Consider the following 52,061-nt stretch of genomic DNA (forward strand, 5'->3'; position numbering starts at 1 on the left):
ATTGACATTTAAACAAAATCTAATTAGAATTTTAAAATTATATTAAAGGTTTTATTATGAAGCTTAGTCGATCAGCAATATTTATTACTTTTTTTTGCATAGTGTTTACTTCTACCTTTGCAAAACAACCTGAGCCGTATACATTAGACAAAGAAATGCGTAATGCTATCGACTCCATCGGACACACGTTCCAAGTTAACTATGGACCTACACCCTGGAAAAATGAACAATATAACTGGTATCTCGACCAAAAATTAGAAGAGACAAAGCAGGCAATTACTCCCCAAACCTCCATAAAAGAATTTCAACACCATCTAAACGATTTCTTCAAATCGATGAACGACCTGCATTCGTGCATCATCTTTCATTCCACAGCCTTCGCATCTTTGCCTTTTGAGCTACGCACTACAGAAGGTCGGTTTTTCGTGCATCGCTTTATGGATAAACTAGCCGATAACGCATTTCAGATTTTAACTCCCGGTGATGAAATCCTCAGCATGGATGGCGAGCCTATTAAAACTGTTTTTGACCGCTTCTTAGCGCAAACATCTGTTAAAAACCCCTCTCCCAGTGATATCGGTTATGCCCTAAGCCGTTTTACCCGACGCGCTGGTGCAACCCTAAGTCCCATGCCGGAAAATCTTAAGAAGACAATTTTTGAAGTACGCAAAAAAGGTTCTAAGACAATACGTAAGATGTCTTATAAATGGAAGTACTCCCACGAGTCTATGCCCTTTAGAAAAGGACTTCATCCTGTCTTAACTATTAAACCCCTCGAATCTACTCCCTTTTATAGAGCCCTCGCGCGCGCCGATATTAATGTGGAAATTAAGCAAGATAACATGCTTATAGAACAATTGTTTGAACGGCTAGGAACCCCTACAGGCAAAGAAGTCATCCAGGCAATCCTAAATAAATACGCCCATTCAGAAGACTCCCTGGAAAATGAGTTAGATGAAGCAAAAATTGAAGAAATAATACGCTTCACTAAGCAGAAAGAGGGTACCGTCCTTCCTCCCTTAGGCAAGATCCTTTGGAAAAGCAACCCTCAAGACTATTTTGAAGCCTTTATCTATGAATTGGACACCAAGCAAAAAGTTGGTTTCATCCGTCTGCAAACTTTCATGCCTGACAATACCATTAATATCATATGGAAAATCCTGAAACAAAAAAAACTCGCCAAAGAGCCTTGGGATGAATTTGCAGATAAGATCAATTACTTCAAGGACCGCACTGATATCCTGGTGATCGATCAGACAGATAACCATGGGGGAGCTGATCTATACACTTTTGCCATAGCCAGCATGCTGTCAGACACACCCCTAGCAACATCGCCTGATCACCACACCCTTAATTCAGACCTTATAAGTTCAGCAGTAGAGATAAGTCAGCTTTCCGAGGATGAATTGATGAAAGAGCTTGAAGAATCAAACAGTTTCGTCAATCAAACGATCCTCGGATATCCTGCAGATATTCTCCATATGAACAGAATGATTTCCTACTATAAATATCTGCTTAGCTGCTGGAAAAAGGGTGAGGTTTATACAAACCCGGTCCATTCTCATGGCGTAGATAAAGTGATCCCTTCAAAAAAAGCCAGATACGTCAAACCGATCATCGTATTAATAGACGAGTTTGCCATGTCTTGCGGCGACGTATTTCCTGCCATGATGCAGGATAATAACCGTGCCTTATTATTCGGACATACGACAGCAGGTGCCGGCGGGGCCGTCAAAAAAACGGATTTTCCAAATCGCTTGGGGATAGATTTCTATGCTTATACTGATACTTTGCTTATCCGATCTAATGGGATGCCGATAGAGAATATTGGCGTCTCTCCTGATGTGCAGTATCATCTTACAGCAGAAGACCTTACGAACGGATATCCAGGATATATTCAAGCTTTAAAGGAACAAATCCGGAAGCTAGTTCCGAGTCCTATAAGAGAAAAAGAACCGATAACAGCTAAGTGATTTAAAGTAAGAGCTTTAAATCTTTCTGCTCCTTATCTCGATTCTGAGCAAAAACGGTACTTTAGGGGCAATTTTTTGCCCCTTTTTTGTTAGGTTTAGCAGCATTTTTTGTGCGACAACTACTTACAATCAACCAGTTGCTTATTGTTTTGGAAAAGTGCTTGCACCCATTCCCATCAACTGTTAAAGTCGGCCACCATAACGCCCCCAGAATATATTGTGGAAAGGTTGTTCATAACTTTTTACGTTACATAAATGGGGACATTATGGCATGATGACACACCGAAATCGGCAACACCTAGTACTAAGGAACAAAACACTATGTTATCTTGTGACCATCGAGAAGCTTGGAACCAATTTCTTGAATTCGCAAAAAAACACTGCTCCATCACCGCATTCGGCAACTGGCTTGCACCTATTAAAGTTCTTGAAGCGACTGAAGATGCCGTCACCCTAGAAATCCCAAACATCTTTGTAAAAGAGTATCTGTTATCAAACTATGCTAAAGATCTATGCGCTTTCTTACCCGTAAATGCTAAAGGTGAACCCAATATACTCTTTGTTATTGCGTCACAGCCTACTGCTGCCCTCCAGCCTTCCCTCCCCTCTCTGCCCTCAGTAAATACTGTAGCGCAAGGCCAAGGTCAGGGCGGAGTAAAACTTAACCCCTTTTATCGCTTCGATACATTCATCGAGGGACCTACCAACCAGTTCGTTAAATCTGCTGCCTATGGAGTAGCCGCCCGACCCGGCCAAAACTACAACATTCTTTTCATCCATGGTGGCGTAGGCTTGGGAAAAACCCATATCCTCCATAGCATTGGACACTACATCCAAGAACATCATAAAGGACTGCGTGTACAATGCATCACGACCGAAGCTTTTATTAACGATCTGGTCGACAGCCTACGTAATAAATCTATCGAGAAAATGAAGCGTTTTTATCGTTCTGATGTAGATGTACTCCTCGTGGACGATATCCAATTTCTGCAAAATCGTCTCAACTTCGAAGAAGAATTCTGCCATACATTTGAAACACTGATCAATCAACGCAAACAAATCGTTATCACGAGCGACAAACCACCTTCGCAGCTCAAACTCTCCGAAAGAATGATCGCACGTATGGAATGGGGTCTTGTCGCACATGTCGGCGTTCCAGAATTGGAAACACGCGTCGCTATTTTGCAGAGCAAAGCCCGTACGCGCGGTATCGATATTCCACAAAATGTAGCCTTCTACATTGCAGAACATATATTCAGCAACGTTCGTCAGCTTGAAGGCGCTGTCAATAAACTATGCGCTCATAGCAAATTGATGAACCTTTCCATTACTGAAGAACTTGTGATGTCCGCTTTGCGTGAAATGCTGCAGCAAGCTCCCGGCGCAGACCTTACCATTGACAACATCCTCAAAGGAGTAGCCTCCTTTTTCCAAGTGCGTGTCAGTGATATCAAAGGAACTTGCCGAGCCAAAGAAGTCGCTTTCCCTCGCCAAGTGGCCATGTATCTCGCCTGCAAGCTGATCAATGGCTCTTTGCAATCTTTAGGATCTGTTTTCGGAAAAACACACTCCACTTTGCTGCACGCGTGCAAGGCTATTGAGAAGAAACTAGAAGGCAATGAAACACTGCGCCGCCAGCTCAACATGGTAGAACGCCAGCTAACAGGCTAAGCCTCGCCTGCATTAGGCTGTCCTCACATCGCCACGGTCCCCGCGGGACCGCGGCGCCGACGTTGACAGGCTCGCTGCGCGATTACGTCAAGAAATTGCGGTTTTCACTGCAGAAACAAGTCATATAACTTAAGGGTAGATAGCATGACAAAATTTGCTATTGCTATTTGGGTTTATCCTGCAAAGGACTCGAATGGATTCGGTGTAGTGAAAATGTTTGACATGATCGCGTAGCGAGCCTGTCAACGTCGGCGACGCAGTCCCGCGGGGGACTGCGTCGATGTGAGATCGGTATGAAAACAACCATACTACAGACAACATAACGCAGGGAGAAGCTTCTCTGCGTTCTTTGCGTTCAAAAAACACCACACAGACCATAATACAGACAACATTGTGCTAGATCGGCGGTTTTTCTCTGTCAGGGTGATTCACTGGATGCGCTTCCAAATGCTTGGTAGGCTCCAAATGAGTCATCACGTTAACCTGATCCGCAGGGAAACTCTCAATCAACCTAACTTCAAGTACTGTGGCTCGCCGATGCACCTCATTCAATGTGAGCTTGCCGTCGAATAAAAGATGGACCTCAATCCATATGACGTCATTGACACGGCGGTGCCTAAGCTGATGGAAATCTTCGATTAGCTTTTCATCCACAGCGTTTTCCAGCAAAGCAAGAACTGTAGCATGCACATCTTCATCGATACGTTCCATCAGTCCTTGATAGGCTTGCAGACAGACCTGACCGCCCGTATAGAGAATCCACAATGCTAAAAATGCACCTACGATTGAGTCAACCCATGAGTAACCTGTCATCCATGTAGCAAAGAGGCTAATGACGACGCCCATACTTGTCCACATATCTGTTTGAATATGATATCCATGTGATTGAAGAGCTATATTATTTAAGTCTTTGCCTCGACGTATCAAGTAATAGCTCATGACGGCATTGATAACGATAACTACGACGACCAGCAGCGCGCCCATTTCTAGGTTGTGCGGTGTGAATCCCCTAAATAAAGAATTAAAGGCATTATATAGGGTTGCACCGCCTGTGAACAGTACCAACAATCCTTCAAAAGCAGCGGAAAAGTAAGCTGCCTTTCCGTGGCCATATCTATGTTCCCTATCGGGTGGTTTAGCTGCATACCATAGACTTAAAGAGGTAATACCCACGATTCCTATATGGAGTAAGGATTCCATAAAATCGGCGAATATTGCTTGGCTATTTGTGACAGCATAGGCATAAGCTTTAATGGCCAAGACGACAATTGCGCTTAGGGCGCTGAATGCCATTGGAACAAAATACTTGGAATCTTGGAGTTCAGAAATTTTTGCCATAATTATTTTGCCTTGCAAAAGGTCAGACCATAGATTGCTTGCGGACTTGCCTTCTGCAATAATTCTGCACAAATGCGAAGTGTCTGTCCTGTAGTGATAACGTCATCGACCAGATAGATTATTTTATTTTTTAATTTATGTGCATCCAATAATACGAAATTCTTGTTGTTAAGCTGCACTCTTTGTTCACGCAACATTCCTGCCTGGCTATAGTCGCCGGCATACCTACCTAAAGCCAAAGCCATACTGCTGCCAAGAATATTGCTCATCTCAAGGGCAAGCTGCTCGCTTTGGTTGAAGCCGCGCGTAAGGTAACGCATGGATGAAAGCGGCGCAGGGACAATATAATCCGGAAGCGGCCAATCCAATCGAATCGTCTGCGCAGCGAGGTAAGCTGCCATAGGTTGAGCAAGGAAGGCATGTCTTCCGTATTTGAATTGTTTGACGAGTGCTCCGGCGGGACCTTCATAGTCAAAGACAGATCCCAGGGCAATGAAGGGCGATTTTACGGCAATGCATCCATAACAAGGGAGGGAGGGGTCTTTCATGCTGAAACAGCGCTCGCATCGGTTATCTGGATTTAGGATTTCCATTTGTGAAATACAGAGGGAACATAATAGGTGGCTGCGATCCAAGTCACCTTCCCTGCAGTTCAAACAGGAAGGCGGAAAACAAAGATCGCAGAAGGAATGCCAAAGAGATTGTAAATGATGGACTTTCAACTTACCCTCTAGAACAATCTATCAATCATTTTTGGAGGGAGGTCCGATTTAAAAGCGATATTTTTCCAGGGGCCTATCATATGAAAGGCTCCTGAAGATGAACCTTTATTCTTAAAGCCCGGTAAATTCCATTGGCCAAAGATGTCTACCATTTTGTTATCGAAATCTATGTAGGAAGGATGTGGTGCTTTCTGATCCAAGCTATACTGTGCAATTGTCCCTAAGGGGAGAAAATCCACAGTAACATCCATTTGGGTTAAGCTTAGCTTCCCATCTTTTTGGAGATTGCCTTGAAGAGTCCCTTTGCCGCTAAGTGGTTCTGATTTCCATTTTCCTTGCAGTTCCACCTTATTATTGCCGGCATATACTGCTTCAATCCAAACCCTTCCCGGCACTGCAGGTGCTTCTTTCCACTCGATACCTAGCTCCCGCAGGTCATTTTGAATATTGGCAGCTTTTGCTTTTCCCTCAAAACGCATTCCCTGCAGTTTAAAAGAAGGATCAAAAGTCGCTTCCAAGTGGTCTACCTTCCATGAACCGATTTTTGTTTTACCCCCTTCGGCAATGAGGACGGTGTTGCCCTGGTTTTGGGTACTGCCTAATAAGGAAGCCTCCACCACTAGGTTTCCACAGCACGCTTTTATATTGTGCAGCCTCACTGCATCTTTGAACAATTCGATATTCCCATCCAAAGTCGTTTCAGCCTTTTTACCCCAGCTGAGGTGTGAATGGTCCAGATCTACCCACAATCGCTCAATTCCTTTGGAAAAGTTTATCCAGATTTTCCCTAATACAGGTTTTTCAGAATGATTTTTCAGGGAAATACGCGAAGATCCTAATTTCCAGATAAGCTCATTGGGGGTGAAGCTGGCAAAAAGGCCCTCGTTATCAAATTCTCCATCAATATCCACCACCCCATCCAAAGGAATATCTTGGTAACGCTCCCCGCCAAGCAATAATAATTCATTGAGAGGAATACTTTTTCCATCCAGGGTTCCAGAGACTTTTGTTAAAAAGCCCTGCTTAATTTTTGCTTTGAAATTCAAGGGGGCTGAGCCCAACTGTCCTTTGAATTCCCAATCCTTTAATAATTTATCCGCTGAGATTCCTATCGACACATTAGCTAACGCCATGGAAGAAGTAGAGAGTTGATGTATCCATGCATTTCCTGCGAGTCCACTGGAATTATAAGTTGCTTGGGTTGAAATTGTGCCTTCAAGATTAGCAATAGAGGGTAGAATTCCGGGGCCAGTCCAGCAGCTTACAAACTGATATAGTTCAGGAACTGAAACTTTATCCATATCTATGGAGAACGCGCCATTGGTATTGCTGGTGAAGTTGATCGTACCTTTAGCAGGAAAAATGCATTCTGCTCTAACTGCAACATCGCCTTTATCGCCGGATAGCTTGACTGCGGGTAAATAGACTTCTCCCGAAGGTGTTTTTAAGGCAATATCGTCAAACGACCAGCTTCTAAGCCGTATGCCTTTACGTCCGCTAGCATGTTTCACAGCTCGCCAAACAGCATAGAGGGGAAGCATGCTTGCATCGCCTCTTAACTTATTGATTCTAACGTCGAATAGAACAAAAGGCGGCTGCCAGCCATATTGCCATTCTACAACAATATCTTGTGCTTCTGCGGATCCCACACCCTGCTTTTTAACAGACACATTGTGTAAGATTAAAGTATTTCCTTCGCGCTCTTTGTGGGAAAATGTACATTCTCCCCCTAGCAATTTGCCGCAAGTCTGCGCAGTATGGCGTTCGAGCAATATGCCTACAAACACATCACGTAGTAGAAGGCCCATAACTAACAATAGGGTTAAGGAAATACTAATCCAAGCTATCTTACGCACGGCTTTTTCCTTTTTTAAGGACAACGCTAGGTTCAAATAAGTTCATAGTTTCATAAATTCATCAAATGATTGCAACTATTCATAAATCTTGCAATGGTATGCAATAAACCCTGAATTTATATGCTCATATTACTTGTTTTTTCTTTTTTAGCGGGAATAGTCACAGTTTTTTCACCGTGTGTACTTCCAGTTTTGCCCCCTCTTTTAGCCGCAGGCTACACAAAAAATCCTTCTCGTTCCTGGGGAATTATCTTAGGGTTCATCTCGTGCTTCACTTTTGCGATATTAACTTTAAGCCAAGCCCTGCATTCTATAGGAGCCACCGGAAACTGGTTACACCTGATAGCTGCAATAATTTTGGGGGTTTTTGGACTGATACTGCTGATCCCTAAATTGGGTGAGATATTCGAACGTTTGGCCGCTCCCATAGCGCGTTTAGGTAATACTATTTCTACACGTACTGCAGAGGGTTTTGGTGGAGGGGTCTTGCTGGGTTTTGCCTTGGGATTGCTTTGGACTCCCTGTGCAGGTCCAATCTTGGCAACGATTATCATCCTTTCTACATTAAATGCTGTTTCATTAACGACCGTCGGCATAACTCTTGCCTATGCTTTAGGTGCGGCGATACCCATGATGTTTATCATGCGAGGCAGTTCCTACCTAAAAAAGAGTCTTTCTTCCCACCCAAGTGCAAGCGCAACCTTACGTTCTATTTTCGGAGTACTAACCATCGCTGCGGCAGTAGGCATAGCTACAAATTGGACCGAAGTCTTTCAAAAGTTAGCATTGGAATACATCCCGATCATTGAAGTGGAAAATAACGCCCTAGTCAAAAAAAGGTTGGCCGGTTTAGTGAAAGCCGATGCAGGTAATTCGTTTGTTCTACGTGTCGAAGACATGAATGCGACTAAAGATGGCGTGCTTCCCCTTCTAGGTAAAGCTCCTGCGTTTCCTGCCAATGATAAATGGCTTAACTCCAAACCGCTTACTATGAATGAACTAGAAGGAAAAGTTGTTCTGATAGATTTTTGGACCTACAGCTGCATAAACTGCCTGCGTACCCTACCCTATCTAAGCCGCTGGTATGATAATTATAAGGATAAGGGTTTGGTTATTGTCGGAGTACATACTCCGGAGTTTTCCTTTGAAAAAGTCCCAGAAAATGTCCAAGATGCCATCAAAAGGCTGCATGTCAACTATCCTGTTGTTTTAGATAATGACTATGCCATCTGGAAGTCCTATGGCAATCTTTATTGGCCCGCCCATTATCTTATCGATAAGCAAGGTAATTTGCGTTATTTCCATTTCGGAGAAGGGAAATATATTGAAACCGAGAATGCTATCCGCTCCTTATTGGGGTTGACGCCGATGAATGGGATCGATGAGATGGACCGGCGCAGGGCCACTACTCCTGAAACCTATTTAGGTTATAAGAGGGCCCAAGGATACCCTTTTGAGTTGGATATCTTCCGCGATAAAGAACATCGCTATGTCCCCCAAGAAGTCCCTAATCCTGATCAGGTTACTCTTGAAGGCGATTGGATCGTCCATGAAGACCATGCCGAATCCACAAGCCCGCGCAGTTATATCCGTATTAACTTCATCGGGACCAAGGTTTACCTGGTTTTAGGCGGAATGAGCAAAGAACCCGTGCAAGTAATGCTTGATAGTAAACCGCTTCCGGCTAAATACTATTCGAAAGACATGAACTCGAAAGGCCAAATATTTATCAAAGAGCCGCGAAAATACGACATGATAGATCTTGGCCGTGACTACGGAAGGCACGAATTGCAAATTCACATACCCGAAGGTATCTCAGCCTATGCTTTCACTTTCGGCGATGAGTAAATAGCAGCCGGCCTATGATCTAATTAGAATGTAATAAAGGAACATATATACACATGCGCGACATCGTCATATTAGGAAGCACCGGATCTATCGGCAAAAGCACACTCGCTATTGCAAAACATCTGGGCAAAGATAAGATACGAGTTCGCGCACTTGCAGCGCAAAACAACATCGATGAGCTGGCACGCCAAATAGAAGAATTTCATCCTGAAGTCGTCGCCGTTTATAAAGTCGATAAGGCAGAGCAACTGCAAAAACGTTTTCCGTCTCTAGAAATATTAAGTGGTCAGGAAGGGATCAATGCTGTGGCAGGACTTTCCGGAAAGCCGCTTGTCATTTCTGCCATCAGCGGAACTCTTGGTCTGCAGCCGACTCTCGCCGCCATCGAGGCTGGTAATGAGGTCGCCCTAGCCAATAAAGAAGCGCTTGTTTCCGGGGGCGAACTCCTAACGAAGTTAGCAAAAAAACACAAAGTCAACATTCTCCCTTTAGATAGCGAACACAATGCGATATTCCAATGCATCCAAGGGATAAAGCATACGGAAATCAAGAAGCTCATCGTTACTGCCTCCGGCGGACCATTCCTGAAGTACGACGAAGAACAGCTACGTACAGTGACTCCAGAATCTGCTTTAAAACATCCCAACTGGAGCATGGGACCTAAAGTGACTATCGATTGTTCCACGCTGATGAATAAAGGACTCGAAGTCATTGAAGCACACTGGATTTTTGATATTCCGCTAGATCGCATCGAAGTCGTCATACACCCACAAAGCATTGTACATAGCATGGTAGAAACTGTGGATAATTCTATCCTGGCACAGCTATCACCACCCGACATGCGTTTACCCATTCAATATGCCCTGACCTATCCGCATCGCATTCGGGGAATTACACCCTCATTAGATTTTTCAAAAATGCAAAAGCTAGAGTTCTATCCGCCCGACACACAAAAATTCCGCTGCCTAAGCCTGGCTTATGACGCACTCCGCTCAGGAAAAAGCTATCCTTGCTATATGAATGCCGCCAACGAGATTTTAGTCGGACGTTTTCTTAAAGGGGAAATCCCCTGGAATGGGATTGCCCTCGGCATTACGGATCTAATGGCAAAACACTCCCCTATCGCCATAAATTCCGTACAGGATGTCTTGTTTATTGATGAAGAAGCACGCCGACATGCGGAATGTATAAAATTCACATAGCAAGATTCCTAAATTCTGTGCATAATATGCTTTTATTGCATTACTAGGTTTTCTTAAATGTTGATCACTGCTTTTTATACACTCCTAAAGTTATTCGCGTTAGGCCTGCTCATATTCATCCATGAGCTCGGCCACTATTTTGCTGCCCGCTGGGTGGGTATGCGTGTGGAAACCTTTTCCATAGGTTTCATGCGCCCTATCTACACTTGGGAACGTAATGGAACAAAATGGAAAATCTGCTGGCTTCTGTTTGGCGGATATGTCAAGATCGCCGGCACGGAAGCTGAAGAAGGAGTGGATCCCTATTCTATTAAAGATGGATATTTTGGGAAAAAACCCCTAGAACGCATTATCGTTGCTGCTGCAGGCCCTGTCGCAAACCTGATTTTTGCTTTGCTAGCATTTACAGCTCTTTGGGGTGTAGGCGGACTGACGCAAAACTTCTCCGAACATACGAATATTATCGGATGGGTAGATCCTCATTCAGAAATCTATGCTAAAGGCGTACGTCCCGGCGATGAGATCAGCGCTTATAACGGACATCCCTTTCATGCTGCGCAAGACCACATCGAAGCTCCTATGACCAGCGGCGATGCTATTGTCATCACCGGAAACAAGGTCAACTATTTTACAAAAGACAAAACACCTTTCGAATATGTTGTAAATACGTACCCTCATCCAGTTGCAGGTGCTAAAGGAATTAAAACAGCCGGTATCCTGGGGTCCGCGAGCTACGTATTATATGATAAAACGCTGAACGGCAAGGACAATCCAATCTCTCCCCAGTCCCCTATGCTAGCCAGCGGTATCGAGAGCGGCGACCGCATTGCTTGGGTCGACGGCGAACCGATTTTCTCCAATACACAGCTTAATCGTGTCCTGAATGACGGAAGAGTCCTGCTCACCGTCCAACGTCAAGATAAAACATTATTGCGCAGAGTCAAAAGACTTCCTGTACAAGAACTTAAGCTTGATCAGAGCTATAAAGACGAACTTACCGACTGGCAATACGAAGCGAAGTTGACAGGCAATAAGCTTCAACAGCTTTATATGATACCTTACAACTTGACGAATGACGCTGTGGTGGAAGGCCCCTTTAAACTTGTGGATGAAGATATTGAGAAATTGGCTTTTACCGATATCCCTTCTTCTTCATTTAACGAAAATTTACAAGAAGGCGACCGTATCATCGCAATCGATGGACAGCCCATCCAGCATTCATACCAGCTACTCTCATTGCTGCAACATCGCCTAGTCCATGTCATCGTGGAAAAATCTACAACTCTTTCTACCCCGCTTCCTTGGAACAAGGCTGACGATGAATTCCGTAAATTAATCGATATGGATGCCATCAACGCTATTGCAGCAAGTATCGGCACTAAACAGGCGGTCACTCAGTCAGGCAGCTACCTTATGCTGAAGCCATTTAAGCCTATTTCTCAGTGGGACTATATCCGCGGAAGCCAGGATTTACAGCCGCTTCAAAATAGAATGGACCTGCTGCAGAAAGAAATTGCTAATCTGCCTGATCCAGAAAAACGTGCTATTGCACAAAAAAGTTTAGAAAATGAACAGAAAGAATTGATGCTCGGATTGCCTAATGTCCAAGACCGGAAAGTCCTTTACAATCCGGGACCTATCGATATGTTTTTTGGAACTATCGAGGACATCTGGCGTTTCCTCAAAGCATTATTCAGTATGTCACTAAGCTTGAAGTGGATTGCAGGCCCTATCGGTATCCTTCAAACCTCCGTATCCAATACCTGGGCTAGTGTAGGCGGCGCACTGCAGTGGTTAGGGTTTATCAGCATCAACTTAGGGATATTGAATCTCTTGCCCATACCGGTGCTAGATGGTGGATCGATTGTGCTCTCCACCTATGAGATGATTACAGGCCACCGCCTGAAGCCTAAGACAATGGAAAAACTTATCCTTCCTTTTGCCTTGGCGTTAATAGCAATCTTTGTCTATGTCACTTTTAACGATATTAATAGACTTTTCAACTTCTTTTAAGGATATAAAATGACTGTAGACACACAAAATAAGTCAAAATCACGCAGCATCGACCTCGTTTGGATCGTGGTCGATGATTTCGACCAAGCGATTGAATTCTTTACGCAGAAAATCGGCTTTGTCCTCGACAACCGTTCTGACGAGATGGGTTGGGCAGAATTACTTGGTACCGGCGGTTCACGTCTAGGTATCGCTAGAAAAAGCGAATTCACTCCGATCAATTCAGGATCCAATGCTGTCGTTACCATTACTGTGGATGACATTTCTATTTCACGCGAAGAGCTGAAAAGGAAAGGGGTAAACCTGAAGGGAGAGATCATGGAAATTCCGGGCGAAGTCAAAATGCAGATGTTTTCTGACAACAACGGAAACTTGTTTCAACTCGTTCAACTTTTAAGCTAAACGTTTAGATTTGGGAATACGGCAATTTCTCGCCGTATTCCCAAATACTATTCATCATATTTTATACCCTTCATCATATTTTAGATTTTCTTTATAATCTTTTTGAAGCTCTTCCAACCTAGCAATCTCTTGCAAATTGTTCTGGTAGACAGTATTTTCTTTAAGTATTTCTGCTATCGGGCGTTTATCCGTTTTGCCTATGACCCTAAGTTTTTGCTCTTCCTTCTCGTTCTCTGCCTTCATTTTCTCAATCTGATCATACCTTACTTTAGCGGTAGTCAAACCTCTTTTAAAGGGTCGAGCAGTGTCCTTTGTAAAGTCACCTGCGACCATTAGAGAATCAAATTCCGACTTTGTAATGCGTGTTAACAGCTTTCGGGCAGTCTGTGAACTTTTGTAGATATAGGCACTCTTATACGCATCTAGTATCAAGCATTCATACTTAGTCTCATTTAAGCAGCTATCTACCACCTCATCAGGAATCCTCCACTTAGGACTCCACTTATAAAGCTTCGATAAGGATTTGACATCTTCAAATGATTTTGTAGGTAAAGACTTGAATTGTTCCAACATAAAATTCAGGTCAATAGTTACATCACCTAATTTTATCCCTGAATAATATTGAGTTCCAAATAAATCAATGAAGGAAGGAAATCCTTTTGCGTCTAAACGCTCCTTAAGAGCTTTTAATATGAAGTCCTTTGACAAATTATGTCGAACACATGCCCCACAAAATTCAGAATAACTATTCTTTTCTAAGAGACGTGGGGAAAGCTCTGTAAGTTTTTGATTAAACTTTTCTTGATTAGCGGGGGATAAAAATTCAGTTAGTCTCCAAGTCCTGTGGAATAAATTATTGTAATCCTTATGAATCTCAATAACGTAATCCACTATGGCATCTTGTTTGTTTTCTGCAAAAGCTACCATATCTTTCCTGTCCCAGTCCGTATAACTTTGAATATAATTCTCACACAATCTCTTATTAAAATAATCCTGGTCCCTCAATACTTGGGACTGTGGTGAGCGGACTTCTTGTAAGGCACGGTTAAATCCTGCGCTGACAAGAAATAGAAGAACACCTGCTGTCATAGGTATAGGAGATAGATAAAAGGCGCCTACGGAAAATGCTGTTAAACCGATCCCCATGCACAAACGGGTCTTAAAGATATTAGACAGATATTCCTGGTAGGGTGGAGCGTATACATCATAACGTTCCTTCCAAAAATCAGGTGTATTATTTCCTGGAATCTCGGTAAAGAGTTTAACCGGTACAATTGCAGAAGACATATTAAAATCCGTTATAATAATATAAAAAAAATTATTATAACATCAAAACAACTTAAATTCAATTATAAATACTTAATAAAAAAACTTAATGGATACTTGTAAAGACATGACTTGTGGTCCCTTACCTCAAAGTTGCCCACTTTTTTCATTTCGACTTAAAATATTATTTTAGAGTTACTTCAGTATTCGACTCAAAAGTTTAGAAAAAAAGTGTCAAGTGAATAGCAAGCTTTGGGCTGTCTTCTTAATTCGCTTTTATGACAACGTTGACGAGCGGAAAAAAGCTCAGGAGGTTCTTGTTGATCAATACCTTGCACAAGACAATCCAAGGCCAGACTATCGGTTGTTCATATAAGACGCCAGTAATAAACAAGAAGAAAGATTTCTTTAACCACCTTTGGCAGGATATCCAGGTGGACAATGCCATAATTAATCATTGTTCTCCATTTTGCTACCTCAACATGATTTAAGAGTTCGCATAGATGAGGTTTCTGTCCCGGTAGTCCTCTTTTCAGGGCGTTTGGATTTTGATTCTATTCCCTTACAACTCTGGAAAACTTTTAAGAAACCGGCAAACTTTATGGCTATTGACTGCGGAGAAACAGGTCATTGGCCACAGCTAGAAGAACCAGCATTTTTTACACACTCGTTTGAAAATTGGCTGCGAGAACAAAAAATGATAAGCGAGAAGGACATTGTGGATATTCGACAATGTCCATCACTTTTTGGTACAAAATCAATCAACAAAATGTCGTTTGTCGATTTGTTGAAGGTTTAATAAGCCAACCTTCGATAACTCCTTCCGTATCTGATTTTTCGCAGAGAATACTATACAATTTAATTCATAGCCGATAATACTAAAAATTATTTTAGTAAGGTTAGGTACAATATGATAGATCAATCAAAAGTTACCTCAGGATTTGATGTTGAATTTTTAATGAGCGGGGAATTCATCCGCTATTTTTTGCTCTGCTCGTTTGAAACCGGATCGATCCCTTGGTGGTCGGAAACCAGCGGGATAGATGAAAATGGCAACCCTTTCGATCGCGCAACAATTACCCACCCACCTTCCGAATTGCTGCAGCGCCGGCTGTACCCTGTACATCCGGATTTTGAAGGCAATGAACATCCTTTTCAGGATATTGTTGCAACTGTTTATTCGAATCAGGACAGTGAATTTAACGTTACTATCCTTCCTGACAATGACGCAGGGACTGATATTCTTTTAAGAGTTTTTCCTAGCGTGATTGACTTGCTACAGCAACCTCCGGTTGTTCTCTCTGAAAATTTGCTCCCTGCCGATCTGCATATCAGCTTTGATGTAGTGTTTGATACAGGTCAGGATGGACTTTTAAGCAATATCGGCGTTCAATTGCAATTGCTAGATGTGTCTGGCCCATTGATTGATACTGCTGTTGCGTTGGGAGCCTCAAAAGCAGAGATCTTGGAAGGAATGAAAGAGCAGATTGACCGACGCGTGCCTTTTGCAGTATCTGGAGGCGGCAGCCTGCAGCGCATCGAAACCCGTAAATTCCTGGACGATGAAGACAGACCTAATGTGATCGGTGTTTACATCAATCTTGCCCTACAAAGTGGTCCAGAACCCACTTCGTTATTATCAGACCGCGGAGACTCTAGTCTTGCACAGAATTTTTTGAATCCGGACGCAAAAATGGCTTTTGCCTTTCCACCTGAAACCTATGCCAGGCTGGGAAATGATTTTAAATTCAAGATGGCGGTACCCAAGCCCAACGAACCAGGAGAATTTCATTTTCCCTTAATGGATGGTGATAATCAAGTAGGAATCATAAAAGGCATTTCTGTTCAACCAGAAATCGTTATTAATGAAAATCACACACCAACGTTTACCAATGTATTAGTGATCGATATCCATGGTGAGTATGCTATCGACAATTTCTTTGATCCAGATTTCCACATGAAAATCCGGCTGGTTCCTATCGTTAAACAAAATGGGGTGTTCGATTTCGATATTGATTTTGATTTAAATTTAAGCCTTGCCGCACACTTGGTAGCTATTTTCCTGACCACAGCTCTGACCTTTGTGATGCCAAAATTAGGGCTCTCACTTCTGTTTTTGTCGCTTCTCACACTTAAGATCATCGAGCGCGTAGGCGAAAGCATGGCGCAGTCCTCCATTCAAGATCAACTTGATCGGACCTCATTTCTCGACACACTCCCTCATAAATTGACAGTGGAACTTCGACGTTGGGATCCGCTGTACTCCACTTTACACAAGGTGGAGACCGCAGATGTTGAAATTCAAGTCAATCAACTTGGCTTTGCCTTCGATGCGAAAAATGTATTTATCGGTCGAAAATTCCAACCTTTGCAAAACATGGTGATCCGATCTAAGACACGAGATGCAGACAATGCAGTGAATGGTTTAGTGTACCGAGCCAACGATATAGGTGGCTTTCTTAGCAATGACCTGGTAAATGTCTTCCCCGGTACAGATAGAATGCCCTATGAGCAGCTTCTGCCGCCACAAGGAGATATTGAATCGCACCGTGTGTTGCTGACTCTGGACCAAGTGGAAGCGCGCATGATGGCAGAAGATCGCCATATCAAGGAATTGGATTATGAACCCAAAAAAGTCGATGTGATTGACAACCAGATCTTCCAAATACTAGCAATTTCTAAAACCGAAATTCCAGAAATTGAAAACCTCTCCAGGAATAGACTACGAAACGAAATCAGAAATGCCAATGGTACCGCATTTCGTCAACAAGCTATTGATGAATTGCAAGCTGAACTGGGCAGGGCTCCCACCGAAGATGAAATCAACGCTCGTTTTAACCAAATTCTCGAAAACGCCGTAGACATCTCGTTTCAAGGACGGTTTCTCAGTGAGCTCAATAACCGTATGAAATTCGATCTTGAGCCGCACGAATTTGCTGATCTACAGCACAGAAAGATACTGGTACTGGGAAGAAACCATTTGGTGATTCGAAGAATGACTAAAAACGGTACCGTCACTGTGTATTATCGAGATTATGAACGTCCATTTGAGCCGGGTACAGACCGAAGTGACAACTTGTTATCCTTACCGAGGTATGAACATGCAGATAATTCCCCGATATTAATTTGATAATATTTAGCACTTATCCACAAATTTCTTATGAAGAAAACATGTCATCTGTAATGGAGACTGCTTAATCAGAGACTCAAAGACCTAAAACGCGAATCATTCGCATGCGAAACATTGAGCTTGGGGCAAACAGAAATTCAATTAGAACAGCTCATCTTAAATTTTTTGATAAAGAAAGAACTGTGATCGATTCTTTTCGGTATTTAAGCAATGAAATAGCCATTAAGGCCTTACAGGCTTACCTTCGTCAAACTGGTTCTGTTAAACCTGATCTTAATAAACTTCTGAAATATGCTAAGACGCTTCGGGTTGATATTCACCCCTTCCATCTCTTAGCAAAATGCTGTATTCATTTCAGCAGACGAAAATTCAATTAACCAAGCGCTTATTGTTCCAGATGAAAGCTCCTAAACACTGACCGAATAGTTGACCCAGCCAAGCTAAACCCAACTTTAATAGAAGAATGGGTTTGATAATTTAAGGATATTTATTCCCTGTTTCCTTGAAGACATCTGGAATAAGTTGATCGGAGCAGATCCCTTCCTTTTCTAATTTTTTATACATTTGATCCCAATATTCTTCTTGGGATTTATCTTCTTTGAGTCTGTAAAGGCTTCTCATTTTAAGAGCAACCTCATAGGTCAATTTTTTCTCTAAAGCTTTCCTTAAATAAAATTCAGCTTCCTCATCTGTAATAGGTGGAGTACCAGGAGTACTATTACAATTAGATAAAAGTAATAGTAATTCTGGTGGAGGATCTTTTAACTGATCATACGCTTTCTTATAAAGATATCGTTCATCATAACGCCAAAGCATTTCGCAAAGACTTCCTAAGAAAACATCATTTTTCCAATCGTTTTCCCAATCTTTTTAAAGTGGTCTTTTATTTCAAAAGCCAACCTTAAAAGCATATTGCTGCTTTTCATCATCTTGGATGTCATCATAAAAAAGATGTTTTACAACATGCATTACTTCGCTGAAATTTAAAGCTGTAGAGACATCTTTGACAGAATAATTTGATATAAGTGAACTCCAATTCTTTTGGGAGATAAGTTCTTTTATTTTATTCATCTTGTAATTACCCATGTATCATTGAAAAATAGTTCGCTAGGTTCAAGATTTTTATTGAAAATAGCTTTAACCTCATGTCCATTTATTTTCATTTCATGTACATAACGGACAGCCTTTTCGAAAGTTTTAAGATCTACTCTATACTTTTCTGAAAAAATTTTGGTTCTAATTTAGAAGATGCAGTAGGCAGTTATGAAAGATATATTTTTAAAGGAATAGGTATTGGTATAGAGATAGACTTTCAGGCTGGCTTAAAAGGCATGGCAGGTGATGAAGAATTTTTAAAAAAAATTCATTCTAAAGTCGATATTAAGAAAGGCAGTAATGTTGAATTAGGCAAGATTGTAGATAAAATCTGTGAACTATTTGGTCTTACACTAGAGGAAATGTGCTCTTCAAGTAAGCAACAAAAGATATCAAAGGCTCGTGCTGCATTAGCATATATTGTTAGAATGGAGAATCATTCGCTTGAAAGTCTGGGCATCATTCTTAAGAGAAATCCGAGTGGTCTTTCAAAGCTGGCAAGTCGACTAGAACAATCTTGATCAAGATTTTACTGTTAAGGGGATAATGCAGGAACTAATTCACTGGTTAAAAAATCAGACAATGTCAGAATGTCAGGCCTGACCCCAAGAGTACCGTTTCTGGATATTATCGCTGATTTTTACCAATTTGCGATGTTGCTTCTAGCTAATTTCATATAGCTTTAATAAGATCTGTATATTTCTTTGAAAGCTTAATAAATTTTGGATCTTGTTTACCAAATTCATTGAGTTGTTTAATTTTGAATTTGCAGAATCCAAAAAATAGATCATCCATTTGTTCATTGCTAAGAGATTCACAAAAAATTGAAACTAATTTATACCGCTTGCTTTTATCAAAATATAAATAAGGGTGAGTAACTAAAGAAAACAAATCATACCAAAATGGGCCATTTCCACATAAATCCCAGTCGATAACGTAAGGAGATTCATTTATTATCATAATATTATCAGGATGCAAATCTCCATGAATAATACATTTCTTACTAAGCTGATTTGTATTCTCTAACATCTTTCTTTGAGACGGAGAAAAAATATAATATTCGGGTGTGATTAATGCATTTTGTAACCCGGTTTGAAGAAGAGAAGCCGCATCCAAGAGCTTCTGACATATTATAAATTGCTTATTTGGATCTAAAATATCGCTCAAATGTATTTCGCCCAAAAAAGATGATTTTAATCCTTTTTCCCCATGGGAATCAACAAAATATGAAAGTTCATTTGCTGGATATGGTTGTAATTTAACTATATTTGATATTTGTATTAGCCTTTCTTTTTCTACATTTTTCGGATAGATTTGAAAAAATGAAACCTTAGATAGATTTTTTTCAATAATTCCATTTTTTTGTGTTAAAATATTTTTACCAAGCTTGATTTTCCAATATGTATTTGATTTAGAAATAATGAATATAATTAAAAAAACAATTAAACTAAAATAAATAAAATAAACATTTCCAATTTCAACATTTGTATAAACGAATGAGAATAAATATTGCGTAATTGAGCTCGTGATAATAGTTATGGTTGCTATGATTGAAAAATTTGTGTTTATTGAAGAAGAAAAGGGAAAAGAGTTGACTAAATCGGCACCTAAAATTGGCCTATAAATACCTTTGAATAAATTGATAGATAAAAACCCTGCAATACTAGTAATTAAATTACTAAAACTCATTAAAACAAATGAAAAAATAAATATTAATGTTAATAAGATTAGTTCTTTTTGAGAAGATAATCCGAAAAGAAATTTTCGGTGTACATAACTTGCTATAATTGATGAGAAAAGGTTACCTGCTGCTATAGTCAAGCCAATATAGATAATTTTATGACTTTCAAAAAGAGAAAATAGTTGTGACTGAATCGATTTTTGATTGATGGTTACACCTATGCCGAATAGTATAGAAATCATTATAAGAGATAAATAAAATTTATCTTTAAAAATAAATATTAGAGATTTTAAAATATCATTTTTTGCAAATTGAAATAGTTTACTGCTCGATTTTTCCATTGATAGATATTTCTCAGGTATTTGAGATAGATAATAAAACGAGAATAGAAAGTAAATAGACTGTAAAACAAATGGAACATATATATTTAAATTGTAAATGAGAACTGAAGTAATTATTATTATTGATGTGAATTTATAAAATGTATTTTGAATTTCAAAAGAATACTTCTTAAATTCATTATCTTGCGAGCCAAAATATTGTCTTATTAATGTAGTACCTCCATTCCCTAAAAATCCTTGTCCTATCGTAGTAGTTAACAAAAAAGCATGATATGCAATGTGCCCATCAATGAAGATAAGACAAAAACAGGAAATTATTTGAAAAATCAAATATATAAATAAATTTTTCTTTGCTCCCCAACAATCAGCTATTAATCCACATGGAATTTGAATAAAAAGGGATAAACCTAAATATATCGAAGATATTTGCAAGATTTGTTCTAAGGATAAACTCAAATTGTATTGTAAAAAAATATATAAAATTGGTGTTATAAATGCAGTTGATTGAGATAAATAAAAAAGTCGATATTTTTTTTAAAATCTTATTATCTTTATGATCAATAAGTTTTTCATTACACACTTGATTCATATTTAAAAAGTAGAGTATTAGTTAAATTATTTAAATGATATTGTTCAAATACTTCTTCCCGCTTGAAAAATTTTTCGATTCTTAATACATCATCTTGATGAATAAATCCAAGCTTTAAAAGTACTTTTCGTGATGCTATGTTTCTCTTTAAGCATTCAGCCAAGATCATATCGATTTGCATTTTTTCAAAAGCAAATGAGATAACTTTTTGACCGGCCTCATACATATATCCTTTTCCCCAATGATTTTCCCCTAACCAATAACTTAAGTAAGCAGAAGTTGGTACAGTGTTTAACCGTAGTTGAATAGATCCCATTAGTTGGTTATCTTCTTTTTTCGCTATTGCCCAAGATATACATTGTGAATTAATTGAATCAAGTTGATGTTTATTTATCCAATTCACAGCTATTACTTTAGTGTAGGGCACAAGGATAGATCCATTCATCATTTCTGCAATTTTTATATTATTGACACATTTCATTAACTGATTTAAATCATTAATATCTATATTTCTTAATATTAATCTCTCAGTATGAATTTCAATTTTGTGTTTATTCATATTAAAATACCATCTTTACACATCAACGTGAGGATTTCTAAAGCCTTCCTTAATCAATATTCCTGAATACTTATTTTCTAAAATTGAACAATTTTCCTGCCATTCTTGTGGTGAAAGTTTTTCATTTTCCATTTCGGACAATAAAAAGAAATCAGGTTTGCTTCTCAAACTATTGGTGCTAGGTCTATCTCAAGAAAAATTAGCTGAAAAAGCTGATTTACATACAAATTATGTCGGTTCAGTAGAACGTGGAGAACGCAACATCGCATTAGAAAACATTTATGCACTTGCACAGGCTTTAGAATGTTCACCTAAAGACCTTCTTCTAGACGAAGCTTCGCTCAAATATATAAAGAAATCTCATCTAAATATTTAACTTCATCAGAAAGCTTAAAGTATTCGCAGGGGCTAGAGGATTGAAAAAGCATCGTTCCTTTTTCTCTTCCATTAACTATGACTTTTTCCCCAAGATCAATTCCTGGATTTGCTTCAACAATTTGAATGCCCAATTGAGATTCTTCGTTAATAAGATCTATCTTTATTTTAGTTGTTTTATTTTCAACAAACCAAACAAATCCAAGTTTAGGCACTAAGAGAATTTCACCATATTCTAGCACCGTTAAAAAAAGCACATCAATTTGTCCTATTTTTCTACAAAGATAGGCATTCACTGAACTATCCCTTTGTTGAAACACTTTTAGACCATACAACTCTCCTAACGCTTGTGAAGAACAAAGCAGCAGATAATCTTCTTGATATGAGTTACAAATTCGGTTTATAATTTCTTCTAATTGATTTGATTCATATTCTTTGCATACCCCAATTTTTCTAACTAAATCTACAAGAAGTCTTTCTCTCTGAGAATTCAGCATTTCCGCACAAATCTTACCAATATCACTATATACATAGGTAACAGAGCCAATTTGATCTATAAAATAATTTTTATTTTCAATAAAATATGGGCCAACTGCATGAGATGGTTTTAGGTTTTCTTGTTTGCTAATATCTTCAATGAAATAAAGTATTCCCTCTTTACTTTTTAATGACATGTTTTTTTGAAAATCATGGTCAACCACGTCTAACTTTTCTTTAGAAAGACTTTGTGACCTAATTAGTTGCTTTAGATTGGCTTTTTGTTGGTGATGGGCTTCATCTAAAATAGTAACAATTAGTGAAAAATTATCTCTTATACAGGAATTTAATTGTTTGTGTAATTGCTCTAACTCTAGAATAAATTGTTTATACCAACCCGAATCATCCAATTCTTTTAGCTGTGAAAAATTATTAGGTTTAATTGGTAAGGTAAGAATAGCCAACTGAAGAATTTCTCTAATGTCATGATCTATCGCCCAAGACCAGCTTACTTGCTTTCCAGAGGGAATAAACCATTCATTAATCCATCCATTTTTACTAAATTTATTGCGATTATAGAATAAAACAACATCTTCTATATTTAAATTTTTTAGAAAGTTTAAAGATAACTTTGGATCAAAAGTACAGTTAAGACGCTGCTGAAACCATTCAAATGTCGCCCAAGCAAATAAACATTCTTTTCGTATGAGAATTATTTCGCTTTTTAAATTCTTTTGTTTTAAATAGATATCACTTACTAAATTCTTTCTAGAAAGCAAACTGTTAAAAGACAAAGAAGTTATAAGAGAAAGGCATTTATTCAAGTAGTCAAAAGATAACTGTGGTATTTTTCCTGATAAAAGCATCCAACCTAAATTCGCTATAAACTTTGATGTTTCTATAATTATACCAAAAGCCCATTCTGCTTGATCTAATGATTCTATATGATAATCAAGGTTAGATAACTCTAGAGCTAAATTTTCAAGTTTATCAAAATATAACTCTAAAAGATATGTATCGTCTTTTTTGATTATAGTTCTAAGAGGAATTCTAAGTGTATCAAGTTCAGTTTGGTAAGATTTGTTGTTTCGTCTTTTTCTAATTGCTTCGCCACATAAAACAAATGGAATAGATAAAAGTGATTCAGTGAGAAACTCCGGAATTTTACCCTCAAAAGCCATATCATAAATATTTCTGAAAATATTCTCCCAAAGACTAATAAAATCCCATCCAATAACTGGCTTTCCTCCAAAGGTGCGCACATTTGGATAAAAAACATTTGAGTAATCAGCTTTAAAAAGAGAATAAGTTTCTCGCAGGCGGTACATTTGTTGCAAACCATCATGAGCATCTTGAATTTTAAAGTTTTTGATATCATTCAAAATTTTTGATTCAAGTTGTCGTAGATTTTTATCAACCTCAGAATAAGCAAGAGATTCAATCGGCATATAATTGAATACAGAGCCTAGAAGGGTTTCTAATTGTAATTCTATTTCTGGATCACATGCGAAGGCAATAATGATTTCACCTTTACATATCTCTTCCCCCAAATGCCTATTCCATTTAGTTACTTGAATTTCGTTTCGAGCAACTTTATTTGCTAATTTTTGTAGTTCGGTGATTTTTTCAGATAAAATTAAAATTCCTTCTTCCTTACTAACATATTCATAAATTATCCATTCTTCTGGAGGATCTTCTGTCTGAGTGAATATCTTAAGATTTCGAGCAAAAGAATCATTTATTTTTTGAAAATTAATTTCATATTCAACTAAGATTTTTATGAATTCTTCTATATTTCTTACTGTATTCCGCTCGGATTGAGAAACAGTCAGCATGTTTTTTTCAACATTCACGCTTGTTAATACTTGTTTTAACGCATCCTCAGTAATAAGATTTAAACTAGTAGAACGGTGTGGATAAAATGTTTTTTGTAATGCTTCATCACCATTTATAAAACAACTTATTTTAGGTTCATGCCAAATCTCAAAATGGACAAAAAACTCATCACCTGATGATTGAATTTGCTTTGCAGTGGATTCCATGAGGTTCACGTTTGTCAATAAGATGTAGTGCGTTGGACGTTCTTCTAAAACCTTTTTTTTCCAATCAGAAATCTCTTTTTTAAAGGCACTTAGCACAGCTTTTTGCCTATCTAATCCGTCTTCCTTTTGAGTATGTTTAGCCTGAAAAAACCAAATAACACCTTTTCCATCTACCTTATATTTGAAAGGCCGATTGATTAAATCTGAGTAATTGACAGGTAGCCCGTTAAGCCTGCCATCACATTGTCCATCTCTACCTGGCCTTACCATACAATGGATTAAAGGACTAAAATGTTTTAGTAATAGAGAATTACAAAGTTCTTGAAATTTTGTTGACCCCAATTCATCAAGATCAAATGTCACGTAGCGGCTCATTGACTAACTCACAAGGCTAGATGCTTTTTAATATAGAGATAAATTCTATCTTTCTATTGAATTACAGAACAGAAAATTTCAGGGGAAAAGTCTCAAAGAGTCGGCCATCTATTTCTTACGCAAATTTTACGCACTAGACTGGAAAAAACTGGTATGGAGCAAAGCGGCACAATTGCTTTCTTCATAAACCACTGAATTTAATGGCCTATGTATTTACGCTGGTTTGTGGAAGTGCAAGGGTCTCATAATCCGATGATTTGCTCACTGAATTATTTTTTTGCTTAACCTTCATTTAGGTTCGGGGAGCAACCAGTTCGCTAAAGCGCTGCATTGCAGGTGAAAAGTCTGTTTTACCTAATTCTACTTCGATCAGACAAAACTGCCCTCGGGTCTTTAAAGCCTCCTTTAAGGCTTCATCAAACTGGTCGGACGTTTTAACTTTCAAACCTTTCCCCCCGCCCAGAAGTTTGGGCAGTTCAGCATATTTCCAATCGACGATGTCATTGAACTTGCCTTCAATTAAAGGTCGCTCTGTTCCATAGCCGTGATTATTCAAGACGATGATCACAGGATCGATGCCATAACGTACAGCTGTAGAAAGCTCCGTCGAGGTCATTTGAAAGGCTCCATCACCGACAAGGGCAATGACACGCTTTTTAGGCATGAGCAGTTGGGCTGTAATTGCTGCAGGCACACTGAAACCTAGGCTTGCAAAATAGGCGCAAGCAAAGAAGGCATTTTGCTCCACTGTAAGGTCTGTGCATCCAAATAAGCAGTCCCCTATATCTGTGACGATGACATGATCGTGCTTCAAATTTTTCTCTAGGGCTTCAAAGAGGTACTTAGATGTCATCTTTGATTTTGAATTATGATGGGATAAGGTGGAAGGACGGTCGATATTGGCAGGAAAATCGCTGCCAAATCTGAGGTTCGCTTTTAAATCTGCTAATGCTTGGATAAAGGGGGATAAGCCTACTCCCTTGTACCCATGCTTGCCAATGGTGATATTGTTAGCGTCTGCGCTGATGTGATATTTTTGTGGAAACTGTGCGGAAAAAATTCCTGTATTGACATCGCTTAGCAAGACACCCAACTGAATCAACATGTCGCAGTTTTCCACAAATTCCTTGACTTCAGGACGACTTAAAGCTCCCTGATAAACGCCCACAAAAAGAGGATGGTATTCGCTGATAGCGCTTTTCCCTAATAAAGAGGTCGTAATAGGAATATTATATTTCTCTGCAAACTGCAGCACGGCATCGACTAAACCATAGCGTTGAATTTCGTGTCCGATCCATAAAACGGGGCTTTGACATTTTTTCAAGAGCGAGGAAACTTCAGTTAATGCTTCGTTTAGAGCATCACCATCCATAGGATAGGTTTTGCTTTGCAAGCTAGAGCGTAAGGTGACGGACTTGTCGACCATATCTCTGGGGATTTCCAAATAGACCGGTTTTTTATAGCGAAGGCAATTGTCTATGACGCGGTCGATTTGCTCTTGTGCTGTCAAAGGGTCATTGATTAAAGCCCTGTCCACTGTAACGTGGCGAAAAATTTCCATCTGTGTGACATCCCTGCCCTCTTTTAGATCTGTATTGATCGTATGATGCAATAAGGATGAATGGCTTAATTCTTTTGCTCCTGCCGCTCCGGAGATGACGACCATAGGTGAACTTTCCACTAAGGCTTGGGCCATTGCATTGGCAATATTCACTCCAACGCCATAGGTAATGCATGCCACGCCTAGTCCATTAATACGGCCGTAGGTATCTGCCATATATCCGGCGGTATTTTCGCGTGTTGCATTCACATACTCTATCGGATGTTGCTCTATCAGCTTATCAAAGCGCAGAATATAGTCTCCCGGTACGCCAAAGATATGCTTCACTCCTTTAGCGTAGAGTTTGTCTAATAAGTAACTTCCGATAGTACCCAAAATTTCCTCCGGTCAAGGCCTTAACTTTCCCGTTTGCTATAATGAATAAACTCATATTTACACCACTAAAAACTAAAGACTCTTGCCCGTTTTAGAGTTTGATTTCATATAAATTGCCTCTCCCTAGAGGGGTATGTTATGCTGGCAATTTATTCTTTTCAGAAGAGCTATGTGGAATTTACCTAACCTGATCACTTTACTCCGACTGCCTCTTGCTTTATTTTTTTATCCTGCCAGCAATGAAATGCGTATCGCAATTCTGATATTGGCTGGATTAAGCGATGGCTTAGACGGTTTCTTAGCCCGCCGCTGGAATCAGACAACTTCCTTTGGAACTATCCTTGATCCTATTATGGATAAGCTTTTTGCTGCCATTGTCATCGGCACATTATTGTGGGAAAGCTATCTTACACCTTGGGAATGCTCTGCGCTTTTCAGCCGCGATATCGCTGTTCTGCTTTATGGAGTCTATTTGTGGCTGAATGGGACATTAAAAACTTATCGTGTCAAAGCGATATGGAGTGGAAAGATTGCAACGACGCTGCAATTTGCTGTCTTTATTTTATTGTTAGCAGGAGTAACTATTCCTCCTGCTGTATATCTGGGCTTTGGGATTATTGGTTGTGCGGCCTTAGCCGAGCTATCCTTCCGCACAATAGAGTAATTAGTTACGCGTTTGCCGGCACACATTCCTGCAGGGTAGATGCAACGGATTCGGGCTCTTTTCTATTCGCCTCACGCTCTTGCTTATCGACAATAACGTTAAATTGCACACCTAGCATACGCACTGCGGCAATCCATCCGATGATGACAATCATAAGGATAACTCCGACAAAAGGGGTAATTGCTGATAAAGTAGAGAAGATCATCAACAAGCCTTGGTGGATAAGGGATCCGCCTGACTTACCTAAACGAGAGCCTACGCCATCGATCGCTGCTTTACCTTTTAACTTGCTCTCATGATCTAAGGGGATGAACGACATTTCTTTTGTCGCATCAAAAACAGAGAACTTAGCGGCACGGCTCAAGCAGTTCTGCGCTCCCCCAAAGAATACAGCTATTGCCAAAGGAGTAGCCCCAAGGAATGCAAAAGGCGTTACCATATTATCTTGTACAAATAGGAATCCGAAGAAGCCGGTACAAGTGACGAGCATAATGATCGGTGTGACCAGAGCCGTACGTGTCCAACCGCAGGCCATCAAGATCTGCGAGATGAAGAAGGCGGCTGTAGAGGAAATAATGTTGGTCGCGATCGTGATATGCGCCATGTAGGTGTTGTAGTCTACCGATTCGGGATAAAGCTGACTTACCTTATCTTTCCAGACGACTTCCACCAAGTTGATAACTAGGTTATATGACACCACGATGATTGCGATGCAGATGATGTACTTTGATTTAGAGAGATAGGAAATGCTTTCGCGCATAGAAAGGCGTTTTTTCTTTTTCTTTTTATGCTCTATCGTCTCGATACTGGAATGTAGTTCCTCATAAACAGGGGCTGCCAACACAGTGCGGTTCATCCAATAGAATATTCCCATCGACACAATACCCGCTCCAATAACTGCAACAATCAGATACTGCATGACGCTTTCCCAATCTTGGGCAAAGCCCTGAGAGTTGGAGGTTGTCCAACTGGTCACTAAAACCGTCACCTCACTGGCAATAATCCCGGCAAAGTTCCCTGCGATAGTGAGGACTCCATAAAAACGGCGTGCCTCGATCACAGAATACACTTCATTGGCCAAGCCCCAGAAGAGCGTCGTCATGATCATGCTGCTCCATAGTTCGGAGACTACATAGAAGAGAGTGAATGTCCAATAACGGTACATGTTGACCAGGCCCTTAAAGCCTTCAGGAAGCCAGTCCATCAATGCGAGGGCTGATTCATGCGGATGGAGTGCATCGCGCATAGGGTATAATACAAAAGCAAATAACCCATAACAGATTAAGAAGCCGGAAATCATGAGATAATACACTTTTTCCTGGCTAAACCTGTTGGTTAGCTTGGCAAAAATCAAGGTAATGAGGACCGCACATGGCAGCATGACCCACACTTTAATAAAGGGGATAACCTCTGCGCCTGCAGCAGTGACAATGACTGAGTCCTTCATGTTGCGCAAGATAGTATAATTGAAGACGATGAGCATTAACATCGCCATCATCGGCAAAAATTTGATGAACTCATGTCGATGAATAGGGAAAAAATACCCTCGCCACTTTCCAAATGATGTTACTGGTGAAGACTTAATAAACTGACTCATAGAAGAACTAATTTATCCTTATTATTCTTATCTTGCTTAACACAATATTAAACAGCTTGCTGTTCTTTCAGGACCATTGCCTCGGCCCCCAGCGCAGCCTCTTTAACAGGCTCGGGTGGACGTGCTTTAGGCGCCACAAGAGCATTGAATCTTCTTCCTAACAGATATGTCACCGATCCCCAAATTCCGATTGTCGTCAGTAAGAATACGCCCACATACGGAGCGGAAGCTGACAGAGACCCGAAAAACACTAGCAGCGATTGGTGGATCAAAGCGCCGCCTGATTTACCTAAACGGGAACATACACCATCGATGGCAGCTTTGGATTTGATCTTTTGCTCATGCGAGAGAGGGATAAAGGCCATTTCTTTAGTTGCATCGAAAACGGAGTATTTAGAAGCGCGGCTTAGGACGTTCTGGGCAGACCCGAAGAAGACAACCATCGCTAATGGCGACATACTGATTGTAGTCCATAACATGTTGACGCCGTATTCTTTCATAAAGAAGAAACCGAAGAAACCGATGCTTGTCACGAAGAGGATGACAGGTGTCAGCATCGCTGTAAAGGTCCATCCACATTTACGGATCGAGTTGCCGGAAATGAAGAGGGCTGTAAAGGTTGCGATGACACCGATAAGCGAAGAAACTTCATTCATATAGATATTGTAGGCATTCGCATCGGGATAAAGTTCTTTTACTTGATGCTTCCACAAGACTTCCACTAGATTGATGACCAGGTTATAGGCAACCATGATGATGGCAATGTAGAGGACATAGCGTGAGCGGAACAGGGTAGCGATATTATCGCGCATAGAGAACTTGAATTTCTGCCCGTTGGCATCGCCTTGATGTTCAGTAGGCTTGTAACGGTCATCGGTCAATATTACACGGTTATACCAGCGGAAGAGGAGCATAGCTAGGACACCGGCACAGGTGACAGCGGCCACTTGGAGGATCAGGGATTGTTCCCAAGCTGTATTGCCGAAAGGAATATTAGGGTTGTAAGCGCCTTTGGCCATCATCACGCCTAACTGTCCGGAAACAAAGCCGGAAAAGTTAGCGCCAATACCAAAAAGGCCATAAAAACGTTTCGCTTCGTTCAGGCGGGTGATCTGATTAGCAAATCCCCAGAAAAGAACGAAAAGGATGATGTTTCCCCACAGTTCTGCCATTACATAGAATCCGGTGCCGGTCCAGTTGTTAAACATGGCGATCATTCCGCCGAGCCCAATGGGGAGGAGGCTGCGTAAATAGTCAGTGGATGTATCAGGTTGGATAGCTGTGCGGTTAGGATAAAGGATGGCGACGTAGAAGACAAAAAATGCCAGAAAGAGGCTTGTCATCAGATAAAACACCCTTTCGCGGGAAAGGTGGTTGGAAAGTCGGGTAAAGAGAAAGGTCATGAAGACTGAGCAGGGGAACATGACCCATACTTTAATAAAAGGTATGACTTCTGCTCCGGAGCCCTTAGCATGCATAACCAGGGGGTCTTTGAGTGTTCTTAATATGTTGTAGCAAAATGAGATAAGAAAGAATATGCAGAGCATCGGAAGAAGCTTTTTAAGCTCATAGTTATGTACAGGCCATAGGTAGGCCCGCCATCCTTTAAATTCTGAAGTCTCTGGTGCAGCAGTAGACATGCACGTCCTTATGGCTATTATAACTTATAGGGAAAAAAGAAGTTAAGCTGGGGTTACCGCAAAGGGCAAAAGGGGCCATTCCGGTTAAAGCGAGAGCTTTAGGAGGGCTGTTCTGCATGGGCAACACCGAACTTGATAGATTTAAGCTTGTGAACATGGCCACAATCTCGACGAAGTCTTGCCGGTTAGGCGCATTTTTACTCCACTCATTAAAAAGAGTAAAAAAGTGGTTATACGAGCCACTCGCTCGCATTTTGCCTAAGTTTATACTGCAATCTTCAGTTTTTTGCAAACTTTATCCGCCTTTTGGGGGAGCTTTTAATTTAGTTTCACTTTAAGTTTAAAACTAATTTGAATTAAATTCAATATAATAGTAAATAAACCTAAATTGATACGAAGTGGATAGTTTGATTTTATAGATAATTACATCAAATATTTTGTATATATGACCCGAAAGCTAGGTTCGTTTCTACATCAAAAAAAATCTCATTTTTTATCGCTAAGTGACTCAATACCAGGGAGTTTACCAAACTCAATATACTCTAGAGTAGCCCCTCCCCCGGTAGAAAGATGTGAAATGGAATCGGCTAGGCCCATCTGTTGAAGGGCAGCGATGGAGTCTCCGCCCCCTACGATCGTGGTTGCTTGGATGTTTGCTACGGTGTTGGCTATTGCTCTTGTTCCTGCGGCAAATTTTGGTACCTCGAAGACACCGAGTGGCCCATTCCAAATGACTGTTCCAGCTTTTTGGAGATGAGAAGAAAACTGCCTTATAGTTTCCGGACCAATATCTACACCTTCAAAACCTTCAGGAATTCCCTTCGTCGGATCAATAATTCTTGTTTCCGCATCTTCTTTGATGGCATTGGCGATGACAATATCTACAGGAAGGATCAATCGGTTAGGCTGGCCTTTTACACTTTCCAAAATACTTTTGGCTTCATTCAGCATCTCGTCCTCGTGAATGGAGTTGCCGATAGCGTACCCTTGTGCCTTAAAGAAAGTAAAAGACATGCCGCCGCCAATCAATAAAGTATCGACTTTTTTTAATAGAGAGCGGATAACTCCCAGTTTTGTCGAGATTTTGGCTCCGCCAATGATGGCTTGAAAAGGCCTTTTTGGATTTTCCAGCGTATGGCCTATAAATTCTATTTCCTTTTGCAGGAGAAAGCCTGCCGCAGCTTTACCCGGAAAATATTGTGCAATCGCAGCAGTGGAGGCATGGGCGCGATGCGCAGTGCCGAACGCGTCGTTAATATATAAATCGCCTAGGGAAGCGAGGCTTTTAGCAAAGGAGGGGTCCTTTTCAGGTTTTTCTTCTCCTTTATGAAAACGTAAGTTTTCCAAGAGCAGAACTTGTCCCGGTTTAAGTTGGGAAACCAGTCTCTCAACATCGGGCCCTATGCAGTCGGGCGCCATCATGATAGGGTGGTCCAGGAGAATTGAAAGGCGGGCTGCGCATGGCTTCAGAGAAAATTCCGGGTTAACTTCCCCATTAGGCCGGCCCAAATGGCTCATTAATATCACGGAGCCGCCGTTCTTAAGGATATGCCTGATGGAGGGAAGGGAGGCAGAAATACGTGTGTCGTCGGTAATTTGGTGGGAATCATCCAAAGGAACATTGAAATCGACCCTCATCAAAACTTTTTTATTATGAAGATTGAGATCTGAGATTGACAATTTCTGCGCCATGGGAAATTCTCCTGTGTTGAGATTGTTATAACATAAAGCTTCTGAGGCTTGTCAATGGCAGAAAACTATATTTTTACATTTCAAGATTTACGCAAAGAATATGGAAATCGCGGATTGACTCGCCAAGATCTGCTGCCAAGTCCTTTTCAACTATTTAATGCCTGGTTCCTAAGTGCCAAAGAAAGCGGAGCCATGGAGCCTAATGCCTTCCTGCTATCGACTGCTACAAACGATGGTAAACCTTCCTGCAGAGCCCTATTAATGAAACATTTTGATGAAGACGGCCTTCTGTTTTTCACCAATTATGGGAGTAGAAAAGCCTATGAGCTGGATGCAAACCCTTATGCCGCGATCACATTTTGGTGGGGTAATATAGAAAGGCAGATACGGATGGAGGGAACTGTGAAGAAAACCTCTCGTGAAATTTCTGAAGAGTATTTCGCGCACAGACCGCGTAAAAGCCAATTAGGGGCGTGGGCATCACGCCAGGATATGCCGGTGCATGCCAAAAGCTCCCTTGAAAGTGCATACAGTCAAGCTGAAAAACTTTATGAGGGCAAGGATATTCCTTGTCCGCGGCATTGGGGTGGGTATCGTTTTACACCGGCTACTTTTGAATTTTGGCAGGGAAGTGAAGCACGCTTACACGATAGATTTTTATATCTCAAAGAGGGCGGCAATTGGAATATAACCCGACTGTCGCCTTAGTTAAGTCTATCTTCGATCTCTATGTAAATAATTTCGCTTGTTCAGGGAATTTATCTATTCCATTTTGAAGGATAATTGCTTCTGCTAAGGTATTCATAGAATTTAGGGTTGTTAATTCCCTCTGTAGGGACGCTGCATCATTTCCCTCTGCAGGATTGAATAGCAGCATTACAAAAAAAGGCGAGCCTATTACCATATTCTGAACGGAGGGATTATTTTGGTGACTCCAATCTTTCATATAGGTCACTGTCATAATATCGATAAGATCTTTAAAAAGTGCATATTCTTTGGGATGCGTCTCTTTTGCTGCCTCTAGATTTGCAAAAAATTGTTTTGCACCCTCTTCTATAGAAATTTTACCCTCTCCTACATTTTTCATTATTTCCTCGGATTTACCTATTTCAACAAAATTTTTCCGCAATTCTATAGGCATATTCATAAAGAAATTTTTGTAGATTCCCGTTAACTCCAAAGCTGTACCTTTTACGTTTGCTTTTTCGGAGAATTCGTCTACTGATTTGGATTCTCTAGCCAGACTCAGAGTTTTAACTATTTCCTCTCGTGTTGCCGGAATGCGAAATAATCCACGGGCACCGGCGTCTTCAGAAAGTATGGCATCCATAACTTTCCCTCCGTAATAGAGATACACATCCGGAGAACTGAGTTGTCCATGTGTAATAGGCGCTGGGGTTGAAGAGGCTGTTGCATTTTCTGCTTTTGATGAAGAGGGCCTAGCATTAGTTCCACTCACTCCCCCTTCTTGGCTAGTGCGACTGCTCGTTGAAGCTACCTTCGCGGTGACTTTTTCCTTGAAATGCTCAACTTTGGACAGTAAGTAGTCTCCTTGTTTAAGTGAAAATTTCACTATGGAACGTATCTTAGCCGATAATTCACCTGGAATTTCAGAGTGTTTTATTTCATGTGTAATTTCAGAAACTAAACTGGCAATAGTGTGTTTGAGATTTTTAGATTTAGCGGGTTTTTCAGAATGACTCGATTCTCCGACACCAGGTTTTTGCAACTCATCCACCTCAGGTTTGTCTAAGTCTTCCAGAGAAGTAAGATTTTCTAGCCTTTCGTTATGCGCTGATTCCTGAAGGGCGGGCTCACTTGTATTATTTTCACTGGAGGCTTGATTTTCTAGCCTTTCGTTATGCGCTGATTCCTGAAGGGCGGGCTCACTTGTATTATTTTCACTGGAGGCTTGATTTTCTTCTTCCACTGCAGGTTCTAGCGGAGGGGGCTCATCAGGTGGAAGTTCTATGGACTCTAAATTTCCATCCATATTTGGGGATAGTTGTTGTTCCTTCTGATGTATTTCTACATGCTCCCCTTTTGGCTTCACAACGGAAGGTAATGAAGGTAAAGGTTTATTTGGAAATTGGCGTGACTTTGACTGCAAAACATTTTTAGTACTGTCTGTGACTTCCTTTCCAATGTCTGCAATTATATTTGTTACACTCGGAGATAGAGCCACAGCTTTTCTACTTCCGGGAATATTTAAATCTGGATTATAAGCATGAGTTGGAGAGGCAGAAGGGAATTCAGCGCCAGACATAAAAACCTCCAATTTTACTATATTTTTATTATACAATTAAAAATTAATTTAAATACAAACCAAACACTTATGGAAAATAAAATTATAAGGAAGGAGTTAATTACAAATATAAACATCACCTCTATATTTAATAGAAATAAATTTACAGAACAACTTCTTAATAAATATAGAAGAATTTTAAAAACACACTCTATTACAATAGAGCCCAATCCTTGGCTAGCCTTACCTCCTCCCAAAATTATTGAGTCTATCCCTTACAAAATCCTTATTCTCGAAGCTCAACAACAAGCTATCCAACATAGTTTACTTAAACACATCTTAAGCTGTAGGGATCTGAATTCTAGGGTAAAAGGAATTGCAGCTTATGAACGTTATGAAGTTTTATTGCGCGAGCTGAAAAGCGGGAGTTATGATGTGTCGCGGGATCGTTTAGAGACTATTTACAAAGAGATGAAAGAACAAATTTGCCATATCTATAAGGATGAGCATAAACGCCAAACTTATAGCGATGCTCAAAAAAGAGTAGTAGAAGCATTGTGGAATTTAGAGCGTGAGTTTACTCAAGGCAATCCCCACGCCTCAACAATTTCCCTCTCTATAAAGAAAATACACCATTGCTGGGCATTAAGGCATACAAACTGATTCAGTAGAAACAAAAGTGAGCAAAGGATTTTTTGCTCACTGCTTTATGGTCACTAATTACAATGTAGTAAACGGATTAGCTGATTGATTAAACAAGTTTCCCTTTTTGCGGCGATTTACCTCGCTGCGAAGAGAGAATAACAGGTCCATATCGAATTCTTTTTTGGCAGCCCAAAGTAGATAATCCAGAGGCAAATCTTTAAGTAAACGCCCCTTATGCTTTCCTAAAGGCATCTTTTTCATTAATATCGGTTTATCCAAGGCAGCGTAGAGTTGATTTAGAGTACGGTATTGTTTAAACAAGTATTTAAAGACGCCTACGTTGATCATGACATCTGTCATTGCCCTATGCGTACCTTCTACTTCGATATTAAAGTGCTTGCCTAGCTGTAGGAGGGAGTTAATGGGAGATTCTCCATAAAGCCGTGCCATTCGCAATGTGTCGATAACTTTATTGAATGAGAGAGAATGAGGTATGCTCGCTTTTTCAGCAGCTTCGGCCAATAGGGCAATATCAAAACCTACGCCATGGCCTACAATAGGAAGTCTTCCGATCATTTTGATCAATTTAGGAAGAACTTCAGGTAAAAGAGGTTTTCCTACAACCATGGAGTCGGTAATATGGTGAATTTTGATGGAAGCTTCAGGAATAATCATTTGAGGATTAATCAGAGATTCAAAGCCCTCAATGTCTTGCTCAAGCGTGAAGATGACAGCTGCAACTTCGATAACACGGTCATTTTTTGGGTCTAGGCCTGTTGTCTCGCAATCGATACAAACAAATTGCTGCTGTTTTTCTAAGAAATTCATGAAGTTTGGGGTTGTTCATTAGATTGAGATTCATTTTGCAATGCGTCTGAAAGCATTCTTAGGAGATTATCGCGTCCTTCCTTTTTCAAGGCTGAGCAAGCGATAAAATGTAAATTTTCTACTCCTAAGCCAGCTAAAATACGCTTGCAGCGTCCTTGAACTTGTCCTTTGGACACTTTATCTGTTTTGGTAATGACTAAGATGACGGCCTTATCTTGGTTGGCAAGCCACTGCATTAGTCTGCGGTCTTCTTCATTAGGATCGCGGCGGATATCAAAGAGGAACAAAGTCACGGTAAGACCTTTTCTTCTCTCAAAATACCCCTTTATCATTGGAGCCCATTCTTTTTGGATCTCATTGGAGACTGCTGCATAGCCATAACCTGGGAGGTCGGCAAAAGCGACAGTATCTTTGAGGGCAAAAATATTGATGGCACGCGTTTTTCCGGGAGTGGAGGAGGTTTTTACTAGGCTTTTGGTATTGAATACCATATTGAGCAGGCTGGATTTACCCACGTTGGAGCGGCCAATAACAGCTACTTCGGGAAGAACGTTGCCTGACTCATCCCTGACGGTGGGAAGTTTTTCCACTGAGGGAGCTGAAGCGACAAATTGAACGCCTTGCAAATTGAATTTAGCCATAATGTTTAATCTCCAAACGACGAGTGGATGGATCCACATGCGTTATTACTATTTTCCAGTAGGGGGGCTGAAGCAAACCGGCTATTCTATCCGGCCATTCGATGCAGCTAATGCCTTCCCCTTCAATGAATTCATCAAAACCGTGTTGCAAAAATTCGTCCGCACCTTTCAATCGATATAGATCAAAATGATAAAGAGGCAAGCGACCGCCTTCATATATATGCATATAAGTGAAGGTGGGGCTTTGGACAGAATCGGCGGAAATATTGCCTAGACCTTGAGCGAGGCCTTTAATAAAAGTTGTCTTCCCCGCTCCAAGATCTCCCTCAAGAATAACAATGGACCCTTTAACTAAAGTTTGAGACCAATTTCTTGCTATTTCTTTTGTATCTTCGGGGCTTTCGCTAATAATGTTATTCCAGCCATTGCTCGACATAGGGCGCCAATTCCGTGTCACCGACTAATGTTTCAACAAAAGCGGCGATTTTATCTTCTTGTAAGTAGTTTTGCAGGAAAACAACGAAACGGTCATCAATCTCGAAACGGTTTTGATTTTGCACTTCCATGATAGACAGGCGCTTGAGGTAGTTTTTCTTAAAATCTCTGATGACAGCTTCTTTGCTGTTGAAAAGTTTTCCGCTTAGGACAGATGAGTATACTGTCTTGACGATAGCGTCTTTTGGCCTATGCTGTGGTATGTAATTGCGGATCACATCAGGATCTTCGGATACGAAAAAGCGTTTTACACGTAAACCGCCTACGCGTTCGGTATTTTCGGGGCATTTTGATACCCAATCATAGATAGCATCTTGAGGATTGGGATGGGTATTGTCACCAAAAACTTTGCCGGTAAAGGGGCAGATATAAATTTTCTTGGTGTTTTCATCGACGCTGTGGGAACCAAAGTTGATTTTTATTTCTGCTTCGTGCCAAAGCTTGTTTTCTTTTTCCAGTTCATTGACAACATCATCAGCACTTTGGTAAATTTTTTTTTCTTTAGCGTAGAGTACGGGCTGGAGTTGATAGCTATTTTCAATGTAAAACAGGTATGTATGAACCAGCTCAGCGGGGCGATTAGTTGTGAGATAATCTTTCAATAGGTTTCTTACATCGTCTGTGATGACAGTTTTTGTCATTGCAACCTCAAACAGATAAATGATAATTAAGGGATTAGAGACACATTAAGATAACTATAACTTGTATATAAGTCAAATAGGGCCCATCAGCTGAAATCCCTACTAACTCACTACCCAATGGTCAAACTTATGCTGACAATAGAAACGCTGGAGATCCCAGATTACGAGAAAGTTATCGTGGCCAAAGACCCCTCTGTCATGCTGCACTGTATTATTGTGGTTCACTCTACAAAACTCGGACCCAGTTTAGGAGGCGTACGGATTTTCCCTTACTCTTCCGAGAATGATGCGCTAGAAGATGCCCTACGTCTAGCTAAGGCAATGACTTACAAGACGGCTCTATGCAAAATCGGGATCGGCGGCGGCAAAAGCGTAATCATAGCTGACCCAAAGACAGGGAAAACTCCTTCATTGCTGCAGGCATTCGGAAAAGTCGTTGATCTGTTAAAAGGTTCATACATAGTTGCTGAAGATGTAGGCTCCACGCCGCAAGATCTGTTATTTATCCGTGAGAGCACTCCCTATGTAGCTGCGCTTCCCACAAATTACAGCAGCGGAGATCCCAGCCGTTTCACGGCTTGGGGAGTTGTGCGAGGCCTGCAAGCGGTAGCGATGACCTTATGGGGTTCTACCTCCTTAAAAGGGCGATCCATCGCAATACAAGGTCTGGGCCATGTCGGATCGAACTTAGCCGAAATGCTTTTTTGGCAGGGAGCAGATTTGATATTATGCGACTTGGACGCTGAGCGCACAACACGTTTCTGCCATGAATATAGCGCTAAGCAAGTATCCCCTGCAGAATATGCAGCAGTAGAATGCGACATTTTAGCTCCCTGTGCCTTAGGGGGTATTATCAATCCTCAAACAATTCCAAAATTACGCTGTCTAGCTGTTGCCGGTGCAGCCAACAATCAGTTATCCACGCCTGATGATGCAATCCAACTGCATAAGAGAGGGATACTGTACGCTCCCGATTATGCTATCAATGCAGGCGGTGTCATCAACGCAACTGCCGAGTTCGAAAAAACAGGATATAAGGCCATAGAAGCAAGGGATCAAACCCATCTCATCTTTGAGACTTTACTGCAGATTTTTGCAAAGTCCAAAGCAGAGGACAGGGCGACGAGCATTATTGCAGATAAACTTGCTGAACATAATATTGCAGCCGGAATCGGTAAGCGTAGCCTACCAATATTTTAACCCGCTTGAGTTTTTTGCCGGGCTCGTTTAGCATTTATTCACAAACTTTTAGCTTTTTCTTTACCAATAAGTAATTCAAAATGAATTTATTACAACAAGTCTCTACTATTTGCAGCCAAGCTCTCCAAGATGCTTTCCCGGAAATCAAAGATACACACGCTCAGTTTGTAGAAGTATCTCAAAGCACACAACCTCAGTTCGGTCATTACCAGTGCAATTCCGCTATGAAGCTTGCGAAAGTCTTGCAAAAACCGCCCAGGGTTATTGCTAACGAGATTGTTGCCAAACTGCAAAGTCCCTTTATTTCTAAAATTGAAATTGCCGGTCCCGGCTTTATAAATATTACTTTGGATGAGAAATTCCTTGAGAAAAGCTCCAATCAAATCCTGAATGATCCACGCTTAGGTGTGAATAGAACTACGCCTGCCCAAAACATCATCATCGACTTCTCTTCCCCTAATACGGCAAAAGAAATGCACGTAGGGCATTTACGTTCGACAATTATCGGTGATTGCCTTGCACGGGTGTTGGAATTTCAAGGGAACAATGTATTACGCCTTAACCATATTGGAGATTGGGGTACAGCATTTGGAATGCTGATCGCATTTCTAAAACGCAATCATCCGAACGTTCTTACAGGAGAAGAAAATACTGATCTCACGCACCTGGTGGGTTGGTATAAAGAATCTAAAGCCCTCTTTGATAACGACCCTGCTTTTAAACTTACCTCCCAGCAAGAAGTGGTCAAACTCCAGAGCGGCGATGCCGAAGCAAAGAAAGCTTGGGAAATTATTTGTGAGATTTCCCGCAAAGCGTATCAAGAGATCTATGATCTCTTGAATATTAAGCTCCAAGAAAGAGGCGAATCCTTTTACAATCCCCAATTGGCCGGTATAGTGGCGGAATTGGAAGCAAAAGGGTTAGTTGAAATTTCCGATGGGGCAAAATGTATCTTCCTGGAAGGTTTTAAAAACCGCGAGGGTGATGCACTGCCCCTAATGGTACAAAAATCCGATGGCGGCTTCAATTACGACACAACCGACATGGCTGCAATCAAACAAAGAGTGCAGGAAGAAAAAGGCGATCGTCTTATCTATGTCACAGATGCCGGACAAGCCACACACTTTGATATGATCTTTAAGGCAGCAGAAAAAGCCGGCTATGTTGACCCAAGCAAAGTAAAAACGGAACATGTTCCATTTGGACTGGTTCTTGGCGAAGACGGGAAAAAATTCAAGACCCGTTCCGGAACTACAGAAAGACTTATGGACCTATTGGACAATGCGATTATTGAAGCTGAAAAAATCCTTAGGGAAAAAAATCCCGGACTATCCGAAGAAGAAATCAAACATATTGCACACGTTTTAGGTATTAGTGCTGTCAAATATGCGGATCTATCATGTCACCGTACTAGCAATTATGTTTTCAGCTATGAGCGTATGCTCCGTTTTGATGGTAATACAGCAGCATTCCTTATGTATTCTTATGTTCGTGCAGAAGGGATCAAGCGGCGCACGGGTGCAAATATCGATGAACTGAAACGTGCAGCCACCATTACTCTAACACACCCTTCTGAAGTTACTTTAGCCCTGCATTTATTGCGTTTTGAAGAAACTTTGGACAGCGTGTCCGCAGATCTTCTTCCCAATCGACTTTGCGATTATCTGTACGGGTTAGCTGAGAACTTCAATGCCTTTTTTAGAGATTGCCGTGTAGAAGGCACTCCCGAAGAGAAGTCACGTCTTCTTTTGTGCGAGCTTTTTGCGACCACAATGAAATTAGGCTTGGATTTGCTAGGTGTTGAGACTGTCGAGAAGATGTAGGGTTAGTATTAATCCCGAAGTATCAGCAACCTTGTCCTAGCATAGAAGTGCGGCGACTTTTCCTTACAGTCGGACACATCTTTTTCTTGCATTATATTGGAATCTATCTTCAAATTATTGTAGTCCTTCAGACTGCATATAGAGGTATTCTGTTACCTAGGGCGATGCCCTAGGCTATTATAATTACGGGCTTTCAGCCCTAATCGTCCAGTCAACAGATGTATACAAAACGGACATTGGGCTGAAGGCCCAAAATTAATCTAGCCTAGGGCATCGCCCTAGGTATTGTTTAAACACATATATGCAGTCTGAAGGACTACAATATCCCATACAAAAGGCTAAGAAAAAAAGATGTGTCCGACTGTAAGGAAAAGTCGCAGCACTCCTATGCTAGGATACGCTTTTACATCAAAAGCATCATCCTTAACAGTCAGGAGGATGTTCGTTGACTTGAACAAACTACTCAAATACAATTCTTCTTTTTTTCGTAATTAAAAAGATAAATTATGATTCCTCCAAGTAGTTCTCTAAATAATAAAATTATTTACACCCAAAATCTAAGTAATAGTCCACCTCTAATAAATCCGACCTCTCTAATATCCCCTTCAGATATCGAATCGGATAGATATTTCCCTACGGAAACACCCTTGGATAAAGAAAGGCATGCAGCTTTCGTCGCTAAAATCATAGATGCTTGCTGTGTTTTAAATCCTGCTATTGCTATCGATAGAGAGACTGTTCTTCGGTGCCTAAATGCATGTGTCAATGATGAATTAAGCGCGCGCTGTTTATCTTCGGTGCCTGTCAACCTAAGGCAGATCCTCCGCTTTGCTTTGAATGCCCAAAATACAGATTTGCCTATTGAATCCTTCTTTTTTGCGGGATCCAGTGTTGTTTATAAGCTCGCTGACGCTATCGTCCAGGCCATTCAAGCTTCTGAAGCCAAAGAGCTCATCACTCCCCTCTTCCTTGCGAACCTCAAACGTAAACCGCATGATTCCGATTGGAAGATCGTGATCCAAAATCCGCCGAAAGATTCGAAAATCTCATTTTGGGATAATGTCGAGGCTTATACACGTGCGATATTATGTGAAATCGCATTAAAGAAAGGGCGGGATCTGCCGAAATCTTTCGATATCCCCGCTGTCTGCTTAGAGCTCGGTATTGACTATGAAGCTGTACAGGGGCAATTTATCCATATCAGCTTCAGAGACTGCGGGATCGACTTGACGATTGGACGCTTTGAAAAAGGAGGCCTTTTCAAGGACACACTCCCGGAGATCTCCATCATACCTTCCTCGTTGACGGAAGACCCTGCCGATCTTAAGACAGAGCTTTGCGATAACGGGACAAGCATCTTCCAGGCAGCCCTATTCCGCGGATATAAGGTATTGGCTGTAGATTCGCCGAAAAGCAAAAATGACCGGGCTTTGGTGCAATACATCCGACGGTCCTTGAATGGAGATGCCTGCTTTTCCGAGGCCGACTATCCGGCTTTTATGGACACATTATTCAAAAGCTATCCTGTTGGCCCGTCATGGGGAAAAGATATTGCGAAGAAATTCTGCAACATCAACAAAGGGCATTCTGACGCCCCCGTTCAACGCATCATTTGGAGCATGTTTTTATTCCTTTCTAGCTTGAATAAATTTCCACAGTATCCGGTGCCGCTGCTTCTCCAATCTAAAGCGTGGAAATGCCTACCCTTGTGTTGTTTTCCGCGTAATGAAAAGAGCAAGGGCATACTGTTTCATCTAAATCCATTCTACAGGTTCATTTTAGAGAGCAAGTTGCCTTGCGATATGTTGGAAGGTGTACTGGGGATAGCGGGCCTTTTGTCCTTGAGCTTTGCATCCCGCTGCGAAAACACCTCCTATAGTATTTCACGCCATCATGGCTCTAACCACCCCGCATTGTACCTCCAAGTCGAAGAAGATCTGCAAATTGCCTTGAATCCTGACCTTCTGACACTGTGCCATTCTCTGGAAGAGCATTACACTGCATTCTATAGTGAGTCTATACATACAGGAAAACTATTAGATCTTTTTTTAAGCTTTGTCAGCCTGCCGGAAACCAATCTTGCAGAGGAAAGTGTGATTGCACGCAATGCGCAAAAGCTGCCCTGCTCCCTTTCTGATACCGCTGCACTAGCGCATAAGTTCGTATTATCCACTGACTCTTTCTTAAATGTTGTAGGAACATCCATTCTAGTTGCGTTAAAGGCCTATGATGCAGATTTTGTCGATGAGAGCCTCCTCTGCTATGCCTTTCCCGTGTTGTTAAACTCCTCCGATCCAAAGATCAAAGATTTCGGCATCCGCCTAGCCAAAAAACACCTTTCCGCCCTGGCTCAAAAAGATGCTCCCCCTTTTCTGCATCCTAAGACACAGGCCTTTTCTCTGCCTCTCTGGTTGAACGCATTAGCTTTGACCAAACACCCCCGCTGCTGTGAGATTGCAGCCAAGCATTGGGTTATCAACCTCAAAGCTGAAAAACGCTCTTTCCAAGCTTATCTCCCCTTTATGGAAAACATTTGGAAGGTACAGCCGAGCGCTTTACTTCAGGTTTGGGAATCCCTGCTTCCGCATGACTTTGACACCGCGCAACAAAAGCAGCTATTCGCAATCTATGCCGACAGGTTTCTCACTTTGCCTGCCCACGCTATTGCTTTAGATTGTTTGAAGCCTTTCCTATTCTATATCCAGTCCTGCCTGGAGAACTTTACTGTCCCGGGCGAAGGGGCGCGGCTGCACGCCCTTGTCCAACGCATCTCAGAGGTCAAGCCTACATTACTTCCCCTCTGCCTACCTTTTCTTCCATTTCTGCCTCTAGATGCACTACCTCTCTTCAAGATGGGGACAATTGATGATATCCTCCAAGGCAAAATTGCAGAGGCTAAAACAGCAGAAGACAAAACGGCCCTTTATCAATTCATCCGCCAGAACATCCGCTTGCCAGGCATATTCTTCACCTTAATAGGTACGCCTTTACAGAAGGTTCTGGAGGGAACGGAATACCTTCCGGATTTACACGAACTATTCATCCAGGAGGCTTCCAAAAGCCAGCGCCAAAAAGCGCACATTCTTCTTAAGCTTTTCAACAAAGCTCCTGAAAAGATCCAGAGCATGCAAGATAGCATAACAGCTATCTTAAAAGATTTGATGGAAGATGATAATATTCCCCTAGAGCTGATCTTGCAGGTGTTTAATAAATGCTATTCCTACCCTAATAGACCTGCAGGAGAATTCTTATTAGAACCGCTTTGCCATTTGGGAGAAAAGCTTTTAACACGTAAGCTGAATTCTCTCACGCCTGTTGTCCGGTTAATCTGCACACATGACTCTATGCTGTTAAGGAATAAAACGGATCTTCTTTCCCGTCTGCTGAGAAGGCTGGCCCATGAAAATGATCCTGATACCTTCGAAATAACAATGCAGTTAATTCAAGTCTTAAAAAATGGTTCCACACTTCCTATTTCCATGTGGGAGAGCTTAATACACAAACTCAAATTAGCGGCAGTCCACCACGACTCTGTAAACCGCCATCATAAGCTGAAAGAATTTGTACAGACATTACCTGAGTTAAGGCAATTGTGTTGTCAGCTAGACTTAGATCTGCTAGCGCATAGGATAAGCACTTCGCCCAGTAATGCTGAGGACCACGCCAAGCTCCTTATTGCCAAACAACATGAATTAACCCCCACTCAGATACAACAGCTGCATTTCATCGTACAGAGGATGATAGCGGAAATGACTATACATAGCCCGATCCAAGCTACTACCTGGATTAAGTCCTCCATCATACTTGAATTTTTCAGCCTGGATGAACGCATCCGCTGTTCTTGTATATTATTACAAAATCACTTCGACAGTTCTCTATTCTTCTTCGTCTTGCAAATGTACGAAGGCTACAACAGAAAGGTTCATAAAGACATATTGGAACCGTTTGCTGTTTATCTGCTTAAGAGCACTCATCTTTTTTATGAATGCCGCACTCCGGAAGAAAAAGCTAAAAGGCTGCTCTTGTTGCCCCCCTGTAGGAATGGCAATTGGTATGAGCATATTCACATCGTCCTAAATGAACTTATACAAGAGAAAAAAATCACTGCTTGTACGCAAATTTTCCGGGCTGACAGGATGATGGAACAGCTCAGCGTAGAGATGAACGAGATATTCAACACATTATTCACTCTAGTCCCCCAAGATGACTCTAATACATTTAGAGAATTGCTTGAGCTAGTTTTAAAAACACCCACCATACTCAAAAATAATGTGTGGAAAATATGCTTAGCAAGAATACCGACATTGAAAGACAAGAAACTTACAGAGAATTTACTTTCTTCCTGGATCACTTGCCACCCCCTTCCCCCCGCGTCAGAGCTTGAAGGCGCACCCCTCTTAGAAAAGGAACTGCATTATAGGGCTATTGTCCTAGCTTGCACCGCTGCCGATCCATTTAAAGCGCATTTTTTTATGATCCCGGAAAGCGTAATGGTTCTGTTGAGAAATTTCACATCGGATGCGAAAGTAAGTACTCTTCAGGGAATTTTTTTAACCCATCTTTTGTCCTTGGAAGACTTGAGTACGAAAATGTCGTATATTCAAGCTATAATAGAAAATCTCTCTATGCATTCAGATTCCCTGCACTGCGTATTTAGCCCCCTGTGTCATGTATTAGCTGCAACACTTAAGGAAAAGCAAACGGTTCTAGCCCAAATAGTTTTCGGAAAAATAAATGTATGCATAGACCTATGCAGCGACCCTAAAAGCAAGACTATTATTTTAAAAAATAAAACAGCTTTGTCCCTTGCTATCCAAAACATTTTCAACAACTCATTGCAACAGGATATTCATGAGTTACTTAATTTCATTTCTAAGGTGAAGGAATTATTAACCGTTGAGGATCCTGTCTGGGTTACAGTTTTGCAATGGCTTGTCCAGCATCATGAACCATTGATTATGAAATCCGAAAAAACTTTCTATGATCTTCTATTTCTCATCCTAACATCCATCTCAATGACAATGAATAAACAAGAGAGGCTAAAATATAGTAGTGTTTTCGGTACGCCAGAATTTAGCAGTCTAATGAAAAATATTTGCCGCAATATCTACCAGATAGACCGCACAAAGTCTTTAACGGAATTTTTATTCACCTGTCTTCAACTCAAACTCATTCCATCTGAGATAGTGTTGGAAAGCAGTTGTTTAATTCCCAAAAAAACTGCCTCTGATACAAATTGTATAGAAGCCCTCGAGCATAACTTAAAAAGTGCATGCCTGTATTGTCATGAGAGCATAATGGACAATATTCATATCCTCGCCGCCATCGATTCCACTTTAATGCTATTCACAGTGAATAAGGATATTAAAAATTTTGAGCATTATGCCAAAAGGCTATTGAATTTTGCCTTTTATGACCCTACCGTAGAAGAATCAGAACATTTCCGATTTATTGTGATGCCTGGACAGTGTCCACCTATTTTGGGCTCTGATACAAAGCAAAAACCTTTCAATACTACCCGCTTCATAACCTGCATCTATCTCTTCTTGAATAGATTGCAATCTAATGAATTTGAAATTACTTCTGAGGCCTTCCTTCCTTTTGCACGCACCATTGTTCTATTGCTCTACGCACATATAATAATGTCAGACAATAAGAAGCTAGAATCTAATGAAAGAGCGGCATGGCTTCATGCTTTAATGAAATTTGTACTCTTACCGCGTAGTATTGATGCCAATGAATCCGCATTGATGAATTCCTATTTGGAACATATTTTAGAGATCGCACTAAGTTCTAATTTTCTAGTTAGAAAATCCGTAGAATTTGAAGCGCCTGATTTTTATAGAAAGCTTTGCAACCCATTTGAAAAGACTGACATTTTTAATAATATTAGCAACATCCGACTCTTAGCCCAGTCATGCGCTCAAATTGCTCCTAGAAGCTATCTAAATTTCCTGGAGCAAATTGAAGAGCGATTGAGACTCTTTAGCTATAACTATGATTTACCTTCCAGTATTTCCCTTTGCCAAACCTTACTTCTACCTTTAAAGCAAATGGATATGCCAAGCCAATATAAAAGCCTCTGCATCCATTGCATAAAAAACATCATGGAAAGCTGCGTTCTATTAAAATGTAACTTTACTTTGACTTTTGATGAAACTGTACGCATGAGTTTAATCAAACTGAAATCAAAGTATCTTTATATTTTAATAGATATCCATTTATCAAATAGAAAGCATTCTCTAGAGGTTAACCTAGAGAATGCTGAAAATTCTATTGCCATCGTCAGTTATGCTTATGTAAGAAATAACTTTAAATATATATTTGCGGCAGAAAGTCGGTTATTGCTTGTTCATGCCGCTGTCAATACTCTCACTAATATCCTTTCCTCCGGCTCCAACTCCAAGCAAATATTTAAATACTTCATCAAGATAGGGCGTCTGCTGCTCAACTTTACCTATAGTTCTGCACAACTGAAAGCCATCAAAGAACAAGCCTTCTTTGAATGTTTTCTAGATTTCTTTGCCAACCCCTCGGTGTTCGCAACATTAAAAAATGAAAACAATCCCCGTATTAGCGATATGATCACTTTGCTGATACGATCTTTTAACTTTTGCTTAAACCACGCACCCGATAAGCAAAAAATCGTCTGTTCAATCAAAAAAATCATTTCGTTAAAAGGATCCGCTCTTTCAGACCCTGTACTTTATTATATACACTTTAACGAACAGGTTTATTCGTATATCCCTCAAATCCTGAATAACCCTTCGGAAATTAATTTTGAGAAGCTAAGTGCAGAATTGACCAAAGTCAGATGTTATCAGGAAGGAGAAATGACGGATGAAAAGGCAGGAATGTTCACATACCATCTCCTGTATTGCTGTCAATTAAGATCGATGCTTACCCCTGATGAAGCTTCTGTTTTGGACCCTATTATTTTGGAGTTGATCCATTCAGTATTAAACTTAAAAAAGTCTTTTGATCCGTTTGTCCACCTCTTTGGCTTTCTAATAGAAAATGGAATCCTACTCAAAAATAACACCGGCTATTTCATAATTCTAACGGCTCTAGAGGATATGTCTCCTTACGAAGAAAAATTTAGGATTTTGTTCGTCAAGGCCACCCACAACCAGTGGTTTTGCGGTGATCAATCTAGAGATAGGAAAAATAAAATTATTGAAACCTACCTCAATGGCATAAATCCCGGTGAAAAACTTGTCCTTACTGATAACTCGAAACTTAGAAATTATGTATTGAATTTATGGGAGGTTGGAAATTTTACAAATTATGAACTATTAGAGACTCTTATTACGTCCTCTCTTCCGCCGGCTGAGGCTGCAAAACTTTTAAAATTTGGAATAAAAAAAGCGCTAGCCCATCAGAAATATACTATTGCAATCAGCTTTGTAATACTTTCAACGGCAAAAAAAATTCTTGAACCGGATTCGACTTTAGTAAGACATGCTTCAGCTATGTTCTTATTTGCCATAACTAAGCATAAAAATCACATTTCCATCTTTAACGATTTCATCAACACCCCCTTGATCAATATCCTCATTAAAGACAATTTAATCGGTTTGCGCAAACAACTTTTTCAATCCATAAAGACATTCGGTTTAGAGCTATCCTCAGACCATCTCATAAAATTACTCAAATTTTACAAGAAGGCCTGGCTGCAAGAACTGAAGCTTAATCCATTGCTGATGGAAGTGGAGGACAATGTAAATGAGCTTACTTCTCTCCAGGATATTCTCAATACTTTTATAGAATTCCATCCCGCATCGCGTCTTGAGGTTGAATTTTGGATCGTGGATTTCTTGCATACAATAAAAGTAGCTATTCCAGCTGAAGACTATCCAAAAGTTATATTAGACTTCGTTATGGATAGCCTTAAGCTATCTCAGCTTTCATCCCTACATTATATTAGTGAGGTATCCATACTTGAATACCTGCAAGATCTGCCGGAAACATCGTTCTATACTTGTCAGGGATGTACATATTTTTCAACTTTCTTATCAAAAAAGAAATGCACAGACGATAATTTCAAAGTGCAAATTTTTTTAATTGGGATCAACATAGCTCGTCGTGCTGTTAAGATGGGATATTATGACGAAACCATCCCTGTCATGAAAACTTTGAATGTCAGAATGGATAATCCTAATTTAAATGCATGGTCTAATAAATGGATCCAAGATCTCCTGTATTTGAAAGAAGTTTTCTTCTGCCGGAAAATGCTCCGAGAATCATTAATTTGTTTCGAGCTTCTGGTGCTTAATTCCCCTCAATACATCCGTCCAGAGGAGAAGCAACACTATTACTCGGTAGCATATTCGATGGGAGAATATCTTCTAGCTGCTAGGGTTGCTACTAAATATGGCTTATGGGGTGCTATCGACATTCCAAAGCTAATAGAAAAGCTTATTGTCATTACAAAGACGCCCAATGAACTGAATATTGTTTTAGAGATATTTAAAAATCAAACCATTCGTTCAACACATTTGGTCCTAAAACTATTAGCTCTATTACAAAAATCTGATGTTACAGCGAACAGCTTGAGACATTATCTGGAATTTTTGGAAGAAGTCGAAGTCTTGGAACCGCTTTCCCCCCCTTCGTTACGTAGAAATGCCTGGAACCTTGCCATTGGTTATCTTGCTATTATTGAAATCCCTCACGCCTTTATCAGTCTAAAAGTACGTTCTCTAAACTGTGCTTTTTTAAATGAGGAAGAACGCATACAATTCCAAGTACAGCAGCTTGTAGTTTCGCTCCGAGATCATAATTATACTCAAAACAATCTACAATATCTACTATCTCTCCGCACATCTATTAAGCTATGCAATGTCATCATTATCAACCAAATGAAAGTTGTAGATGATGCCCTAATCCATCTTATTAGCAAGGCTGAAACCAAAGAAACAATTTTCCATTTTGTAAAATTTCTTAATGATATGTTCAATCTGTCTTTTCAAAATTTCCTTCCTATTTACCAAAATCTAATGCTGTCGGCAACGTTGAAAAAGGGGGAAAATTTCTTCATAAAAGCTCCAAAAGAATTTATCGAAAACGATTTACTGAAGCTGTTTAATAATTCGTACGTATTTTTTAGAGGCAATTTTCAATCGATTTACAACCTACTGCGAAATATGCTAAAGCTCAATAATAATACTACTACCGAAAGAGCCTTTATATTATTTCAAGAGGTCATTAAGAAAGATATCCCCTCCGACGAAGAATATGCAAAAGACGCTGCGGATGCCCTAAAAGCTTTTTCAGAATACCCTTATGACTATTCTGAAATGAAAACAAAATTGGAGTCATTCCATAGGATTTGCAAGATACGGGTTTCAAAAAAACTCATGTCTAATGCCTCGATGGGTAAAACATTATATTATTTAATCTTGAACTTCTTCAAAAAAATCCCTTTGGAAGACTATTTAAGAAATTTCAGAGAGTATTTTGTCATATTTGAAAAATATAAATTTACTTTATCCACTACCATTGTAGCGCGTATATTTCTAAGAGAAGCTGCCATTAACCTTATTGAGAGGTTTGTTCTAAGTAAATATGATCCTAATACAGTCGTTCAAATACTTATTCCTGTTTTAAACCAGCTTTCTTTGTCATTGTGTACAAACAACTTAATTCTCAGTGAATCTTCTCTTAACGATCAACCTTCATTAAGAAGCCTTAGCAATGACTTTTGGACTTCTGAAAAATATGCAACAGCCCACTTAATCCTTATGGCTGAACTGAGCACCTTCCTCAAAGCAAAGAGTCCAACTGATTTTCAAGAATTAAGACAGTTTTGTCTTTCTGCTCTTATCAACACGCTAAAAGATTCCCCCCATATTGACATCTTGCAGGCATTGATAAATATGCTAGCAGACATTGAAAGCATGGATGTCATACAAAATGCCACTGACAGGATGGTCAAAGAAAGACAGATTGTTGCATTGTTAAAATTAAATCACAAAATGCTCTTTCAACTGGCTTTTATCCATTTTCACGGGGATTTAACAATACAAAACCTAAAGATTTTGAATGTTACTGAAGTAACTTTTAAAGATAAGCTGCAGGCTATTAATGAAATATTAGATTTATGGCTGCAGAATCTTAGATTTGAAGACATTTCCTTTATTGTTTCTGCAATGTTAAATTTGGCAAAGTCTACTGACGTTATCAAATCCCATCCGGAAATAGCTTTTCGGACTGTTATAAAAATTATTGAGTATTTAGAAACGAATATTCAGTTTACATGGAAACAAGAGGACACTCTCCTTACACTCTTAACTACATTTGTTTCGTTTATATGTGACAAGGGTCCTATCCATCCCACTCAATCGGAGGTTTTAGATCTTCTACAAAATTTCTGCGACCAGACAGCGGTGAAATTCCAGAAACAGAGTGTGAGTATGGCTGTGAAAAGCGATCTCTTGATAGCAAGGCTTGAATGCATACACATGAAACTTAGATTGAATCTTATTTCTCCGAAGATAGCTCAGAAGCTTATTTTACTTTTAATCCAAGATCTAGAACATATGAATTTAGAATCGAAATGTGCCTTAAACCGTTGTTTAGAATATATTCCTAAGGATGGATTTATTGATTCATACTTGAAACGTTTTAACCTATGATCATTATAAGGCCGCTAAGCTAAGACCCTGATTATGTGTGTTTGTCCTTATCACAAACTGAGTTAAATTAATAATTTTGTTAATAATATTTTTTAACTTAATTAGCTTATTTTAAGTCGTTGACGATAAAATATCTACTCCACATACTCACGCTTTTATATTCATTAATTATCCTATGAGTTGCTCAGTACAGCATGTAACTGCAAGTGGTCCTTTAGATAATTCCATTTCATTTTCTCATTCTTCCCCCAGAATGATCGAGCCGCATCCAGACGAAGATTTTTTTTTACCTTTAGAAACACCCTTGGATAAAGAAAGGCATGCAGCTTTCGTCGCTAAAATCATAGATGCTTGCTGTGTTTTAAATCCTGCTATTGCTATCGATAGAGAGACTGTTCTTCGGTGCCTAAATGCATGTGTCA

General features: G+C 40.3%; 36 protein-coding genes. 17 read left to right on the plus strand and 19 right to left on the minus strand.

Annotation, left to right across the window (positions count from 1 at the left end; translation table 11 throughout):
- Positions 1–56 precede the first annotated feature (56 nt).
- Positions 57–1,973 (plus strand): protease-like activity factor CPAF, encoded by a 1,917-nt coding sequence (locus tag WC222_08135; GenBank protein ID MFA6916351.1) that lies wholly within the window; start codon positions 57–59, stop codon positions 1,971–1,973.
- Between the two features lie 321 nt (positions 1,974–2,294).
- A complete protein-coding gene (gene dnaA / locus WC222_08140) occupies positions 2,295–3,644 on the plus strand; it encodes a chromosomal replication initiator protein DnaA (protein ID MFA6916352.1) in 1,350 nt (449 codons plus the stop codon).
- A 396-nt stretch (positions 3,645–4,040) separates the two neighbouring features.
- Here dnaA and WC222_08145 read toward each other — a convergent pair whose 3' ends face one another.
- The 3 genes from WC222_08145 to WC222_08155 all read right to left on the minus strand — a co-directional run bounded on the left by WC222_08145 (position 4,041) and on the right by WC222_08155 (position 7,560).
- Positions 4,041–4,982 carry a cation diffusion facilitator family transporter gene (locus WC222_08145; GenBank protein ID MFA6916353.1) on the minus strand — a complete coding sequence of 314 codons (942 nt, stop codon included), beginning with the start codon at positions 4,980–4,982 and terminating at the stop codon, positions 4,041–4,043.
- Positions 4,983–4,984: 2 nt separating this feature from the next.
- A complete protein-coding gene (locus WC222_08150) occupies positions 4,985–5,617 on the minus strand; it encodes a ComF family protein (GenBank protein MFA6916354.1) in 633 nt (210 codons plus the stop codon).
- A gap of 95 nt (positions 5,618–5,712) precedes the next feature.
- On the minus strand, positions 5,713–7,560 hold the full coding sequence (locus WC222_08155) for a hypothetical protein (protein MFA6916355.1): 1,848 nt from the start codon (positions 7,558–7,560) through the stop codon (positions 5,713–5,715).
- Positions 7,561–7,680: 120 nt separating this feature from the next.
- Here WC222_08155 and WC222_08160 point away from each other — a divergent pair, with 120 nt between their 5' ends.
- From WC222_08160 to WC222_08175, 4 genes are read left to right on the plus strand one after another with little or no spacing between them, the layout of a single operon-like run.
- Positions 7,681–9,408: a cytochrome c biogenesis protein DipZ gene (locus WC222_08160; GenBank protein ID MFA6916356.1), complete on the plus strand. Its 1,728-nt coding sequence runs from the start codon at positions 7,681–7,683 to the stop codon at positions 9,406–9,408.
- 53 nt (positions 9,409–9,461) lie between these two features.
- The gene (gene dxr / locus WC222_08165) at positions 9,462–10,610 is read left to right on the plus strand and encodes a 1-deoxy-D-xylulose-5-phosphate reductoisomerase (GenBank protein ID MFA6916357.1); all 1,149 of its coding nucleotides are present in this window, start codon (positions 9,462–9,464) and stop codon (positions 10,608–10,610) included.
- 57 nt (positions 10,611–10,667) lie between these two features.
- Positions 10,668–12,623: a site-2 protease family protein gene (locus WC222_08170; GenBank protein MFA6916358.1), complete on the plus strand. Its 1,956-nt coding sequence runs from the start codon at positions 10,668–10,670 to the stop codon at positions 12,621–12,623.
- 9 nt (positions 12,624–12,632) lie between these two features.
- Positions 12,633–13,025 carry a VOC family protein gene (locus tag WC222_08175; protein ID MFA6916359.1) on the plus strand — a complete coding sequence of 131 codons (393 nt, stop codon included), beginning with the start codon at positions 12,633–12,635 and terminating at the stop codon, positions 13,023–13,025.
- A gap of 54 nt (positions 13,026–13,079) precedes the next feature.
- Here the strand turns inward: WC222_08175 and WC222_08180 are convergent, their stop codons facing one another.
- Positions 13,080–14,312 carry a hypothetical protein gene (locus WC222_08180; protein MFA6916360.1) on the minus strand — a complete coding sequence of 411 codons (1,233 nt, stop codon included), beginning with the start codon at positions 14,310–14,312 and terminating at the stop codon, positions 13,080–13,082.
- 580 nt (positions 14,313–14,892) lie between these two features.
- On the opposite strand from WC222_08180, the gene WC222_08185 reads away from it, so the two are divergent.
- Positions 14,893–15,090 carry a hypothetical protein gene (locus WC222_08185; GenBank protein ID MFA6916361.1) on the plus strand — a complete coding sequence of 66 codons (198 nt, stop codon included), beginning with the start codon at positions 14,893–14,895 and terminating at the stop codon, positions 15,088–15,090.
- Between the two features lie 111 nt (positions 15,091–15,201).
- Positions 15,202–17,421, plus strand: a complete 2,220-nt coding sequence (locus WC222_08190; protein MFA6916362.1) for a hypothetical protein — start codon at positions 15,202–15,204, stop codon at positions 17,419–17,421.
- A gap of 477 nt (positions 17,422–17,898) precedes the next feature.
- Here the strand turns inward: WC222_08190 and WC222_08195 are convergent, their stop codons facing one another.
- Positions 17,899–18,237, minus strand: coding sequence for a hypothetical protein (locus WC222_08195; GenBank protein ID MFA6916363.1), 339 nt, complete (start codon positions 18,235–18,237; stop codon positions 17,899–17,901).
- A gap of 72 nt (positions 18,238–18,309) precedes the next feature.
- On the minus strand, positions 18,310–18,507 hold the full coding sequence (locus WC222_08200; GenBank protein ID MFA6916364.1) for a hypothetical protein: 198 nt from the start codon (positions 18,505–18,507) through the stop codon (positions 18,310–18,312).
- 245 nt (positions 18,508–18,752) lie between these two features.
- Between WC222_08200 and WC222_08205 the strand changes: the two genes are divergently transcribed.
- Positions 18,753–19,037, plus strand: a complete 285-nt coding sequence (locus WC222_08205) for a helix-turn-helix domain-containing protein (protein MFA6916365.1) — start codon at positions 18,753–18,755, stop codon at positions 19,035–19,037.
- 151 nt (positions 19,038–19,188) lie between these two features.
- On the opposite strand, the gene WC222_08210 is transcribed toward WC222_08205, so the two are convergent.
- Together WC222_08210 and WC222_08215 are read right to left on the minus strand one after the other, a co-directional pair.
- Positions 19,189–21,030 (minus strand): MFS transporter, encoded by a 1,842-nt coding sequence (locus WC222_08210; GenBank protein MFA6916366.1) that lies wholly within the window; start codon positions 21,028–21,030, stop codon positions 19,189–19,191.
- 80 nt (positions 21,031–21,110) lie between these two features.
- Positions 21,111–21,686, minus strand: a complete 576-nt coding sequence (locus WC222_08215; protein MFA6916367.1) for a GNAT family N-acetyltransferase — start codon at positions 21,684–21,686, stop codon at positions 21,111–21,113.
- Between the two features lie 157 nt (positions 21,687–21,843).
- Here WC222_08215 and WC222_08220 point away from each other — a divergent pair, with 157 nt between their 5' ends.
- Complete coding sequence (locus WC222_08220) at positions 21,844–22,062, plus strand: helix-turn-helix transcriptional regulator (protein MFA6916368.1); 219 nt, start codon at positions 21,844–21,846, stop codon at positions 22,060–22,062.
- On the opposite strand, the gene WC222_08225 is transcribed toward WC222_08220, so the two are convergent.
- Together WC222_08225 and WC222_08230 are read right to left on the minus strand one after the other, a co-directional pair.
- Positions 22,028–24,955: a hypothetical protein gene (locus WC222_08225; GenBank protein MFA6916369.1), complete on the minus strand. Its 2,928-nt coding sequence runs from the start codon at positions 24,953–24,955 to the stop codon at positions 22,028–22,030. The two genes, WC222_08220 and WC222_08225, sit on opposite strands and share 35 nt — an antisense overlap.
- Before the next feature lie 292 nt (positions 24,956–25,247).
- Positions 25,248–26,891 (minus strand): thiamine pyrophosphate-dependent enzyme, encoded by a 1,644-nt coding sequence (locus tag WC222_08230; protein MFA6916370.1) that lies wholly within the window; start codon positions 26,889–26,891, stop codon positions 25,248–25,250.
- A 169-nt stretch (positions 26,892–27,060) separates the two neighbouring features.
- On the opposite strand from WC222_08230, the gene WC222_08235 reads away from it, so the two are divergent.
- Positions 27,061–27,555 carry a CDP-alcohol phosphatidyltransferase family protein gene (locus WC222_08235; protein MFA6916371.1) on the plus strand — a complete coding sequence of 165 codons (495 nt, stop codon included), beginning with the start codon at positions 27,061–27,063 and terminating at the stop codon, positions 27,553–27,555.
- Between the two features lie 4 nt (positions 27,556–27,559).
- On the opposite strand, the gene WC222_08240 is transcribed toward WC222_08235, so the two are convergent.
- The 4 genes from WC222_08240 to WC222_08255 form a co-directional block, all read right to left on the minus strand.
- The gene (locus tag WC222_08240) at positions 27,560–29,152 is read right to left on the minus strand and encodes an Npt1/Npt2 family nucleotide transporter (protein MFA6916372.1); all 1,593 of its coding nucleotides are present in this window, start codon (positions 29,150–29,152) and stop codon (positions 27,560–27,562) included.
- A gap of 47 nt (positions 29,153–29,199) precedes the next feature.
- Positions 29,200–30,792, minus strand: coding sequence for an Npt1/Npt2 family nucleotide transporter (locus tag WC222_08245; protein MFA6916373.1), 1,593 nt, complete (start codon positions 30,790–30,792; stop codon positions 29,200–29,202).
- Positions 30,758–31,084: a hypothetical protein gene (locus WC222_08250; protein ID MFA6916374.1), complete on the minus strand. Its 327-nt coding sequence runs from the start codon at positions 31,082–31,084 to the stop codon at positions 30,758–30,760. Before WC222_08250 ends, WC222_08245 begins: the two co-directional genes overlap by 35 nt.
- 194 nt (positions 31,085–31,278) lie before the next feature.
- The gene (locus WC222_08255; GenBank protein ID MFA6916375.1) at positions 31,279–32,484 is read right to left on the minus strand and encodes a phosphoglycerate kinase; all 1,206 of its coding nucleotides are present in this window, start codon (positions 32,482–32,484) and stop codon (positions 31,279–31,281) included.
- A gap of 54 nt (positions 32,485–32,538) precedes the next feature.
- On the opposite strand from WC222_08255, the gene pdxH reads away from it, so the two are divergent.
- The gene (pdxH, locus tag WC222_08260; protein MFA6916376.1) at positions 32,539–33,192 is read left to right on the plus strand and encodes a pyridoxamine 5'-phosphate oxidase; all 654 of its coding nucleotides are present in this window, start codon (positions 32,539–32,541) and stop codon (positions 33,190–33,192) included.
- Between the two features lie 19 nt (positions 33,193–33,211).
- Here the strand turns inward: pdxH and WC222_08265 are convergent, their stop codons facing one another.
- Positions 33,212–34,750 (minus strand): hypothetical protein, encoded by a 1,539-nt coding sequence (locus WC222_08265; GenBank protein ID MFA6916377.1) that lies wholly within the window; start codon positions 34,748–34,750, stop codon positions 33,212–33,214.
- Positions 34,751–34,819: 69 nt separating this feature from the next.
- On the opposite strand from WC222_08265, the gene WC222_08270 reads away from it, so the two are divergent.
- Complete coding sequence (locus WC222_08270) at positions 34,820–35,392, plus strand: hypothetical protein (protein ID MFA6916378.1); 573 nt, start codon at positions 34,820–34,822, stop codon at positions 35,390–35,392.
- A gap of 57 nt (positions 35,393–35,449) precedes the next feature.
- Here WC222_08270 and WC222_08275 read toward each other — a convergent pair whose 3' ends face one another.
- The 4 genes from WC222_08275 to WC222_08290 are packed head-to-tail and all read right to left on the minus strand — an operon-like array spanning position 35,450 to position 37,979.
- Positions 35,450–36,202 (minus strand): DUF3820 family protein, encoded by a 753-nt coding sequence (locus tag WC222_08275; protein MFA6916379.1) that lies wholly within the window; start codon positions 36,200–36,202, stop codon positions 35,450–35,452.
- Complete coding sequence (yihA, locus tag WC222_08280) at positions 36,199–36,843, minus strand: ribosome biogenesis GTP-binding protein YihA/YsxC (protein ID MFA6916380.1); 645 nt, start codon at positions 36,841–36,843, stop codon at positions 36,199–36,201. Before yihA ends, WC222_08275 begins: the two co-directional genes overlap by 4 nt.
- The gene (gene tsaE / locus WC222_08285; GenBank protein ID MFA6916381.1) at positions 36,836–37,279 is read right to left on the minus strand and encodes a tRNA (adenosine(37)-N6)-threonylcarbamoyltransferase complex ATPase subunit type 1 TsaE; all 444 of its coding nucleotides are present in this window, start codon (positions 37,277–37,279) and stop codon (positions 36,836–36,838) included. The genes yihA and tsaE overlap by 8 nt, the downstream gene beginning before the upstream one ends.
- Positions 37,257–37,979 carry a DUF2709 domain-containing protein gene (locus WC222_08290; GenBank protein MFA6916382.1) on the minus strand — a complete coding sequence of 241 codons (723 nt, stop codon included), beginning with the start codon at positions 37,977–37,979 and terminating at the stop codon, positions 37,257–37,259. Before WC222_08290 ends, tsaE begins: the two co-directional genes overlap by 23 nt.
- 129 nt (positions 37,980–38,108) lie before the next feature.
- Here WC222_08290 and WC222_08295 point away from each other — a divergent pair, with 129 nt between their 5' ends.
- The 4 genes from WC222_08295 to WC222_08310 all read left to right on the plus strand — a co-directional run.
- Entirely contained in the window at positions 38,109–39,179 is a 1,071-nt protein-coding gene (locus tag WC222_08295; GenBank protein ID MFA6916383.1) for a Glu/Leu/Phe/Val dehydrogenase dimerization domain-containing protein, read from the plus strand.
- A gap of 80 nt (positions 39,180–39,259) precedes the next feature.
- Positions 39,260–41,002, plus strand: coding sequence for an arginine--tRNA ligase (gene argS, locus WC222_08300; GenBank protein MFA6916384.1), 1,743 nt, complete (start codon positions 39,260–39,262; stop codon positions 41,000–41,002).
- 506 nt (positions 41,003–41,508) lie between these two features.
- Entirely contained in the window at positions 41,509–51,639 is a 10,131-nt protein-coding gene (locus WC222_08305; protein ID MFA6916385.1) for a hypothetical protein, read from the plus strand.
- A gap of 175 nt (positions 51,640–51,814) precedes the next feature.
- A partial coding sequence (locus WC222_08310; GenBank protein ID MFA6916386.1) for a hypothetical protein occupies positions 51,815–52,061 on the plus strand: 247 nt, incomplete at its 3' end.

This window comes from Parachlamydiales bacterium, from assembly GCA_041671045.1.
Classification (GTDB): Bacteria; Chlamydiota; Chlamydiia; order Chlamydiales; family JABDDJ01; genus JABDDJ01.

Excerpts from the sequence above, each read along its gene's own strand:
- WC222_08200 (MFA6916364.1), bottom strand. The coding sequence starts at position 18,507 with ATGGGTAATTACAAGATGAATAAAATAAAAGAACTTATCTCCCAAAAG.
- WC222_08160 (MFA6916356.1), top strand. The coding sequence starts at position 7,681 with ATGCTCATATTACTTGTTTTTTCTTTTTTAGCGGGAATAGTCACAGTT.
- dxr (MFA6916357.1), top strand. The coding sequence starts at position 9,462 with ATGCGCGACATCGTCATATTAGGAAGCACCGGATCTATCGGCAAAAGC.
- WC222_08265 (MFA6916377.1), bottom strand. The coding sequence starts at position 34,750 with ATGTCTGGCGCTGAATTCCCTTCTGCCTCTCCAACTCATGCTTATAAT.
- WC222_08175 (MFA6916359.1), top strand. The coding sequence starts at position 12,633 with ATGACTGTAGACACACAAAATAAGTCAAAATCACGCAGCATCGACCTC.
- WC222_08205 (MFA6916365.1), top strand. The coding sequence starts at position 18,753 with ATGGCAGGTGATGAAGAATTTTTAAAAAAAATTCATTCTAAAGTCGAT.
- WC222_08195 (MFA6916363.1), bottom strand. The coding sequence starts at position 18,237 with ATGCTTTGGCGTTATGATGAACGATATCTTTATAAGAAAGCGTATGAT.
- WC222_08225 (MFA6916369.1), bottom strand. The coding sequence starts at position 24,955 with ATGAGCCGCTACGTGACATTTGATCTTGATGAATTGGGGTCAACAAAA.
- WC222_08135 (MFA6916351.1), top strand. The coding sequence starts at position 57 with ATGAAGCTTAGTCGATCAGCAATATTTATTACTTTTTTTTGCATAGTG.
- WC222_08290 (MFA6916382.1), bottom strand. The coding sequence starts at position 37,979 with ATGACAAAAACTGTCATCACAGACGATGTAAGAAACCTATTGAAAGAT.
- argS (MFA6916384.1), top strand. The coding sequence starts at position 39,260 with ATGAATTTATTACAACAAGTCTCTACTATTTGCAGCCAAGCTCTCCAA.
- WC222_08190 (MFA6916362.1), top strand. The coding sequence starts at position 15,202 with ATGATAGATCAATCAAAAGTTACCTCAGGATTTGATGTTGAATTTTTA.
- WC222_08295 (MFA6916383.1), top strand. The coding sequence starts at position 38,109 with ATGCTGACAATAGAAACGCTGGAGATCCCAGATTACGAGAAAGTTATC.
- WC222_08305 (MFA6916385.1), top strand. The coding sequence starts at position 41,509 with ATGATTCCTCCAAGTAGTTCTCTAAATAATAAAATTATTTACACCCAA.
- dnaA (MFA6916352.1), top strand. The coding sequence starts at position 2,295 with ATGTTATCTTGTGACCATCGAGAAGCTTGGAACCAATTTCTTGAATTC.
- tsaE (MFA6916381.1), bottom strand. The coding sequence starts at position 37,279 with ATGTCGAGCAATGGCTGGAATAACATTATTAGCGAAAGCCCCGAAGAT.
- WC222_08245 (MFA6916373.1), bottom strand. The coding sequence starts at position 30,792 with ATGTCTACTGCTGCACCAGAGACTTCAGAATTTAAAGGATGGCGGGCC.
- yihA (MFA6916380.1), bottom strand. The coding sequence starts at position 36,843 with ATGGCTAAATTCAATTTGCAAGGCGTTCAATTTGTCGCTTCAGCTCCC.
- WC222_08240 (MFA6916372.1), bottom strand. The coding sequence starts at position 29,152 with ATGAGTCAGTTTATTAAGTCTTCACCAGTAACATCATTTGGAAAGTGG.
- WC222_08170 (MFA6916358.1), top strand. The coding sequence starts at position 10,668 with ATGTTGATCACTGCTTTTTATACACTCCTAAAGTTATTCGCGTTAGGC.
- WC222_08275 (MFA6916379.1), bottom strand. The coding sequence starts at position 36,202 with ATGAATTTCTTAGAAAAACAGCAGCAATTTGTTTGTATCGATTGCGAG.
- WC222_08270 (MFA6916378.1), top strand. The coding sequence starts at position 34,820 with ATGGAAAATAAAATTATAAGGAAGGAGTTAATTACAAATATAAACATC.
- WC222_08145 (MFA6916353.1), bottom strand. The coding sequence starts at position 4,982 with ATGGCAAAAATTTCTGAACTCCAAGATTCCAAGTATTTTGTTCCAATG.
- WC222_08185 (MFA6916361.1), top strand. The coding sequence starts at position 14,893 with ATGGCTATTGACTGCGGAGAAACAGGTCATTGGCCACAGCTAGAAGAA.
- WC222_08235 (MFA6916371.1), top strand. The coding sequence starts at position 27,061 with ATGTGGAATTTACCTAACCTGATCACTTTACTCCGACTGCCTCTTGCT.
- WC222_08215 (MFA6916367.1), bottom strand. The coding sequence starts at position 21,686 with ATGAATAAACACAAAATTGAAATTCATACTGAGAGATTAATATTAAGA.
- pdxH (MFA6916376.1), top strand. The coding sequence starts at position 32,539 with ATGGCAGAAAACTATATTTTTACATTTCAAGATTTACGCAAAGAATAT.
- WC222_08255 (MFA6916375.1), bottom strand. The coding sequence starts at position 32,484 with ATGGCGCAGAAATTGTCAATCTCAGATCTCAATCTTCATAATAAAAAA.
- WC222_08180 (MFA6916360.1), bottom strand. The coding sequence starts at position 14,312 with ATGTCTTCTGCAATTGTACCGGTTAAACTCTTTACCGAGATTCCAGGA.